At 56.8% G+C, this 57,671-nt stretch carries 44 protein-coding genes (1 of these 44 running past the window's edge); 16 read left to right on the forward strand and 28 right to left on the reverse strand.

The genetic code is table 11. The features are described from left to right. Positions 1-221: 221 nt before the first annotated feature. The 11 genes from E1J53_RS11385 to E1J53_RS11435 all read right to left on the reverse strand — a co-directional run bounded on the left by E1J53_RS11385 (position 222) and on the right by E1J53_RS11435 (position 12,118). Positions 222-725 (reverse strand): DUF6702 family protein, encoded by a 504-nt coding sequence (locus E1J53_RS11385; protein ID WP_134273076.1) that lies wholly within the window; start codon positions 723-725, stop codon positions 222-224. A gap of 135 nt (positions 726-860) precedes the next feature. Next, a complete protein-coding gene (locus E1J53_RS11390) occupies positions 861-2,186 on the reverse strand; it encodes a M56 family metallopeptidase (RefSeq protein ID WP_134273077.1) in 1,326 nt (441 codons plus the stop codon). Next, a complete protein-coding gene (locus E1J53_RS11395; protein ID WP_134273078.1) occupies positions 2,176-2,547 on the reverse strand; it encodes a BlaI/MecI/CopY family transcriptional regulator in 372 nt (123 codons plus the stop codon). The genes E1J53_RS11390 and E1J53_RS11395 overlap by 11 nt, the downstream gene beginning before the upstream one ends. An 812-nt stretch (positions 2,548-3,359) precedes the next feature. After that, positions 3,360-6,011, reverse strand: a complete 2,652-nt coding sequence (locus E1J53_RS11400) for a TonB-dependent receptor (protein ID WP_134273079.1) — start codon at positions 6,009-6,011, stop codon at positions 3,360-3,362. Positions 6,012-6,244: 233 nt separating this feature from the next. Continuing rightward, entirely contained in the window at positions 6,245-6,571 is a 327-nt protein-coding gene (locus tag E1J53_RS11405; RefSeq protein ID WP_134273080.1) for a co-chaperone YbbN, read from the reverse strand. A gap of 109 nt (positions 6,572-6,680) precedes the next feature. After that, on the reverse strand, positions 6,681-7,247 hold the full coding sequence (locus E1J53_RS11410; protein ID WP_134273081.1) for a biliverdin-producing heme oxygenase: 567 nt from the start codon (positions 7,245-7,247) through the stop codon (positions 6,681-6,683). Positions 7,248-7,259: 12 nt separating this feature from the next. Further along, positions 7,260-7,793, reverse strand: a complete 534-nt coding sequence (locus tag E1J53_RS11415) for a response regulator transcription factor (RefSeq protein ID WP_134273082.1) — start codon at positions 7,791-7,793, stop codon at positions 7,260-7,262. A 14-nt stretch (positions 7,794-7,807) separates the two neighbouring features. Beyond that, a complete protein-coding gene (locus E1J53_RS11420; protein ID WP_134273083.1) occupies positions 7,808-8,203 on the reverse strand; it encodes a response regulator in 396 nt (131 codons plus the stop codon). A gap of 44 nt (positions 8,204-8,247) precedes the next feature. Then, entirely contained in the window at positions 8,248-10,506 is a 2,259-nt protein-coding gene (locus tag E1J53_RS11425) for an ATP-binding protein (RefSeq protein ID WP_134273084.1), read from the reverse strand. Between the two features lie 140 nt (positions 10,507-10,646). Further along, positions 10,647-11,348: an NAD-dependent deacylase gene (locus tag E1J53_RS11430; RefSeq protein ID WP_134273250.1), complete on the reverse strand. Its 702-nt coding sequence runs from the start codon at positions 11,346-11,348 to the stop codon at positions 10,647-10,649. 8 nt (positions 11,349-11,356) lie between these two features. Next, entirely contained in the window at positions 11,357-12,118 is a 762-nt protein-coding gene (locus E1J53_RS11435; RefSeq protein ID WP_134273085.1) for an enoyl-CoA hydratase/isomerase family protein, read from the reverse strand. A 357-nt stretch (positions 12,119-12,475) separates the two neighbouring features. On the opposite strand from E1J53_RS11435, the gene E1J53_RS11440 reads away from it, so the two are divergent. Continuing rightward, a complete protein-coding gene (locus E1J53_RS11440; RefSeq protein ID WP_134273086.1) occupies positions 12,476-13,750 on the forward strand; it encodes a septal ring lytic transglycosylase RlpA family protein in 1,275 nt (424 codons plus the stop codon). A 284-nt stretch (positions 13,751-14,034) separates the two neighbouring features. Here the strand turns inward: E1J53_RS11440 and E1J53_RS11445 are convergent, their stop codons facing one another. Further along, the gene (locus tag E1J53_RS11445; protein WP_134273087.1) at positions 14,035-15,087 is read right to left on the reverse strand and encodes a glycosyltransferase; all 1,053 of its coding nucleotides are present in this window, start codon (positions 15,085-15,087) and stop codon (positions 14,035-14,037) included. 915 nt (positions 15,088-16,002) lie between these two features. Here E1J53_RS11445 and E1J53_RS11450 point away from each other — a divergent pair. Together E1J53_RS11450 and E1J53_RS11455 are read left to right on the forward strand one after the other, a co-directional pair. Then, positions 16,003-18,267 (forward strand): aconitate hydratase, encoded by a 2,265-nt coding sequence (locus tag E1J53_RS11450; protein WP_134273088.1) that lies wholly within the window; start codon positions 16,003-16,005, stop codon positions 18,265-18,267. A 436-nt stretch (positions 18,268-18,703) separates the two neighbouring features. Continuing rightward, positions 18,704-19,339, forward strand: coding sequence for a hypothetical protein (locus tag E1J53_RS11455; RefSeq protein WP_134273089.1), 636 nt, complete (start codon positions 18,704-18,706; stop codon positions 19,337-19,339). A 109-nt stretch (positions 19,340-19,448) separates the two neighbouring features. On the opposite strand, the gene E1J53_RS11460 is transcribed toward E1J53_RS11455, so the two are convergent. Then, positions 19,449-19,709 carry a DUF202 domain-containing protein gene (locus E1J53_RS11460; protein ID WP_134273090.1) on the reverse strand — a complete coding sequence of 87 codons (261 nt, stop codon included), beginning with the start codon at positions 19,707-19,709 and terminating at the stop codon, positions 19,449-19,451. Positions 19,710-19,880: 171 nt separating this feature from the next. On the opposite strand from E1J53_RS11460, the gene E1J53_RS11465 reads away from it, so the two are divergent. From E1J53_RS11465 to E1J53_RS11485, 4 genes are all read left to right on the forward strand, one after another. Continuing rightward, positions 19,881-20,084, forward strand: coding sequence for a hypothetical protein (locus E1J53_RS11465; protein ID WP_134273091.1), 204 nt, complete (start codon positions 19,881-19,883; stop codon positions 20,082-20,084). Then, positions 20,077-20,322: a hypothetical protein gene (locus tag E1J53_RS11470; RefSeq protein ID WP_134273092.1), complete on the forward strand. Its 246-nt coding sequence runs from the start codon at positions 20,077-20,079 to the stop codon at positions 20,320-20,322. The genes E1J53_RS11465 and E1J53_RS11470 overlap by 8 nt, the downstream gene beginning before the upstream one ends. A 37-nt stretch (positions 20,323-20,359) precedes the next feature. Beyond that, positions 20,360-21,094 carry a hypothetical protein gene (locus E1J53_RS11475; protein WP_134273093.1) on the forward strand — a complete coding sequence of 245 codons (735 nt, stop codon included), beginning with the start codon at positions 20,360-20,362 and terminating at the stop codon, positions 21,092-21,094. 959 nt (positions 21,095-22,053) lie between these two features. Next, complete coding sequence (locus E1J53_RS11485) at positions 22,054-22,497, forward strand: GNAT family N-acetyltransferase (protein WP_134273251.1); 444 nt, start codon at positions 22,054-22,056, stop codon at positions 22,495-22,497. Between the two features lie 348 nt (positions 22,498-22,845). Here the strand turns inward: E1J53_RS11485 and E1J53_RS11490 are convergent, their stop codons facing one another. After that, positions 22,846-23,589, reverse strand: coding sequence for a class I SAM-dependent methyltransferase (locus E1J53_RS11490; RefSeq protein ID WP_134273095.1), 744 nt, complete (start codon positions 23,587-23,589; stop codon positions 22,846-22,848). Between the two features lie 26 nt (positions 23,590-23,615). After that, entirely contained in the window at positions 23,616-24,365 is a 750-nt protein-coding gene (locus E1J53_RS11495) for a DUF6503 family protein (RefSeq protein WP_134273096.1), read from the reverse strand. A 143-nt stretch (positions 24,366-24,508) separates the two neighbouring features. On the opposite strand from E1J53_RS11495, the gene E1J53_RS11500 reads away from it, so the two are divergent. The 4 genes from E1J53_RS11500 (at position 24,509) to E1J53_RS11515 (ending at position 29,437) form a co-directional block, all read left to right on the forward strand. Beyond that, complete coding sequence (locus tag E1J53_RS11500; RefSeq protein ID WP_134273097.1) at positions 24,509-25,477, forward strand: Fic family protein; 969 nt, start codon at positions 24,509-24,511, stop codon at positions 25,475-25,477. 103 nt (positions 25,478-25,580) lie between these two features. After that, the gene (locus E1J53_RS11505; protein WP_134273098.1) at positions 25,581-26,618 is read left to right on the forward strand and encodes a radical SAM protein; all 1,038 of its coding nucleotides are present in this window, start codon (positions 25,581-25,583) and stop codon (positions 26,616-26,618) included. A gap of 192 nt (positions 26,619-26,810) precedes the next feature. Continuing rightward, positions 26,811-27,947, forward strand: a complete 1,137-nt coding sequence (locus E1J53_RS11510; protein ID WP_134273099.1) for a hypothetical protein — start codon at positions 26,811-26,813, stop codon at positions 27,945-27,947. After that, positions 27,947-29,437, forward strand: a complete 1,491-nt coding sequence (locus E1J53_RS11515) for an O-antigen ligase (protein WP_134273100.1) — start codon at positions 27,947-27,949, stop codon at positions 29,435-29,437. Before E1J53_RS11510 ends, E1J53_RS11515 begins: the two co-directional genes overlap by 1 nt. On the opposite strand, the gene crcB is transcribed toward E1J53_RS11515, so the two are convergent. The 7 genes from crcB to E1J53_RS11550 form a co-directional block, all read right to left on the reverse strand. Continuing rightward, the gene (gene crcB, locus E1J53_RS11520; protein ID WP_134273101.1) at positions 29,381-29,749 is read right to left on the reverse strand and encodes a fluoride efflux transporter CrcB; all 369 of its coding nucleotides are present in this window, start codon (positions 29,747-29,749) and stop codon (positions 29,381-29,383) included. The two genes, E1J53_RS11515 and crcB, sit on opposite strands and share 57 nt — an antisense overlap. Further along, on the reverse strand, positions 29,746-30,861 hold the full coding sequence (locus E1J53_RS11525; protein WP_134273102.1) for a glycosyltransferase family 4 protein: 1,116 nt from the start codon (positions 30,859-30,861) through the stop codon (positions 29,746-29,748). Before E1J53_RS11525 ends, crcB begins: the two co-directional genes overlap by 4 nt. Before the next feature lie 83 nt (positions 30,862-30,944). Beyond that, entirely contained in the window at positions 30,945-31,712 is a 768-nt protein-coding gene (gene truA, locus E1J53_RS11530) for a tRNA pseudouridine(38-40) synthase TruA (RefSeq protein WP_134273103.1), read from the reverse strand. Next, a complete protein-coding gene (tsaB, locus tag E1J53_RS11535; RefSeq protein WP_134273104.1) occupies positions 31,709-32,509 on the reverse strand; it encodes a tRNA (adenosine(37)-N6)-threonylcarbamoyltransferase complex dimerization subunit type 1 TsaB in 801 nt (266 codons plus the stop codon). Before tsaB ends, truA begins: the two co-directional genes overlap by 4 nt. Then, positions 32,506-32,835, reverse strand: a complete 330-nt coding sequence (locus E1J53_RS11540; protein ID WP_134273105.1) for an MGMT family protein — start codon at positions 32,833-32,835, stop codon at positions 32,506-32,508. Before E1J53_RS11540 ends, tsaB begins: the two co-directional genes overlap by 4 nt. 8 nt (positions 32,836-32,843) lie before the next feature. After that, positions 32,844-33,506, reverse strand: coding sequence for a sterol desaturase family protein (locus E1J53_RS11545; protein ID WP_134273106.1), 663 nt, complete (start codon positions 33,504-33,506; stop codon positions 32,844-32,846). 70 nt (positions 33,507-33,576) lie between these two features. Beyond that, positions 33,577-34,665: a PLP-dependent cysteine synthase family protein gene (locus tag E1J53_RS11550; RefSeq protein WP_134273107.1), complete on the reverse strand. Its 1,089-nt coding sequence runs from the start codon at positions 34,663-34,665 to the stop codon at positions 33,577-33,579. Positions 34,666-34,870: 205 nt separating this feature from the next. Here E1J53_RS11550 and E1J53_RS11555 point away from each other — a divergent pair, with 205 nt between their 5' ends. After that, on the forward strand, positions 34,871-35,296 hold the full coding sequence (locus tag E1J53_RS11555; RefSeq protein WP_134273108.1) for an NUDIX domain-containing protein: 426 nt from the start codon (positions 34,871-34,873) through the stop codon (positions 35,294-35,296). Between the two features lie 23 nt (positions 35,297-35,319). On the opposite strand, the gene E1J53_RS11560 is transcribed toward E1J53_RS11555, so the two are convergent. Beyond that, on the reverse strand, positions 35,320-35,778 hold the full coding sequence (locus E1J53_RS11560) for a hypothetical protein (protein ID WP_134273109.1): 459 nt from the start codon (positions 35,776-35,778) through the stop codon (positions 35,320-35,322). A 155-nt stretch (positions 35,779-35,933) separates the two neighbouring features. Between E1J53_RS11560 and E1J53_RS11565 the strand changes: the two genes are divergently transcribed. The 3 genes from E1J53_RS11565 (at position 35,934) to E1J53_RS11575 (ending at position 39,660) form a co-directional block, all read left to right on the forward strand. Further along, complete coding sequence (locus E1J53_RS11565) at positions 35,934-37,460, forward strand: DUF5691 domain-containing protein (RefSeq protein WP_134273110.1); 1,527 nt, start codon at positions 35,934-35,936, stop codon at positions 37,458-37,460. A gap of 387 nt (positions 37,461-37,847) precedes the next feature. Further along, the gene (locus tag E1J53_RS11570; protein ID WP_253931529.1) at positions 37,848-38,909 is read left to right on the forward strand and encodes a rhodanese-related sulfurtransferase; all 1,062 of its coding nucleotides are present in this window, start codon (positions 37,848-37,850) and stop codon (positions 38,907-38,909) included. A 61-nt stretch (positions 38,910-38,970) separates the two neighbouring features. Further along, entirely contained in the window at positions 38,971-39,660 is a 690-nt protein-coding gene (locus E1J53_RS11575) for an SDR family NAD(P)-dependent oxidoreductase (RefSeq protein ID WP_134273111.1), read from the forward strand. 453 nt (positions 39,661-40,113) lie between these two features. Here E1J53_RS11575 and E1J53_RS11580 read toward each other — a convergent pair whose 3' ends face one another. From E1J53_RS11580 to E1J53_RS11595, 4 genes are all read right to left on the reverse strand, one after another. Further along, positions 40,114-41,073, reverse strand: a complete 960-nt coding sequence (locus tag E1J53_RS11580; protein ID WP_134273112.1) for a PorP/SprF family type IX secretion system membrane protein — start codon at positions 41,071-41,073, stop codon at positions 40,114-40,116. A 78-nt stretch (positions 41,074-41,151) separates the two neighbouring features. Then, positions 41,152-50,148: a cohesin domain-containing protein gene (locus tag E1J53_RS11585; protein ID WP_134273113.1), complete on the reverse strand. Its 8,997-nt coding sequence runs from the start codon at positions 50,146-50,148 to the stop codon at positions 41,152-41,154. A 54-nt stretch (positions 50,149-50,202) separates the two neighbouring features. After that, positions 50,203-50,997 (reverse strand): cohesin domain-containing protein, encoded by a 795-nt coding sequence (locus tag E1J53_RS11590; RefSeq protein ID WP_173021454.1) that lies wholly within the window; start codon positions 50,995-50,997, stop codon positions 50,203-50,205. A gap of 308 nt (positions 50,998-51,305) precedes the next feature. After that, positions 51,306-55,736: a T9SS type A sorting domain-containing protein gene (locus tag E1J53_RS11595; protein WP_134273115.1), complete on the reverse strand. Its 4,431-nt coding sequence runs from the start codon at positions 55,734-55,736 to the stop codon at positions 51,306-51,308. Positions 55,737-56,123: 387 nt separating this feature from the next. Here E1J53_RS11595 and E1J53_RS11600 point away from each other — a divergent pair, with 387 nt between their 5' ends. Beyond that, positions 56,124-57,602, forward strand: coding sequence for a helix-turn-helix domain-containing protein (locus E1J53_RS11600; protein WP_134273116.1), 1,479 nt, complete (start codon positions 56,124-56,126; stop codon positions 57,600-57,602). Between the two features lie 64 nt (positions 57,603-57,666). Here the strand turns inward: E1J53_RS11600 and E1J53_RS11605 are convergent, their stop codons facing one another. Next, positions 57,667-57,671 carry the final stretch of a S8 family serine peptidase gene (locus E1J53_RS11605; protein ID WP_134273117.1) on the reverse strand. It continues 2,926 nt past the right edge of the window, so only the last 5 of its 2,931 coding nucleotides appear in the window; its start codon lies beyond the right edge, outside the window; it ends in the stop codon at positions 57,667-57,669.

The following is a 57,671-nucleotide window of genomic DNA, read 5'->3' on the forward strand; positions in this document are numbered from 1 at the left end:
TTGACCAAGTAGGGGCTTACCACTTTTAAGATGGTCTGCTAACAGCTTTTGGAGATCCGCTGGTAATTTGTCTTTTGCGCTTTTCATTCTTAAAGATAGTAGACACACTTACTTGAACAGTCTCAGGGAGTTCTCTACAAACCAAAAAACTACCGCACTAAAAGACCGACGCTCTAAAAAACTAACAGACTAAAAATCTAACGAACCAAAAGACCAAGCCCCTACTCCCCCACATAACTCCCCCGGGGCCGGTCCTTACTCAGCAGCAGGGTAGCCGCCCGTTCGGTGCCCTTCCAGAGTTTGACGATGTTGGTCTGATCGGGATAGGTACTGGTGATCATGGAGTTCTCCACCGTGACGTTCTTCGGGCGCTCCGCCGACTCTTTCACCAGGTAAATCCACAGGCCGTGCAGATCGTCCTCGAGTTCGTAGCCCAGCAGCTTCGGTTGGATGAAAGTTCCGTTCCAGTTCACCCGAAAATGCTTAGCCAGGTATTCCGTCAGGTAAGCCGCCGCCTCGGGATGTTCCCGTTTCGTGCCGATTTCCAGCTTCGGGCCTCCGGCGGCCATCAGGTCCTTTTCCAGGTCATCCACGAAGACGTGCATTTCTACCTGTAGCTGATCACGGTCCGCCACGTACCGTAGGTTGGTCTTACTCACGTGGTATTCGTGATCGAAAGAACCGACGCTCGTCAGGAGGGCCACCATCAGAACAAAGAACTTCATATCCACAATTTTGCGTTCCCGAAATTAACCCCGGAGAAAAATTTTCGTTGAGGGCATCCACAAAAAAGCACGGGCGAGCACCGGCATAAATCCAGTACTCGCCCGTCAGCGCTTCAGGTATTGAGCTTTGACTGCCTATTCCAGGGTGAATCGGAAGCCCATTTGCAGTTGGTAAGGTTCCGGAACCCCGTCAACGATTACGGGGGAGAATTTACCGATCGACTTGATCGTCCGGATGACCTCCTCCGAGAACAGGCCATTGTCCAGGCCCGCCGCTTTGGCGGGTTGATCCGAGTAGCCGACGATCACGAAGTACTGGTTGGGCTCGAGTTCTTCGGGCTGTACCCGTACGGTGGTGATGTCCAGGATTTCTCCGCGGGTACCCACCGTTACGGTGGCGGTGGCCGCTCCCGTAAGGCCGGCCGCGCGGGCCTCGGCCGGATACTTGACGTTCTGGTAGACCAACCGCAGCAGGTCCTCGCCACCGATCGCTCCCGGAACGTCTTCCGCTCCACTGGGAACGGCGTAGAGTTGCATCATCTCCTCGTTGGGGAAGCCCTCCACCACCGGAGTGGATTCTTTGGGGAGAACGTCCTCGGTCAGGTCACTGCAGGCCACCACCAGGACGGCCAGCAACAGGGTGAGGCCGCCGATGGATAGGGCGCGAAGGGGTTGGCGCACTTTGGTTTTAGTCATCATGGTAATTCGCTTTTTTAAGGGTGAAGAGAAAAGCCCCAATGCTCCCGTCGGCGCCAACGAGGATTGCAGCAGATGAAGACCGTACGTCCGCACCGGTACCGATTGGGTGACGGCCGCGTCGGCTTCGTATTCGTGGAGATCAGCCAGTAACCGGTGGAACACCCACTGCAGGGGATGGAACCACCAGATGATCCGGCCGATCATCATTAGTATGGTATCGTAATGGTGGCGTTGCCGCAGGTGCGCCGTTTCGTGGATTAGGGCAATGTTTTCCAGGGTGCTCCCCAGCCCGGCTGCCGGAAGGAAGACCCTCCCCCAGCCCGCAAAGGGCGACCGAATGGCCGCATGGCGCACCACCTCGACTCCGCCGTAAGTTGACTTCTCGCCTTCCCGGGTCCACTGCCACACCCGCCAGCTTTGCACCAGCGTCCGCGCCAAAACCGTCGCCGCCCCCAACAAGTAGACCAGCAACAGCAGGGGAAGGACCGACCACTCCGTTGCCGGACTACCGGCCGCCGCGACCGGCCCAGACGAAACCGCCCCGATGCCCTCGGGAACGAACAGCCGCACGGTGGGCATTTCCGGGGCCACGCTCAGGGCCGGCAACAGCGGGATGAGCATGCCCGCCGCCCAGGCAAAGAGAAGAAAAAGTCGCCGTAGCCGCCAGTGGTCGTTGCGGTGCAGCACCACGTAGTAGTACGCCAGCAGCGCCCCCCAGATCAGGGTGGCCCGAAGGATGAATTCTACGAGATCAGTCTTCATTGTCCTCGAGTTTGCGCACCAGGTCGTTGAGTTCGTCCAGGCTCAGGTCTTCGCTTTCCACCAGATGGCTTACCGCCAGCTGCGGCGAGCCCCCGAAGAACTTTTTGATCAATTGGCCCAGAGACCGTTGGCCGTACTCCTCCCGCGAAATCACCGGCTCGTACACGTAGGTCCGCCCGTACTGGCGGTGGGTCAGGAACCCCCGCTTGTCCAGCGCGAGCACCAGGGTGGACACCGTACTGTGGGCCGGCTTTTTGCCCTCCCGCTCGGCAATCGCCTCGCGCAAGTCACCCACCGTACACTCCCCCAACTCCCAAATGAGGTGCATGATTTCTTCCTGTGCCTTCGTAAGTTTTTGCATATCAAGTTATTTAACGTAAAAATACGTTATAAGTTTCACATCGACAAAAATTTCTTTTCCCCAGGTGTTGCAACCGGCTCGTCGAGTATCCCCTTTTCGGAAAGATGTGCGGCTATATGAATCGCTCGGCGTGGAACGCCTCGACCGGTTTGGGGGTCCCCACCGGCTCGGTTACGCTTAGCCTTCTCCTTAGCCTAAGCCTCCATCTCGGCCTTTCCGACCGGCATATTCTGCCCACTAACTGGTTGGAGCAGGTCTTCCCCGGAAAGATGTACGGCCATATGAATGACTCGGCGTGGAACACCTCGACCGGTTTGGGGGTCTCCACCGGCTCGTTTACGCTTAGCCTTCTCCTTAGCCTAAGCCTCCATCTCGGCCCTTACGACCGGCATATTCTGCCCACTAACTGGTTGGAGCAGGTCTTCCCCGGAAAGATGTACGGCCATATGAATGACTCGGCGTGGAACGCCTCGACCGGTTTGGGGGGCCCCACCGGCTCGGTTACGCTTAGCCTTCTCCTTAGCCTAAGCCTCCATCTCGGCCTTTCCGACCGGCATATTCTGCCCACTAACTGGTTGGAGCAGGTCTTCCCCGGAAAGATGTACGGCCTTATGAATGACTCGGCGTGGAACACCTCGACCGGTTTGGGGGTCTCCACCGGCTCGGTTACGCTTAGCCTTCTCCTTAGCCTAAGCCTCCATCTCGGCCCTTAAGACCGGCTTGCGGAGCAAGCCTCTTCCAGGGGCTCTATCGTTGTCCCCTTCAATCCTTCATTCATGCAATCCTTCATTCATTCAACCCCTCAATCCCTGCTAAAAATCCATCTTCAGGCGCAGATTGATGCGGCGGCCGGTAAGTCGGTTGGGGACGGCGTACTGCTGGTCCAGAATGGTCCGGACCCAGGTATTGCCCGCCTGGTTGGCCACCTGCATGAGGTTAAAGACCTCCAGGCTGAGGAAGGTGGAGCGGGTAAACTTCAGGAAGTGGGTGTTGGCCCGGCGACTCTTCTGTCGGTCGTAGAGCCGGAAGCTGAACCCGATATCGATACGGTGGTAGGTATCGAAGCGTAGGGTGTTGCGGAAGATGCGGTTGTCTCCCTGGATGCCGAAGGGAAGTCCGCCGCCCACGGTGAGGTTGACGTGGGTGCGGAAAGCATCGTTCTTGCGCAGGTAGTCCTGGAAGAAGAGGCTAAGCTGAAACAACTGGTCGGTGGGTCGCGGCACGTACTCCACCACTTCGCTGATGGTTTGTCCTTCTTCGTCGCGGCCCACCACTTCCCGGTGTTCCACCCCGATGAGTTGTTCCCGGGCCTGGAGCAGACTCAAGTTCAGCCAGCTTTCCGCTCCGGGCACAAATTCCCCGTTGAGTCTTAGGTCCAGGCCGGCCACATAGCCGCGGGCGTCGTTAAGTCCGGAATAGCGGATTCGTACGTTCTCAATTTCGTAGCTCACCAGGTCCCAGAGTGATTTGTAGTAGGCCTCGGCGATGAAGCGGAATTTCTTGGGGTTCCGCTTTCCGTAGTAGAAATCGGAGGTGATGCCCCCCACGATGTGAGCGGACTTCTGACTGCGAAGGTTGGTGTTCACCACGCCATCCGGTCCCCGCATTTCCCGATAGAAAGGTGGCTGGGCGTAGATGCCCCCGGCCAGTTTGTAGCTGATGTCCGCCGTACCGCCCAGGGGTTTGTAGAGAATCTGGGCGCGGGGAGAAATCACCAACTCCTCGTTCAGGTCCCAGTAGGTAGCCCGCACCCCGGCGCTGATGCGGAGGTCGGCGCGATCCTCCTTCCGCCAGGTCCAGGTGTCCTGGAGGAAAGCGCTGAAGCGGGTACTCTGTAGTTCATTTTCCGTCTTAAGCACCGAGAAGAGCTCAACGGCACTTTCGTTGAAGGGCAAGCTGTAGCCGGCGCTGTCCAGGCGCTCCCATTCGTTGATGAAGTCATTGATCTGCTCGTACTGCGCCTTTACGCTCCACTGCAGAAAATGGGCCCTGGTAACGTCTTCCTGGCCGGAGTTAATCTCCAGTCCCCCCCGGAGTTCGGCGTTGTACATCTGGATGTCCAGAAAGTTCCGCACGGATTGCTGCTGGTTGCCCGACCCCAGTTCGTTGATCACTTCTCCGAAGGTATTGGACCCCAGGTCGGTGTCCAGCTGCCCGAGCCGGTAGGCGCCTCCGATCGAAATGGCCTCATTTTCATCGCTGCGAAAAGCGGACGTCAGGAGCTTCAGGAAAAAGGGATTTTCCTTTTTCTCGGGGATGAAGGTCAGGGAAACGCCCAGCATCTGGGTCAGGAAATCATCCCGTTCGCCGCCCTCAAAGGCCGTAAAGAGCTGCAGGGTTTCAAAAAATCCTCCGAAGGCCGTCGTACGGGTGACGGGGTCGAAGTTGTAGATGCTGCGGTTGTAGTTGGCCAGCAGCCCCAGCTGTAGTTCCTTGCTAAAATCGTAGGTCAGATAGGTCTGAATATCGGCAAAATCGGTCAGGTATTCCCCGGTGGTTTCCAGTGACCCCAGAAGGTAAGCCGTGGTTTTGTAGCGGGCGCCCACCAGGTAGCGGAACTTTTTCAGTCCATCCTTATTGGCCCGTGAACTCCCCTCCACGTGAGCACCGCCCCCCAGCAGGCTGAGTTCCAGGCTGGCCCGCAGACTGTCGGGACGTTTATACTTGATGTCCAGCACCGAGCTCAGTTTATCACCGTAGCGGGCATCGAAGCCGCCCGAGCTAAAGGAAAGGCTGCGCACCAAATCCATATTGGCGAAGGTGAGTCCCTCCTGCTGGCCGGCACGGACCAACTGGGGCCGGTAAATCTCAAAGTCATTGACGTACACGAGGTTCTCGTCGTAGTTGCCTCCCCGCACGTTGTACTGGCTCGTCAGTTCCCCTCCGGAGCCGCTGCTTACGCCCAGGGCGATGTGGGGCAGAATGCTTTCCAGGTTGCCGGTGGTGGACGGCAGCAGGCGCAGTGCTTCCGGTTGCTCCCGGATCATTCCACCTTCTTCAATCTTACTTTCCCGCACCACCACTTCCAGGGTACTTTCCACGGGAGCCAGTGCCACGTCGATTTGCTTGGTGCCCCCGGCGGGCAGTGCGGTAATGGCCACCTTTGTTTCCCGGTAGCCCAGACGGCTGAAGACCAGCTGGAAGTCTTCTCCCGCCGGAACGTTAATCAGGTATCGCCCCGTCTGCCCACTTTCCACCGCGGTATTTGATCCTTCCACGTAAATGGTCACGAAGTCAACCGGTCGATCACTGATGAGGTCGGTGACCTTACCCGTAATCGCGGCGGACTCCACCTGCGCCGAAACTGACGCTAAACTGCCCATCAAGATCAGGAAGACGCCAAGTAACCGCCAAACGTTCAGCAGCGACGGAACCCCGGCTGAGCAGCCAGGTTTCGGCCTTTGGGCGCGAGCGCAGGTGCCAAAAAAAATCTGGGGAGCAAGGCTAAGGTGGTTTTCCTTCATGGGGGCGGACTTGACCGGTAGAGGCACAAAGGTAGTCAAGCCAGAAGAGTTATTACGTCACGTAGCCGCCAGCATACGGGGTCAAGGGAGGGGGCATTTCGCCGATTAGCGGACATCCCCGGATCTAACGGAACAGGAAGTCGGCGGGCTACTTTTTTGGGAGAAGGCCGATCGTGGCCGAAGGGAGAGTCACTGGGTAAGGTTGCGGTATACTTTCTGACCAGGGGTTGAATCTAGGAAAGGTATTGTTCCAGGGTTTTGGTGAAGCGCTTCTTGCTCATCAGCCCCGTGAACATATCAACGACCGTTTTATCCTTGATGATTAAGACTGCGGGCACGGAGCTAATATCCAGCAAGGTATTTAAGTCCGATTCCTGGTCGACGTCGAAGAATTCTACGCGACAATTGTCGTGCTCCTTCACAAAATCCTGGGCGAACCCCAAAACAATATCCGAGGAGCCCGACCAACTGGCCACCCCAACGACGATAACCGTTTCGTCGCCCTTTGTCAATAATCTGGATGGCATGGCATTTCTGATCTGGGGTTGATTCGTATTCATTGCTTAAAGATAACGGTGTTTCAACACGTATCTAAGCGTTAATTGTTCTGCCCATTTTCTTTATTACCGGAATACCTTGTCCATGTTCGTGAATCGGCACTTTAATTTTTCATAATTTCTCGTAGGCCATCCGAAAGTAACCGAACACGTTTAGGGCACTCCTGATGACCCGATCTTTAACGGCCGGATTGTCCTTCATGAGCCGGTTAATCTTTTCCAGGGTCTCCCGAAATGCTTTGGGAGATACTGCGGCGGCCCTTCGATAAAATTCAAGATTTTGGTGGGGAGCGATGGCCGGGTTCTTTTCCAGCGCGCGATAAATGACTTTACTACCCAGCGTGGAGCCCAGTAAAACGTAGACGGCTCCCGCAAAATCAGCGGCTCCGCCGCTGCCGTCTTGATCAACTTTCGCCCGACCGTCCTCCTCCGCCACCAACAGTCCGAGACTTTTTCCCAGTTCGCGGAGGGTGGCTAATTCTGTCCCAAAACCCGGTGGGTGTTCACACCGCAAAATCATCCGAAACGATGCTTCCCAGGCCTGTCGGTTTGCCTGCATCAGCCGGCAATACCTTTCCGAACTAAAGTGCTGGCTCAACAACAGGTCGCGATCAACCAGTTCTTCGGTTTTGGTGTGGGCCTCCCGGGTGGCCTGCCGGAGTGCGGTTATGGCGTCCATGGAGTCAACGGGCTATAGTAACCCCTCCAATTCTTGCACGGACTGAAGGATTTCCTGCTTCGCCGAAAAATCCTCACCGTCAGACAACAGGGTTTTCACCTTGTTCAACAGGAGTTTGCGTCGACTGATTCGCTGCTGGTTTTCTTTTGCTTCCTCAATCTTCTTCACCGAATCGGCCAACACCTTCACCGTAGTGCCCTCCAGCGCCTTCAAGTTGCTCTTCAGTACGTAACCGTCCGCTCCCGAAAGAATGGCCTCCGCCGCGGCCTGCTCATTATTCAGGGTCCCCGTTACAAAAATGAAGGGCAGTTGGGGAAAATGCTCCTTGACGTGTAGTAGTGCCTCGAGGCCGTTGTATCCCGGCAGATTGTAGTCCGCCATCATCACATCATAGCTTCCCCAATTGATTTTCTTCAGAAAATCTTCCTCATTACTGGCAATGGTAAACAATGCATTGGGGGCAAATTTAAGAATCGTCCGTTTCGTCAATTCTGCTTCGGCCTGACGGTCTTCCAGAATGAACACTTTAATTACGCGGCTGATCATGGTGTGGTAGTGAGTTAGTGAATAATGTTGGGGGGAATGAGTCGGTTAGCCAGGTCCTTCATGGCCAGGTAACCCTCTGGCTTCGTTTCATAGGTCACGCCAGGGAAGCTTTTCGCGTGATTAATGTCTTTCGATAATTGAGAGGAAGACAGGACCGTGATGGGGGGCAAGTGGGTGAAACGGCCTTCCTTCTTCAAGCGTTCCAGAATCTCTAGTCCGGTAATCTTTGGCATCTTGATGTCTAAAAAAATCATGTCCGCTGGGGCCAGTGTCTCGTGCCGTAGAAAGTGCAAGCCTTCTTCCGCATCGCTGATCCACTGAAAGGACAACGGCCATCCATTACGCATTATGATGCGCTCCATCATGGCGGCGTCATCTGCACTGTCATCGATGAGGATAAGTCTTTGCATATTAAGGAAGACATTGACCGCACGGTCAACGTTGGATTTTTACTTTAGTTTAATGGTTTGGGCTCCGTATTATTTCCGTCTATCGCCGGAAAGGAGAGGATAAACCTAGTGCCTACCCCCAGTTCACTGCTGACCTCAATGGTTCCCTGGTGCTTGTCCACAATTCTTTTCACGATGGCCAGGCCGACGCCGGTTCCCTCATAGGCATCATCCGAAACCAGGCGGCTGAAAACCGCAAAAATGCGTTCGGCGTATTTCATGTTGAACCCAATTCCGTTGTCCTCGATGATGAGCACCAGGCGATCTCCTTCTAACAAAGACTGTACTCTGATCCAGGACGACACCTCCTTTCTCGCGTACTTTATAGAATTGGAAATCAGGTTAAGGAATACCTGCCGGATTTGATGATAATCGCCCCGTAGCACGGGATGGTCCAGTTGCACCTCAAGTGCAACCTCCGTTTTGTCCCCCTCCAGGTCTTTCCACAGGTCACTGATGATTCCCTCCAGTTCCACCTCGTCGGCGACCAGTTCCGATTGGCCCAACTGGGAAAACGCCAGAATGTCATTGATGAATCCATTCATCTTCCCGATGTTATTGATGATGGTCGTGAGGGCGTACTGTCCGTAATCATCCAGACTATTGAGGTAGTCTTCCTGAAGGATTTCCGCAAATCCCTTAATGCTTCGCAGGGGTGCCCGGAGGTCGTGACTTACGGTATAGCTAAAGCTTTCCAGTTCGTCGTAAGCTGACACCAGGTTGTCGTTAAGCTCCCGGATCTCCTGATACTTTTGCAAAATGACTTCTTTAATGTCATTCCTAAGCGCCAGGCCACTATCAATGTAGTGCTGTTCCCATTCTTCCGACAGCCCCCGTTGCTCTTCCGTCCACCGGGCGAACGACAGCTCAGGATGGAGCCGTACCGCTCCGTCTTCAATAATTTTTCGCTGCTGCGGACTTCCGCCCCAGGTCACGGTCGTCAACTTTTCCGGCCGTACCCAGATGATGTATTCCGGGGGTTTGCGGCCGATTCTGATGGCCAGAATACCACTTACCACGTCTGCCTGATCCGCAATCTCGGGAAGCTCTTGCGAAAGCGCGTTCGTGTGATAAACGTTCTCCTGCTTTTCCTCAAGAAATGCCTCAATCGCCAGGATGGTCTCCTGGGATGGTGCACTTCCCAGGGTGGTGATTTCCTCCCCTAATTTCATCACCACGCCCTCTGCCCGGATGAGGTCCAACAACGTCAGTGACTTATCGAACAGCGCAGTTTTCAAATCCAGCGAAGCGTTCATCTGGTCCATCAGCTTACTGCGCACCAGGTTGGTGGACAGGATTTCACCACGCATCTTACTGCCCTGGTGCATGGCAATGTGTCCGGAAATTACGCGCCCCAGAAAACCAATGGTCATCCGTAGCCGGTAGTCCACCAGTTTCCTTGTCCGGTGATGGCACGCCAGCAGACCCCATAATCGCCCCTCCACAATAATGGCAATACTCATACTCGCCCCCACGCCCATCGTCCGCAGGTACTCCAGGTGAATCGGGGACACCCCCCGGTTGGCCGCCGGAGATAGATTAACGGGTGCGTCATCGATAAAAACGATGAAGGATTCCGCCGAGGCATCCGTGGACACAATATGCCGCAACTGCTGTTCTAAATACAGCTTCCTGGCTTGCTCCGGAATGTCGGTGTGGGGGTACCGCAGGTTGAGGTAGGGAGGCATTCCGGGTTCCTTATCCTCCGCAATAACCTCCCCGTTATATTCATCATCGAACCGGTATAGCATTACCCGGTCGTAACCCGTAACCTGCTTTACCTCCTTTACGGTAGATCGAAAAACCTCTTCCCCAGACTGCCCCGCCTGAATTTTCCGCAGGGCGTGATCGATTCCCGTCAGGTGTCTGGCGTGTTGGAAAGACTCGTCCCGCTCCTCGAATTCCAGGATCAAGTGTTCTCCCGTTGGGTGCAGGAGCACATTCTCCCGCATTACTCCAGAGGGCCGCAGGGCCGCATACATGATGGGGTTTACGTTGTCGTAGGCATTGTTCCGAACGGCTGCCTGGACCTGGGAAAAAAGCTCCTCGTTCAGCACCTCACCGAGGGGAAGACCAAGTAGATCATTTGCGGCTTTACCAAATCGGTCCCGGGCGTTTTCGGAAGCACCAATCACCCGAAGCTTATCTACCTCGGCAACTAAAACAATGGCGTGGGACTGGCAGGACCTGATGAACCTCAGGGGTTCAGCGTCGCAGTTGGTCAGGTCGTACGTCTCAACGTATCGCCGGCTATCGGTTTTCATAATTTCACCACTCTTCGGGCGAACTTACTTTAATGCCCGGCCGCCATAGATAAGGCAATTCTCCCTACTAAGGAAGCCTTTTGGGGGATAACAAAATGCTTGCGCCTCCATCGAACTTTCTCTCACGGTATTGTCCAGCCTTATTGGTAAACCTGTCCCGTCAACTCTTCAAAGACCCGGGCCATTCCCCGACTACCAACCATCTCCACCACCCTGATTTCCCGGCGTTGCTTGAGTTCGTAACTGATGGTGGGGTTCGGATCCACGTAGTACACCGGGCAGTCATGGGGCGCCAGCCCCACCAGGCCGGCGGCGGGATACACCTGCATGGAGGTGCCGATGATGATGATCACGTCCGCAGCCGCAACCAGCTGGGCCGCCCGGTCAATCATCGGCACCGCCTCGCCGAACCAAACGATGTGCGGACGAAGTTGCCGGCCGCCATCGTCCGTGTCTCCGAGGCGGATGTCTCCCGTCCAGTCCAGCACGGGGTGTTCCCGCCCCACGGGGCGGGCCTTGAGCAACTCCCCGTGCAGGTGAACAACCTGGGTACTTCCCGCCCGTTCGTGCAGATCATCAATGTTCTGGGTCACCACCGAAACCCGGTAGTGGTCTTCCAACTGCGCGATGATGCGATGACCCTCGTTCGGTCCGACCTCGTGCAATTGGGCCCGCCGCTGATTGTAAAAATCAAGGACCAACTCCGGATCGCGGGCGAACCCCTCCGGGGAAGCCACGTCCTCTACGCGATGATTCTCCCACAGGCCATTACTGTCCCGAAAAGTTTTAATTCCCGATTCGGCACTGACGCCGGCGCCGGAAAGGACTACCAGATGTTGCATCGTAGGCATTACTTCTTTTTGAATTTGCTCAGGGCCTGCTTGGCCGGATCAGTGAGTACCAATCTGCCGGAGACGCCCGCCCGTTCTTCCAGCAAGGCCGGCCAGTGATCCGTCCCCGCCCAGAGCGTTTGCTTAAGTTCACTGGCCGCTTCCAGGCTGTAAGTGGCCAATCGTTTTGCCAACGCTTCGGCCGCCGCCAATAGTTCCTCCTGAGTGGCAAACACCCGCTGGAACAACCCCTTGCCGTGCGCCCACTGAGCATCGTGCCATTCGGTGTCCAGGCTGAGTTCCGTCGCCGCCGCAACCCCCATTTTCCGCACCAGGGCCGGAAGAATCACGAACGGTCCGATCGCAATGGCCAATTCACTCAGCTTGATCGAGGCCGCTTCGGTCGCCATACAGTAATCTGCGGCCGAAGCAATCCCTACTCCCCCACCGATGGCCTTGCCCTGAACGGCCACCACGATGGGCTTCGGGCAGCGCCGCATCGCCAGGATGAGCTCCGCAAAGCCCATAAAGAAAGCCTTCCCGGTAGTCAGGTCATCAATGGCCAACAGTTCGTCAAGGTTTGCCCCCGCACAAAAGGTGCGGTCACCGCCACTCCGCAGAAGAATGCTCCTGGTGGCGGGGTCTGCTCCCGCCTCGTCCAGTGCGGCTACGGTGGCCTTCAGCTGTCCGGACGGCATACTGTTGTGGGCCGGGTGGCTAAAGATGATCGTCCTCACCCCTTCCGGGCTCAAGTCACTGGTAAGTGATCCTTGGGTTGACATTTGGTTGCTTATTTGGTCAGGGGGTAATATAGTAGTCGTTGGCCGGACGTAGGAGGGAAATTACCCCGATGATATACCTCTGAAAATATTTGCGGCAACGCTCCCCCGGCGGGATAAGTGAATTTTCTAATGTCTGATCGTGGGGCCCACGAACCGGCTCGGCCCTACCGAAGCACAATTGGTGTCCCGATGCCCGGTGGCGATAAGGAAAATAAAGTCATGTTTTTGATCGTACTTACCTTAGTGCTGGTTTGGACCTTGGCCAGTTTACTGTATTTTGTCCAGCGGTAAGGTGGCATCATCGAGTCTAAACGCGCCTTTCTCGCCAGCAATCCCAAATTTCAACTACGATACCTAATGAAGTTACGTTATTCACTTATCCTATTGGCCACCCTGGTCATGGTCTCCCTCCATCTGGAGGCCCAGCGCACCGAGGGTATGGCAAGCTTTTACGCTGATCGCTTCGATGGCCTGTTAACCAGTACCGGCGAGACCTTTCGCCAGAAAGAATTTATGGCTGCCTCCCGGGAATACGACTACGGGACCATCCTGGAGGTAACGAACGTAGCTAATGGAAAAACCGTGGAAGTCCGCGTTAATGACTGTGGCCCCCACGCCAAAGATCGCATCATCGATCTGAGTCGGGCCGCCGCCGAGCGACTTGGTTTCATCAGGGAAGGAGAGGCCAAGGTCAAACTGCGGGTAATCGTCCCGAGTGAAGCGGGGCCGACCTGCGCCCGGGGTGCCTGGTCCAGGAAACTGAAGGCCGAAGGTAAGAAACCCAAAGCCCCACCGATAGCCCCACCACTGAACCAGGGGGCTTCCGCAGCGGCCTCCGTCATCCCTACCGACGGACCGGTGTTAATGGAAGGGCTCGCCAGCTATTATGCGGACCGGTACAACGGCCGGCCCACCAGCACCGGAGAAACCTACAACAAAAATGCCCTTACGGCGGCCAGTAAGTCTTTCCCTTACGGTACAATCCTGGAAGTTACCAACACGGTAAACGGCCGGAAAGTCCAGGTGAGGGTCAACGACTGTGGTCCCTCCTCTGACGCCCGCATCATCGACCTGAGCCGGGCGGCCTCCGACCTGATCGACCTGACCAAAGCGGGCGTATCCATGGTTAAGTTACGGGTAGTGACGATGGGCAATGACGGCCCAACCTGCAACCGCTCCGCCTGGATCAAACAACTTCGCGCCAAGAGCCCCGAGCCCGCCAAAGAGGAGGAAGAAACCATTGCGCTTCCGATCGGTAACCCCGGGGTGGCACCACCCCCACCGACCGTTCCTCCGGTTACCGCTACCCTCTCCCCCGACCCCACTCCGGAGGCCGCCCCCGAAGAAGCCCCCGCTACCTACGGCGGCACGCCCGAAATCCCCGAACAGGAATTCGACGACACGGACATCCTGTTCGGTGTTCAGGTAGCGGCCTTCAGTAAAGCCGTGAATGCCGAAAAGCTAAAGGATGAACTAAAGGAAAAGGGATTCGTACACGTCTGGTCCGCCAAAGTGGGCAACATCTACCGCGTCTTTACCGGTAAGTTCTACTTTCAGAATCAGGCGGAAGACTACAAACAGAAAGTTAGGGATGCGGGCTACGGCGGCGCTACCGCCCGACGTATTCAGTAATACCTCCCGATTCCCGGTGCAGGGGTGCCCTGATGCTTCGACAGTGCTCTACCTCACCTTCACTTGAAACATAATTTTACCAGGGCCAACCGCAGCGGTTGGCCCTGGCTCGTTTAGGCGGGGAGTAGGGAGAGCAGGAGCGCCGGAGCTACCAGCAGCAGGATCAATACAATCAGTCTTAATGCTTTATCTACGGTAGTCATGCCTCTACTGACGCAAAAGCTTGCCCTCGCGTTACGTAGCCTCCCGTACTTTAATGATCCGATAACGCTGATGGCGGATACTTAACGCTTCTTAACGCTAGCGGTCTTCCAGTAGTCAATCACCACGTCAAGGGCGGGCACTTCCGGCTGATGAAGCATCGCCGCCCACCCTTTTTCTTGCGCTCTGCGGGCCAGGTACTCCTGCTCGGTCTGCCCGGGAGTAGGGATCAGGATCATGGGTTTCCCCACCGCCATCAGGTCCATCATCGTGCTGTAGCCGGAACGGCAGACGACCAGGTCTGCTGCCACCAACAATGACCGCAGGCTTTCCGCGTCCGCAAACTGATGGATGATCCAATTCGTGGGAAACGCTTTGGCTGGCCCCTGCACTGCGGGAAGCCCCCGGACGAGCGTAACCGCATGGTCGGTCCCGTGCAGCGCGGCCACGAGGGCTTCTTCCAGGCGGTTACGCATGGGTTCCGGCCCGGAAAGTAGCAGCAACAGCTTCAGGTGTTTTTTTTGGGGGCTGCGCCCGGGATGCAAAAAGTTTGGGTACGGCAAAGTAGCCCGCCCCAGCCGGCTCAACTGGCCGACGTAGACTACCTCCATGTAACCCTCCGGAGCGGAAAGTTTACCGGAGAGACGGTCTTCTCCATCGTCGTCCGGCACCCAAAAAAACTGGTAATGCCGCCGCAGGAACCGTCGGTAGGCCCAGCCCACCCACCCGAGCGGAACGATGGGGTGCAGCTGATGGCTCAGCCAGACGTTAGGGATGCCGGGATCATAACACCCGAAGCGATTGTCGGAAATAATGCGGTCAATCCGGTGACGGAGCACGAGTTCCTTGACCATGCTCCGTTCCCGCAGCGCCACCCGGAGCCAGCGGGGTGCCTGCCAGAGAACGTTGCCGATCATGGAGGTGGACGGGTAGCGAACAGCGTAGGCCGGCAACGCAAAGATGGTAGCTTCGGGCCGCTCCCGCCGGAGGAAGTCGAGGGCCGCTCCGGCCGAAGCCCAAAGGACAACTTCTCCCGCCTCCTCCAGCCGTTGCGCCAGGGCCAGACTGCGACTGGCGTGGCCCAGTCCCCAGTCGAGGACACAGATCAGATTACGGCGTTGGGGGGAGTACTTCATTATTGCGGTGGCAGCAAAATAGGGCCAGACGCGACAATATACCCTCCGTGGACTGACCAACAACCAGCGACGAGTGCTTACATTTATCCCTCACCCACCAAATACTACGCGATGAAGACCAAGTTCCTTTACCTGGTGATTGCCCTTTGCTGCCTTTTCCTGGCCGGTTGCCGGGCCGGTGGCTGCGGGTGCCCGATGTACTAGTTGCTGGTTGCGGGTTCTTGGGAGAAGCTAGGTCGTCCGCCGAAACGCGAGGTACGAGCTGGTTCGTCGGCCGACCAGATATGTAGAAGTACGACAGGGTCGCTCGTTGCCGGAAGCTCCATCCTTGACGTAGATATGTAGAAGTACGACAGGGTCGCTCGTTGCCGGAAGCTCCATCCTTGACGTAGATATGTAGAAGTACGACAGGGTCGCTCGTTGCCGGAAGCTCCATCCTTGACGTAAATATGTAGAAGTACGACAGGGTCGCTCGTTGCCGGAAGTTCCATCGATGATGTAAATATGTAGAAGTACGACTAGATGGCTCGTTGCCGGAAGCTCCATCCTTGACGTAGATATGTAGAAGTACGACAGGATGGCTATTTGAGCGGGCCACTGGAGACCTGTATTGCCGAATGGGCGGACAAAACACCGCGAAACGAACACGCCAGCACCCTGTTGAAATCTGGCAGAAAATTTCTTCTCCGATCCCTCGTCCCCTCCGGCCCCCGGAGACGCTAGCTTTAATGGGGGAATCTCGTTACATTTGTCGACTTTTTGGGCGCTCGCGCGTTGTGATTGATGAAGCTTTTTCCACGGATTTTTCGTGGACAGCGTCCTGCCCGGCCCCTGGCGGTTTTCCCAACCACCCGGCACCTGCGCACTGTCGCCCCAAAAAGCCCATTGTATACGTGAAAAACGAAAAGCTATTCCATGGCCTTTGATATCGATCTGATCAAAAAAGTCTACGCCGACCTTCCCGGTAAAGTAGCAGAAGCCCGCAAAAAACTGGGCCGCCCCCTCACCCTGACCGAAAAAATTCTTTATACCCACCTCCATCCGGAAAGTCCGTTACAGCAATATGCCCGGGGAGATGATTACGTCTTTTTTGCCCCAGATCGCGTGGCCATGCAGGACGCCACGGCCCAGATGGCCCTGCTGCAGTTCATGATGGCGGGCCGTGATAAGGTTGCCGTCCCCTCCACCGTTCACTGCGACCACCTCATTCTGGCCGAGCACGGTGCCGACAGCGACCTGAAGCGCGCCAACGACGTGAACAGTGAAGTGTACGACTTCCTCTCCAGCGTATCCGACAAGTACGGTATCGGCTTCTGGAAGCCCGGTGCGGGAATCATTCACCAGATCGTACTGGAAAACTACGCCTTCCCCGGCGGCATGATGATCGGTACCGACAGCCACACCCCCAATGCGGGCGGCCTCGGTATGGTAGCCATCGGCGTGGGTGGTGCCGACGCCGTAGACGTTATGGCCGGCATGCCCTGGGAACTCAAGATGCCCAAAGTGATTGGCGTAAAGCTGACGGGTAAGCTGAGCGGCTGGACCAGCCCCAAAGACGTTATCCTCAAGGTGGCCGGCATCCTGACCGTAAAGGGCGGTACCGGAGCCATCGTGGAATACTTCGGCGAAGGTGCCCGGAGCATGAGCTGTACCGGTAAGGGTACCATCTGTAACATGGGTGCCGAGATCGGCGCCACGACCTCCACCTTCGGCTACGACGAAAGCATGAGCCGCTACCTGAAGGCCACCGAGCGCGCCGACGTCGCCGAACTCGCCGACCAGGTGGCCGAGCACCTCACCGGTGACGATGAGGTCTACGCCAACCCCGAGCAGTACTTCGACCGCGTCATCGAGATCAACCTCAGCGAACTGGAGCCCCACATCAACGGTCCCTATACCCCGGACCGCGCCTTCCCCATCAGCGAATTCGCCGCTGCCGTGGATGAATTTGAATTCCCTCCCGTACTGGAAGTAGGCCTGATTGGCTCCTGCACCAACTCCAGCTACGAAGACCTCGACCGGGCGGCTAACATCGCCAAAGATGCCGCCAAAAAGGGGCTTAAGGCCAAGAGTGAATTCACCATCACCCCCGGTTCCGAACAGATCCGCTACACGGTGGAACGGGACGGTATCCTGGACGCCTTTGAAGACATTGGCGGCGTCGTGCTGGCCAACGCCTGTGGTCCCTGTATCGGACAGTGGGCCCGCCACACGGACGACCCCAACCGCGCCAACTCCATCATTACCTCCTTCAACCGGAACTTCGCCAAGCGGAACGACGGCAACCCGCAGACCCGCGGTTTCGTCGCCAGTCCCGAGATCGTTACGGCCATGGCCATCAGCGGCAGCATGAAGTTTAACCCGCTGACAGATACCCTGACCAACGACAAGGGCGAAGAAGTGATGCTGGAAGCGCCCCACGGCTACGAGTTGCCCCCCCAGGGCTTCGACGTCAAGGACGCCGGCTTCCAGGCACCCGCCGAAGACGGCAGCGGCGTGGAGGTAGTGGTAAACCCCGGCAGTGACCGCCTCCAACTCCTGACGCCCTTCAAGCCCATCAAGGCCGAGCAGGTGCAGGACATGCGCATCCTGATCAAAGCCAAGGGCAAGTGTACCACCGACCACATTTCGATGGCCGGTCCGTGGTTGAAGTTCCGGGGCCACCTGGAGAACATCTCCAACAACTGCCTCATCGGTGCGATCAACTTCTACAACGAAGAGACCAACAAGGTGATCAACTACGTCACCAACGAATACATGGCCGTGCCCGACAGTGCGACCACCTACCGCGAAAACGGCATCGGCCAGATCGTGGTCGGTGAGGAAAACTACGGGGAAGGGTCCAGCCGCGAGCACGCGGCCATGGAGCCGCGCTTCCTCGGCGTTCACGCCGTACTGGTGAAGAGCTTCGCCCGGATTCACGAAACCAACCTTAAGAAGCAGGGTATGCTCGCCCTGACCTTCGCCAACCCCGACGACTACGACAAGTTCCGTCAGGACGACAAGGTGAGCATCGTGGACTTTGACAGCTTCGCCCCCGGCAAGCAGCTCACCATTGAGCTGACCCACGCCGACGGCAGCACCGATACCGTGAAGGTGAACCACACCTACAACAAGGCCCAGATTGACTGGGTACGCGCGGGTAGTGCCCTGAACAAAATCCGCGAGGAACTGGCCTAAGTACCCCTGAGGCTGTTCTACCTGATGAAACGCCCCGTCGCCATTTGGCGGCGGGGCGTTTTTGTGCCCATTACCCAATGCGCCAACGGTTATAAAACATATTTTTCTTGCATATATCGGGGGGGGGGGGACTATTTTTAGGTAAACAATATTCAGATGAGAGTCCTTTTAGTCTTTCTTTTCTTTTTCCTAGGAGCTACTGGCTTTGGCAAAACTTTCCGTTGCAGTGGCAGCTGCCCGAGTGGGTGCGTCTCCTGGGCGATCGAGTATGAAGTTGATTGCAACGGTCGAATTGAAAGCTACCGTGCCTCCCGGTGGTACGGAGACACCATATTTGAAGTTTTCGATGATACGACCAGGCCTTTTTTTATTGGAATGGACCCGCTGGGATTACCTGGTGGCACCTGCGAAACCACTCACTGTCAATAATTATACCATGAAATACCTTACGCTACTTATTCCAGTGTTTCTGTTGTTTGCGTGCCAAAGAGAATCTTTGGTTTCCACGGAAGAAAAGGCAAAGGCCGACATTTTCGCCTCCGAAGACGCCACAAGTCCGGGAACGCAAAAGATCGTCATTCTGGAAGCCAGTAATCCGGAGTATCGACCTACCTATCTCATGGAGTCTAACGGGATAATTTTTCGGCACCGCAATGAGCCTTTACTAATGGGGGCAAAAGCGTTGCGGGACTTTCATGATGAAATACGCAAAGTGCATGGACCACAACTTGGCGTCCGAGAATCGGTAGATATACTACTGGGAGAATATCAGTCCTTAACCACTTTCATCATCAATGCCCCAAATAACAAAGAGCGAGCTGAATCCGCAGCAGACGCCATAAGGTCAATTTTCTCTCTTGATATGCGCCCCGTTGAATTTGAGATTCTTGCCCAAGGCCTGCTCACCGCTAAGGAGGCACTACCGCCAAAAGAATATCGGCGGTATAAAAAGTACGTTGAAACCCAAAGTAGTGCGTTTCTTAAGCATCCCGAATCGCTGGGGCTTGATGACCAATCGATCACTCGCTTACGACTTGCGGCCCAGAATGTGGATAAAGTTTTGAGTAAGTAACTAAGCGCCTCCACCCTATTGTTCAGGGGGTCAAGTCGGCTAACTTATCCAACGAGCTTCCGCAGGCAGCCATCCCTGGCTGCCTGTTTGTTTTCTACCCAATGCCTGCTCAATAATGCTGCCGGATTTTTCGTTTCACCCGCCGCAATCGCCACAGCCCCACGAAAAGGAAAATTGGTGCCACGGCAATGAGGGCCCAGCCAATGTCTTTGATCTCCGCCAGTGCCTCCAGTTTCAGGATGGCTACACCCGAGCTGAGCAGAACGATGAAGGTGCGGAAGTAGGCCAGAAAAGTGCGTTCGTTGGCCAGGTGCGTCCGTTCGATGGCCAGGAAATCGCGGACGATCAGCGTATTTTGGTCGGAGGGCATGGGGAATATCTTTGGGGCAAAATTAGGCCCGCCCTGCGGTGACCTTTCGTGATCTGCGTTACGGAAACCAACCTAAACCAGGTGCCAATCCAGGGATATGCGTGGACGGCCCTAAAACCGCCGGGGCGATTCCCCGTTTCTTTACCGACTCCATCCACCATACTTCCCTCTATGCACAAGAAATGGCCTGCTTTCCTCACGGCAATTGGTTGGCTCATCGCTGTCGTGGCCGCCGCGATGAATTATTCCGGGCAAATCCAGCTTTCTTCCTTTTGGCGGGGCTTCTTTTACACCCTGGGGGCACTGGGGCCCATTACCCTCATTGCGGTGTACCTGTATCTGAGAAATCGCAAAAACCAGCAATCCCATGGATAACCTGTTCTTTACTCCGGAATTTCGTTGGGGGCGCTTTCTGCTGGGTGCATTGCCCCTTGCCGTAGGGGTCCTGTTATTGGGGCGCTGGGCCACGTATGACTTCCTACATGGTGCCATTACGGCCACCTTCCTGATCAAGGTCTTGCTGGATGCGGGAGTGCTGACCCGCAAGAAGAAACGGGGGGAAGCCAAAGTCAGGCGTCTTGAGCCGTCAGAGCAGCAACAACAGCTACCCTAATATTCGGTAAATTTGCTTTGCTTAATCCCCCCTTCTCGTGCAACCAAAGTTCCGCACCATTTACCTTGTTGTAAGCGCGAAATTTGTGAAGCTTCCCGCATGGAATCTAGCGGGGTGTACACTTTACCCGGCTTTCCTTCGTCTGTTTGCGATCACCTTATTTGCCGGCCTTAATCTGGCATTCCAGTGTTCAGAGCCTTGCGAAAAGTTTTATCGTGGCGACGGAGAACTTTCAGTATCCACTTTTTTACCCACTTCTCCCTTTCGGATTGGGGACACCCTTTGGTTCACCGCAGATTTTCCCGCCCTATTGACAGAATCTCCCCGCCGGGTTGCCCTCAGTGAAGCGGGAGGCTTGGTCACCATGGAAGCTTTTGCCCTGGTGGCAGATAGTAGCCTGGCGATAAGTGCATCCAACGCTTTCTCCTTCGTTCCAGAGATTGGCTTCCGGCTCCCCTCCCAGCCCGAGGACCCCAATGTGATTTTCTTCCGCTACGCTTGCCCGGCGGGAAGGTGTTCTTTTCGGTTCGGGATGGAAATTACTGCTCTTGGTAATTATGCCTTACAGCTTACCGGATCCGCCTACGATGTTGCGAACGTTAATTTTGCTATTTGTGAACAGACACGCTTTCAATCTACCAAAATCGAAGGGGCTCCATTACTCCGAAACGGTTCCTTTCCCCTTCCGGTAACCTACACCGCTCCCAGCGGACGAACTGTTGTGTTGGGCCACGAATTCGATCAGCAAACCATTATTGTTCAAGTTCCATGAGGGTTCTATTATCCACAAGCTTGCTGCTCCTCGGTTCAACGGTGATCGCACAGATTTTCCCACCCCGTTCACCTCAAGAAAAGCCACCCTTCGCCGCAGAACTTTACCTGAGCGCAAGTGCGCATACACCGATTTACCGGCAAGTGGGAAACGGATATGCCCAAGACGCTCAACGCCCCCGGATCAGTCCCAGCGGGGGAGTGGACGTGTTGCTGTGGAGCAGGAGCTCCAGAGCACTTTACCTTAGCCTGGATTACCTCATCGAACGGACTAAAATTATCGGCGTAAATCGGGAGTTCCTTACGGGGGGAATTTTCATTGACGAAACCCCGATACCGGCCTTCGTCCGGAAAGGCGACTATTCCGTAAAGGAAAGCTGGCTACGATTCCGTAGTGGCGTCCGACTCGGAAAAGGCAGGATAAGAACCAGAATTGGCGGGCAGTTCTCTATTTTACAACGCTCTCTTCATCAATACCAATTCGAGCAAATCACGGAAGCCTTCTACGACCTTAATACGGGCATCAGCGTTCCGCTCCGTACGGAAATTCGAACCCCTGGCGAATTGATCATCGAAAAAAAGGAAGGCGGATACTTAGGCTTGATGCTCGGATTGGACTATTGCCTCCACCCCGATTGGTCGATAGCCCTCTCCACCGACTGGGGACTTTTCCTCAATACAACTTACATTTCAGAGCACCAACGAGGCCGCTTGAGCCTCATGGTAAACTACCGCATAGTGGGCCGGTGATCGGGCACTCTCTTCCGTTAGTTTCCGATGAAGCCCCTGAAGTCTGGCCGGGCAAGTGGATTCCGAATTTTTGTCGCGGAGCGCAGGTGCCAGGCCACTCGGTAGTAGCCTGGCCGGTTCTCAATTTACATGAAGGGGCCGGCGATCCGCTACCTTATCCTCCTCCTTACTCCCTCAATTGCACCGGCAAAATCCTTTACTTTGAGATCGATGATCATCGCTCCCTACTCCCCGGAAGACTTCTCTCCTACCCTCTCCCTGCTGCAAGCCAACATCCCGAAATACTTCGCCCCCGAGGAATACGATGACCTGGCCACCTACCTGCAGCAGGAACGAGAAGACTACTTCACGGGAACCCTGAACGGTCAACTGGTGGCCGCCGGAGGCATCAACTACCTGCCCGACTCCCGGTCGGCCCGCATCTCCTGGGACATCGTCCACCCCGATTTTCACGGCCGGGGACTCGGCCGGCAATTACTCCAACACCGCCTCGACCTCCTTCGGCGGAACCCACAAATCACCTCCGTCAGTGTGCGGACCTCCCAACACACCCACGGCTTCTACGCCAAAGCCGGCTTCCTCCTCCAGTACCAGGAAAAAGACTACTGGTTCAAGGGCTTCGACCTCTACCACATGGAACTGGTGTTTCACTGATTGATCGGCCCGGCCTGCGCTCGCCCGACCATCCACACCCTGGGCGGGGAGCAAGCCTTTTCCGAAAAGATGTTCGGCTCCAGGAATGGCTGGACGTGGAACGTTTCGACCGATTTGAGGCACGCTTCCCTGGGACCTTGAAGCGTGCAACAAGCGCAGCGCGTTGCTCCTTTAAGGGTCCCCACCGGCTCCGTTACGCTTAGCCTTAGCCTCGTTCGGCACTTACGACCGGCTTGCGGAGCAAGCCTCCTCCGGACACCTACATCAAACGTCAAACGTCCCCTTATCAAAAAATCCAGCCGCCTCACCAACATTCTCCCCTCTACTTCAAACGTCAAACGTCACATCTCAAACATCACCCCCCCGCTTCCGCGCCCAGATCACCGTTTCTCCGTCTCGCCACCCGTAGAATTCGTCTCCGGGATACCGTCGGGGTTCTACCGTGAACCCGGCGGCCCGCAGGCGCTCCGAAAGTCCGGCAACGGAATAGACCCGCACGTGGTCTTCCTGTCCGAAGGCGGCCAGACGACCGGCCGCGTCGGTGATGGTAGGGTCTTCGTAAGTCTCCCCCTCCCGGAAGGGCGTCTGGATCAAACCGAGGCCGCCCGGGGCGAGTACCCGGTACAACTCCGCCATCGCCGTCCGGTCGTCGGGGATGTGCTCCAGAACGTGGTAGCAGATGATGAGGTCGAAACTGTCGTCAGGCAGATCAAGGTTCGTGATGTCGTAGCGTTCGTCGGCCAGAAATTCATCCTCGAAGTCGGTCGTAACGTACTGGCCCAGCGAAGCTCCCCGCAGGCGGTCGGCCAGGGCACGGGGCGGACTGAAGTGCAGCACCCGCTGCCCGCGCAAATCAAACCTGGAGAGGAGCCGCCAGAGCCGGCGACTACGCGGAAGGCTGCCGCAGCGCGGACAAAGATCGTCCCCCCGCTCCAGGGCGATGAAGGTGGATAGGCGCGTACCGCAGCAGTTACAGCGATGGTTCTTTCCCAGGTACTTCAGGGTCACCAGAGCCCGGAGTTGTGGCTCAAACCGACGCAGCAAACCCGGGGGCAGCCACTTCTTCGCTAAGCTTTTCAGTTGATCGTACACGCTTACCCGAAGGTCGGGAATTCCGACTATTTCAGAATACTTTCTTTGGTGAATCCACGGTTGAAACGCACGTCAGTAATCCAACGGACGCTCCAGCGCCCGTCGGCGCTGAGGTCACCCTCCCAGTTGGCCGCCGCGTGAGATTGTCGGACGACCGGCAGCTTCACCCCCTGGTCAAAGGTGTCGTAGGTGTACTTCATCAGGATCGGATCCTGCCGTCCCACCGCCGTGACGTTGAACAGGAACTGATCAACGAGGTGGGTGTAGGGATTGATGTAGAGGACGTAGCGATCTTTGGCTACACCCACGCCGTCCCGGAAGGTGACGTCCACAATGTCGTATTCAATGCCGTCCACCGTTCGCTTCCCGCCGGAGGTATACACCAGGCCGGGGTCGGCCAGCTTTTGCATCATCAGTAACCAGTAGTAATTGGTTTTTCGGGAGAAAAAGGCCGATTCAAGCTGCGACTCGTCCTCCGTTTCCTCTCCGTCCAGCCAGACCCGGGCGTTGCTGCCGTCAAAGTACTGCACCCGGGTCCGCCCGTCAGGCATTTTGCTGCGCCCCCAGCTGACCTCGCCGTCAAAAATGTAGCGCTCTTCCGAAGCCCCGCGGGCGTTGTGGTACACGTAGGAAACGTCCCCCAGGGCATACAGTGCCTCGGTGCCGCCCATGGCCGTAATCATCTCGTCGATGAGGGCCCGGGGGCTTTGGGCAAAAAGAGAGACGGGGGCGAGGCCGCAGGTGCCGAGCAGTACGGCCAAAAGCAAAGTGCGCATGGGTGTTTTCTCAGGCGAATAAATCCCGGCATCAGAAAGTTGAACCCCCTCACCAAAAATGACGGATGACGACGGATAGCTCTTCTGGGCTTACGCTGATTAGATCAAATGATCTAATCATTTATTATCTTTATGATCTAATCATGAGTTATCGCCCTCCCTATGAGTTGACTATAGAAATCTTCAATCAACTCAAATCAATTATCCGGCTTATCGGTCAGATTGAAGGATATCAACTCCTGCAAAACAACCTTCAGCTTCGTCGGGAAAACAAAATCCGATCACTGCATTCCAGTCTGGCCATTGAAGGCAATACCCTTACGGAAGCACAGATGACGGACATTATTGAAGGTAAGCGGGTGCTAGGACCAACCAAGGACATCCTGGAAGTAAAAAATGCCATCAAGGTATATGATCAGTTGGAAGAAATAGATCCATTCGCAGAGTCAGAGCTGTTGCGTATGCACGAAACCTTGATGCACGGGTTGATTGACGATGCCGGTCAGTACCGTCAAAAAGCGGTGGGCGTGCTGGATGGAGAAAAGGTAGTCCATATCGCTCCCCCCGCCAAAAGAGTTCCGGCCTTAATGGGTGATTTGTTTGAACACTTAAATGAATATCAGGAGGATACTATCATCAAAAGTTGTGTCTTTCACTATGAATTTGAGTTTATCCATCCCTTCAGTGACGGGAACGGTAGGATGGGCCGACTTTGGCAAACGGCCATCCTAAAAACGGAATACCCGGACCTGGTGGTCATTCCTTTGGAGAATATGGTGTACGCCAGGCAGGAAGAATATTATCGGGCGCTACAGGATAGCCAATCGGTTGGCAATTCTACACCCTTTATTCTTTACGCGCTTTCCGCACTGGAAGATACCCTCAAACAACAGCTTGATCAGGCTACTAACCTGAAGAGTGATCCGGAAAGTCGCCTCCGGTCCTTTCGGGCGTCGCAAAAGGGTGCTTTCTTTTCCAGAAAGGAATACCTGTCTATTCACAAGCAAATCTCTCCGGCCACCGCCACCCGGGACCTAAGCTTTGGCCTCGAGCGGGGCCTCCTGATCAGAAAGGGCCAGTACGCCACCACCCGGTATCAATTTCTGGTATAGCCGGCACCCGGGTTAATCACCGCACCTGCGCTCCGCGCCAAAAGATTGAAATACTCCAAAACGGTCACCCCCATGACCTTACCCGATTGATTACCTTTACCCCATGCCCCGGCTCTATCCCAAAGACACCCTGAATTTTCTGCGCAAGCTCACCCCACGACGGGTCGTGAACGCAGCCAAAATTGTGGCCGGTTACTACCTCACCCGCTGGACCGGTCGGCCCTTCACCTGGGGGCAACCCTTCACCGTTTCCTTCGAACCCACCACGGCCTGCAACCTGCGCTGCCCGGAATGCCCCAGCGGATTGCGGCAGTTCACCCGTCCCACCGGCAACCTCCGCGCCGACTTCTTTCGCCGCACCCTCGACGACATCGCCGACCACCTGCTGTACCTCATCTTCTACTTCCAGGGCGAACCCTACATCAATCCCGATTTTCTCGACATGGTGGCCGAAGCCCACCAGCGGGGCGTCTACACCATCACCTCCACCAACGGCCACTTCCTGAATGATGCCAACGCAAAGCGTACCATCGAAAGTGGCCTGGATCGCCTCATCATCAGCGTGGACGGCACCACCCAGGAGGTCTACGAACAATACCGGAAAGCGGGCAAGCTGGACACCGTGCTCCAGGGAGCCCGAAACCTGGTGAAGTGGAAACGCCAGCTCAACTCCCCCACCCCTCACCTCATTTTTCAGTACCTCGTCGTGGGCCCCAACGAGCACCAGATGGAGGAGGTCGTGCGGCTAGCCGACGAAATCGGGATCGACGAAGTGAAGTTCAAGACCGCCCAACTCTACGACTATGAGCACGGCAATCCGCTCATGCCCCAAAACGAGGCCTACGCCCGGTACTACCGGAAGGCGGATGGCACCTACGGCATCAAGAATAAGCTAAGCAACCACTGCTGGAAACTCTGGCACAGCTGCGTCATCACCTGGGACGGCCTGGTGGCCCCCTGCTGCTTTGACAAGGACGTCACCCACCGGCTGGGCGACCTCAAAACAGCTTCCTTACCCGAAGTTTGGCGGGGAGCCGCCTACGATGACTTCCGGGCGAAACTCCTGCGCGGACGTGCGGAAATTGACATCTGCCAGAACTGTACGGAGGGCTGTGAAGTGTGGCTCGGTGCCGAAGTGTGAGCATACGGTCCCCGGCTGGTGATCCGTTATGAGGACTCATTCCTGTTGGTGGCAAGCTTCCTGATTGACCGACCGGCCACTCCCGCTGGTCGTGCAGGCAACGACTACCCGACAAAATCTATCTATCCCCAGGAATCGTCTCCGCCGGAGACAATTGGCTACCTTTGCGCCTCCTTCTGAATTACGTTCTCCATGCCTACTAATTCTGCCCCACCGGCCGAAAAAAACCAAGCTCCCCCCGCGCACCTTCTCGGTGTCTTGCGCAGTCTCTGGACCTGGCGGATGCCGATCATTTACGTAACCGCCGCGGGAGCCGTATTGTCCGTCATCATCAGTTTGCTGCTGCCGAACTACTTTACCGGTTCCACCAGCTTTCTGGCCATCAGTCCCGACCAGTCATCCATTGACGGCGTCTTCGGCACCAGCAACGCCCGCCTCCAGTTCTACGGCAACGGCGACGACATCGACCGCCTGATGGCCGTGGCGGAGAGCGACGAACTGGTAGACTTCATGGTGGACAGCTTCCATCTCTATTTCGTCTACGACATCGACAGCACCAAACAAAAGGCTCCGCTGTACGTACGCCGGGAATTCCTGAGCAACTACGAGGTCACGAAGACCAGCCGGGACGCCATTCAGCTGGAAATCGTTGATCGCGACCCGAAGCGGGCGGCCGCCATGGCCCGGGTGGCGAGAGAAAAAATCAACGAGATCACCCTCGGCCTGATCCACGCCACCCAGGCCAGAAGTGCGGCGGGCCTCCGGGGAGAAGTTACCCAGCGAGAACGGAACCTGCAGGAACTCAACGACCGCATCACCGAATTACGGGATAAGTCCGGCATCTACGACACCGACGCCCAGAGTGAAGCCCTGGCCAACCGATACGCCACCATGGAGGAAAACCTCGCCTCCACCAACGCCCGCATTGAAGCCTACCGCCAACGGGGTGGGCGCATTGCGCGGGACAGTATCGCCAAACTAGAAGTTGAGCTTGCGGGCCTGAAAAGCGCCAAGGTAAACCTGGACAGCCAGCTGATTAGGCTCAACACCAGCCTCGGGCCTCTCGTCAACCTGGAGGAAGAACGTGCGCAGCTGAACAAGTCCCTTTCTGAAGACCGGATTCGTTTGAAGCAATTCGAAACGATTTTGCGGTCCGAGCAGCGGGCCCTGGAAGTCGTCGAGGAGGCGAAGGTTCCCGTGGCCAAGAGTAAACCCCGGCGCAGTCTCATCGTCGTAGGGGCTACCATCCTCAGCTTTCTGTTTGCTGCCGTGGGAGCCATTCTGATCGATACCGGTCGCCGGTACGACTGGGAAAGCATCACCCGCTAATGTCGCTCCCGCCGGTGCATCCCGTCGGTCCGCCGCCGCTGGCGCGGCGAATCTTTTTTGGCTACGCCCTCGTGGCCCTGGCCTTCCTCGGGCTGGCCATCGCCACCGAATGGTACTGGATGGCGGGAATCCCCGTGTTGTTGTGGGTCGTCGGGCAGGCGGTGATGGATTTTCGGGTTTTCTTTTGGCTGCTGCTGACCATGATCCCCGTCAGTACGGTCGTCTTTCTCCCCGGCGGCCTGAGTACGGATTTACCCACCGAGCCCCTGGCCATCGGCCTCACGGGCATCTTCATCGTCCACGCCCTGAAGCACTGGCCGGCCTACCAGCGAAAAACCTTTGGCCATCCCATTGCCCTGCTCCTCTACCTTCACGTAGGCTGGATTCTGGTCAGCACCGTGTTCAGTCCCGGGTTCCTGGTCAGTCTGAAGTTCTCGCTGGCCAAATTATGGTACGTAGGGGCCTACTTCCTGGTGCCCCTGCTGGTGCTAAAAACACCCCGCCACGTCCAGCTCTTTGCCCACTGCATTTTCTGGCCCTTGCTCTTCGTGGCCCTTCAGACGCTGGTGCGTCACGCTGCCTTTGGCTTTAGTTTCGCCATGCAGCACAAGACGATGCACCCCTTCATGAGTGAGCACGTCTCCTACGCCGGTTGTCTGGCCACCTTCACCCCCTGGCTAGTCTATCTGGCCTGGTCGCGCTGGCACCGGGGGGGGAGCATCTGGTGGTTGGCGGGCATCATCGGTCCCCTGTGGTTGGCCGCCATTTACTTCAGCTACACCCGCGCCGCCTTCGTGGCCCTGGCCCTGGCGGCCGTAGCCTTTTTTGTGGTCCGCTGGCGCTTGCTCAAGCCGGCCCTCCTGGCGGCCGTAGTGGTGGCGCTTGGCGCCGCCTTCTACCTGCTGAACGACAACAAGTACCTGGATTACGCTCCGAATTACGACACCACCATCACCCACGAACGCTTCGACAACCTGATTTCCGCCACCTACAAACTGGAGGACATTTCCACGATGGAGCGCTTCTACCGCTGGATCGCCGCGGGCCACATGATTCCCTACCGCCCCGTAACCGGCTGGGGGCCGGGCAACTTCGTGGAGTTTTACCGGGGCTACACCGTCAACGCTTTCCGTACCTACGTGAGTGAAAACCCCGAAGGCTCCGGCATTCACAGCTACTACCTGATGACCCTGGTGGAGCAGGGCTTTCCCGGACTCCTCATCTTCCTGACCTACATCTTCGGGGTCCTACTCATCGGGGAGCGCATCTACCACCGTAAGCGGGATCCCGCGACCCGGAACGCCGTGATGGCTGCCATCCTGGCCATGCTGATCGTCGATGCGTTCAACATCATCAACGACCAGATGGAAACCGACAAAATCGGAGCACAATTTCTCCTTAATGCGGCCATCCTTATCGTCATGGACCGGTATTCACCGGACGAGGGCCATCGCGATCCAGAGGCCGGCGACACCACTCAACAAGCTTAAACTCAGGTAACCAAAGGCCTGTAGGGCATGGCCGTTTTGGGACAGCTGCAGTAACTCCCCGGCGAAGGTGCTAAAGGTGGAGAACCCTCCGCAAAAGCCGGTCAGCAGCAACAATTGGGCCGGTTTCCCGAGAACTTCCCGGCCGGCCAGCGCCATCCCTGCCCCCAGCACAATGCAGGCCAGGAGGTTCGCCGCCAGTGTCGCCCAGGGGAAGTCACCATCCCGGAACACGGGCGCCGGAAAAACAAACGTCAGTCCGTAGCGGGCCAGACTTCCCAGCCCGCCGCCCAGGAAGACCAGCACCCAGTTCATACGGCTTGTTTTACGGACATTTCTTCCGGACTCGTGGTGAGGCTTTTCTGCTTAAGTACACCTTGCCGACGCTCCCTTACGCTCCGGTACAGAATCAGGGTAAGCAACAACGCCACTCCGATCAAAATGGCCAGTAGGTAATGCAGACTGATCAGGGGGTCCAGCAAAAACACCAGGCTGATGAAGAGGATATTGGCCATGGCCAGAATGGCGGTAGCTTCCATGTGGGAGTGACCGGAGTCAATCAGTAGGTGGTGAATGTGCCGCCGATCCGGGCGTAACGGGCTCTTCCCCCGAATCATCCGCGTGACGAATACCCGCAGAGTATCGAACAGGGGAATAATCAGAATACCCACGGCCACCGCCACGGGGTTCATGAAGCGGAACTTCGCCGGCAGACTGGCCGTGGCGCAAAGGTCAATGAACTCAATGCTCATCACGCCGAGCAACAAGCCCACCACCAGTGCACCGGTATCCCCCATGAAGGTCCGCGCCGGCGTGATGTTAAAGCGCAGAAAGGCGATCAGGCCGCCGGCCGTCGTCATGGAAATAATGCCGAGGTAGAAGGAGCCGGCCATGAAAAACCAGATTCCGAACGTCAGGCTACAAATGGTGCCAACCGTCCCGGCCAATCCGTTGATGCCGTCGATCAGGTTAAAGGCGTTGGTTATCACGAGCAGGGTAAAGGCACTGACCAGGAGGGAAATCCAGGTCGGCAGGTCCCCGGAATACCCCAGGAGACCGTACATACTTTCCAGGCGCACCTCTCCCCGGGTGATCAGAATGGAAATGGCCACCAGGAGGCCCACCACTTTATGCCAGGCCGAAAGTTGTTCGATATCGTCTTTAGCCCCCACCAGGAACACAATGACCATCGCACTCAGGATGTACTGCAACTGCGCCCACTGGTCGTAGGGAGTCAGCAAAAGGGTGGTGAAAATAATGCCGATGAAAATCGGGATTCCCCCAACGCAGGGCATCAGGGTTTTGTGGCTGCTGCGGGCGATCGGACGAGCGACCAGTCCCTTGTCCTTCGCGACCCGAATGGTGGCCGGCAGCAGGGCGTAGACCAGTGAAAAAGACATTAAAAAACTCAGGACTAAGGTCAGCATGTTCTTGGGATGATCGTAAGGTCTGGTAGCGTGGTAGACAGCGGTGCGTTGCTACAAATATAATTCGTAACCCGACGAAATCCCTACATTATGCGTTCCCAGTTGTTTTTATCGGGATAGTTGACCTCACTCAGGTAGAGTCCCTCCGCCGGAGCGCTCCACGGTTTGGGCAGTCTTTCCTGCCGCTCCAGGGCGGTCTGCACCTGCTCCAGGCTCAGCTTTCCTTCACCCACCCGCAGGCACATCCCCACAATCAGTCGCACCATCCCCCGTAAAAAACGGTTCGCCCCGATACGGTAGGTCCAGGCCTCCTTGTTGAATACCCAGTCGCTGTGGTGCAGGGTGCACTTCATGGTGAAGGCATCGCTATTGGTTTTGCAGAAGGTGGCAAACTCCCCGTAGTTCAGGATTAGCTTCGCGGCCTCCTGCATCAGTTGCTGGTCGTAGGACGCCGCTCGGGGAAGTTGAGTAATCGTTTCTGCCCGGAAGGGGTCCTTCTCAGTGGTGATCTGGTACACGTAGGCACGATCCGTCGCCGAAAAACGGGCGTGGACGCTTTCCGGCACCCGATACAGTTCCCGGATCGCAATATCGTCGGGCAAAAACCGGTTCAGCCGCCGCAGAAAGGCCTCCGGGAACGTCCCCTCGAAGTCAAAGTGAGCGTAGTAATCCGAAGCATGCACGCCCGTATCCGTTCGTCCACACCCCACGAGTTTAATCGGAACGCCCAGGATGGTACTCAGGGCAGAATCCGTCGCCTCCTCCACGCTCAGCGCATTAGGCTGCCGCTGCCATCCGGCGTAAGCCGTGCCCTGGTAGGCCAGTCGCAACATGTATCGCTTGGGGCTCATAACAGCGGTTTTTTGGTCGACTTGGTCACGAAGGGCGGATTGAGATAGTAGGGTTCGTAGGCCGCCACGTCTACTTTCCTTGCCGTCCGGGTGGCCAGACTAACGTCCTCTGCCAGTTGGTCCAGCAGGGGGCGATGAACCGCAGGTGCCAGGAGGTAGGGCGCGGCACAGTGCGTGGGTTCCACAAACGCAGGGCCGTGGACAGTATCCGGAAGATATTCCCGGAGGCGTTCCTGACCGGGCCCACAGACCGCAAATGCCTCGGTCCCCGCGGCGTCCACGAGCTCCTCCCACCAGCCATCCTGCGTCAAGCGGATGTTCTGCGGTCCTCGCCGCAGGCCCGGACTATCGTCCGGGCTGACGGGACCGCCGGCGCCGGGGAAAGTGGCCGTCCGCCAACTCTCCACGACCTCAGCGGCAAAGAGCTGCCCGTACACCTCGCCCCGCCGGGAATTGATCACGGCCAGCACCGGCCCGGCAACCGGAGCTGCCATGGCCAGGGAGAACAACGTCGGTACGGTAATCAATTCCAGGTGCGGGAGTGCCAGACAGAGGCCCTTGGCCGTTGCGGCCCCAACCCGCAAACTGGTGTAACTACCGGGACCGTCACTCAGGATAACCTCCGATAGTTCCTCCGCCTTGATCCCCGCCTCCGCCAGCGCCTCCCCGATGAATACCGTCAGGTGACTGGCGTGCTGGTGCACCTCCCGGGCCGTGCGCTGAGCCACCACCGTTTCGTGTTGGGCCACGGCTACGGAACAGACATCGGTAGCCGTTTCCAGGAGTAATCGGTTCATTTCAGCAATTCCGTCGGTGACCAAAATTTTTCGTCAAAGTCCACTATCCGGTCGTTTTCCACCCGCACCCCTTCGGCCTCCAGACGCTCCTGCATGAGCGTGGGGGTCGCAAAGTTGTTGCGTCCGCTGAGCTCCCCCTTGCGGTTTACGACCCGGTGTGCGGGCACTTCCGTCCCCGGCAAGGAACGATGCAGGGCCCAGCCCACCATGCGGGCACTGCCCAGCGTCAGGAAATCGGCAATGGCTCCGTAAGTGGTTACCCTTCCTTCCGGAATGGTCCTGGCCACGTCTTGCACGTCTTCAATGTAGTGCGGGTTTTTGGGCAACGCCGGAATTACTTGAGGATCTCGACGGCGTGCTTTTTATCCTTTTCGGATTTCGGCAGGGTGCCAAAAACGTAGTCCCAGAGGGGCTGAGACACCCCAAAAAGCACCTCGTCTTCACTGTAGTGGTGGATGGAATGATTCACCCACAGGGCCTTCAGGAAGTTCTTCGGCGGAGGGTACATGTGCACCGTGTAGTGCACCACCAGGTACATGGCATACCCCGTCACGAAACCAGCCAGGTAGGCAAAGGAGTACTGGCCAAGGACCAACTCAAAGAGGAAAAGCAGCAGGGTCGCAATGATGACCGCCAGAATGGGGGGCATCGCCAGGCGCTTCTTGTCCTTGGGGTAGTCATGGTGGAAGCCATGCATATTGTAGGTCATCTCCTTGTACTTGTCCGAAGCACCGTGGGGAGGATGGTAAATCCAGCGGTGAACAATGTATTCGGTAAGGGTGAAGCCCAGCGTACCGGCGAAGAAGAGTCCCACCACGGCCAGTACGGGAATGTCCGTCCGCGCCTCCGTATACCACAGTAAGCCGATGGCGTACACGAGGAAAATGATGATGGGCGTAGCAATGTGCGTCTGCGTAAGTCGGTTCAGAATCTTGTTCTGAAACATCGGTGGCGACTCACTGGAGTTGGACTTAAATTTCTGCGTACGTGATTTCATAAGGTTCTTTCTCTAATGCTGAAGAAAAACGAAAGAATAAGCGAGCACTAAATGGGCCCAAACAAGCTGTTTACTGTGCTAGTTTTAGCCGTTGTTTAATTTTTCTGCCGTACATCCGTTTGTACACGCGGTACATGCGTTGCAGGTGTTTTACGCTGTAGGCGGCCGGTTCTCCGTTGGGTGTCAGGTATCCCTGTTCCTTCATCCAGTCGTCATTGAAGACTTTTCCGAGGTAGCGGCTACCGTGATCGGGGAACAACACAACGACGACGTCATCGGCCGTAAGTTGCTTGCGCATGGCAAAAACGGCCTCCAGGGCGGCTCCGCTGCTGTAGCCCAGCAACATGCCTTCCCGGCGCGCCAGTTCGCGCACCCGCAGGGCGGCAGCGCGGTCCCCCACCTTGATGAATTCGTCAATCAGGTCAAAGGCCACGTTATCGGGGATGATCGTTTTGCCCAGTCCTTCCACCTTCCAGCTGAAGATTTCGTCCGGATCAAAAACGCCCGTCTGCCAGTATTTTTTCAGTACGGAACCGTAGGCATCTACCCCAACGATGGTTACGTCCGGGTTTTGCTCCTTCAGGTAGCGGGCCGTTCCCGACAGGGTACCTCCCGTACCGGCGCAGCAAACGTAGTGGGTTACTTTTCCCTCCGTGTCTTTCCAGATTTCCGGTCCGGTACTGTGGTAGTGGGCCCCACTGTTGTCCAGGTTCCAGTTTTGCCGCAGGTAAAAACTGTTGGGAATTTCCGCGGCCAGGCGCTCGGCCTGGGAGTAGTAGGAGTCCGGATCCTCCGGAGCGGCATCCTTCGGGCAGAGCACAATCTCGGCCCCCAGGGCCTTGAGCAAGGCCCGCTTCTCGGGCCCGGCCTTGTCCGTCAGCGTAAGGATACATTTGTAGCCCTTTACGGCGGCAATCATGGCAATACTGAATCCGGTATTGCCACTGGTGGCCTCAATCAGCGTGGCCCCGGGCAAAATCCGCCCCTTCTTCTCCGCCTGCTCAATCATGTAGAGCGCAGCCCGGTCTTTTGCCGATTGACCGGGGTTGAAGGATTCCACTTTACCGTAAACGGTTGCGGGAATACGCTCACCGCAGATGCGGTCCAATCGAATGAGGGGTGTATTGCCAATGGCCTTGATAACACTATTATGGCGCATAGAGTACGTTCTGTGTTAAGTCCCAAGTAACGGCTTTCATCCTAAAAACGCCGCGGGGAATGTGGTGGTTCTACCCTTTGTAACCCTGCCCGGTCAAGATATCTACCCAAAGGGAATTATCTTGCGGGACTTTTGTTAATCCACACAAAAGTAATCATTTACTGCGGGTCTACCGACTGATCCTCACTTTCTACCTTCTTCAACTATGGCCAAGTTCTCCGTATCCCTAAAGGCACGGCTCATTTTACAAAATCGGGGACGACTGCTGTTACTCAAGCAGACCAAACCTAATGGCGGCAATTATTCTTTGGTGGGTGGCACCGTTGAGAAAAAAGAATTTGCCGCCGCCACCCTCATCCGGGAGAGTTGGGAAGAAGCCGGCATCCGGCTGCTTCCCGAAGACCTTGAATTGGTGCACATTCTGCATAAACGCTACTCCAACAAGCACCGCATCGTGCTCTATTTCCGGGCCTTTTATTACGAAGGCAAACCGGAAAGTAAGGAGACAAAAAAATTCGCTAACGTGGAGTGGCGCCCCATAAATGACCTCCCCCGGAACCTGACGGCTACGGTCCGCCACGTCCTGAAAGCCTACAACGAAGGGAAGCTCTATTCCGAAATCAAGCAGTAATCTGCAGCCCCCCTCACGGGCAATTACACCCCCTTAACCTTCCGTCGTTTGAGGACCATCCGGCCGCGTTTGCGGCCGTTGTTAAAGGTCTTATCCGTTACTTCCTGCCAGAACCCCCTGAGTTGGGCGTCCCACAGATCCGGCTTGAATACAATCTGGTACTGCCGGTTAAATTCCGGCAGGATATCGTTGGTCGGGTCGCCGGCAAACTTCACCTCCGTCAGTTGCAGGGAAAGGTCCCGGTACATTCTACCCCGCAAATCCATGCGCAGGGTCGATCCGTCGGGCAGCTGAACGTAGCTGCGCCCCTCCACCTGGGTGCCCTCCGTGGTGAGGTAAAGCTGCATGGGCAATTGCTCGTTGGAGTAAATTCCCCCAACCGTCATGGTGCCTTCCCAGGCGCCATCCAGGTCTACCTGGGCAATCAATAAGGGGGAACATAACAATAGGGTAAAAAGAAAGAGAAAACTACGTGGGGCCATTTCTAGGAGGGGTTTCCGTTGGGGGTTCGTGTGGAGGTGCCGGAATTACGTCCGTTGCTCTAGAGCAAAATACAGTTTTTGTCGTTCTTGGTGTGAGGACTCCAAAATTTAATGAAAAAAACCGGCTTCGTACCTTGCCATCGCAACCAGCCTCCATGCCCTCAAACGCTCCTGATCATCAATGGTTTGAAGAATTACGCCGGGTCCTGACGCTGGGAACCCAACGGCACAGCCTGCCGGATGACATCGCACAGTGGGTTGAGGCGCAACAACTGGTTGAAGCCACCGCCGATCCGGGGGAGCGGCTGATGGCCGCCTGGGCCGTGCTCGAGCGGACCCGCCGGGCCGCCGGCCAGATACCGGGATACGCACCGGTGCCCACCGCCCCCGACGAGGAGCTGTCTCCACCGCCGCCCACCCTGGCCCGGGGACTTAAACTCATTCTTGACGGCGTCTACCCCGGCCTGATCGATGAAGCCATTAACCTGCTCCGGGAAAAAAATTGGCTATTCCCTCCGCTACTGCTGCCCGGACTCCTGGAATTGGCCGCCAAACAGTCAGGCCCGAATCACCTTCCCTTCGCCCACTACGACCGGGCCGTGCAACGCTTCCTGGCCGTGGGTGGTAACCGGGCCACCTGGCTGGCCGCCCTGCACCCGGAATGGTCCGCCCTGCTGCCGAAGAAAAATCCGGCCAGCAGCTGGAGCAAAGCGGCCGGGCCCCGCGAACGGGCCCACGCGCTCTGGCACTGGCGTAAAGTAGCGCCCGGAGCAGCACGCGAAGCCCTGGCGGCCTACTGGAAGAAACAATCGCCAAAATCGCAGGAGATTCTCCTCATGGGGATGCAGGCCGGTCTCTCCGACCAGGATCACCCCTGGCTTCGGGAAGCCCTGGTCCCCAAGCGCCGGGGCGTCCGGCGGACGCTGGCCCGGCTGCTGTTGCTGAGTGGAGAAGCCGACGTTCAGAACGACTTCCGAGCGCTAGCCGCAGGTCTGTTGACCACCAACGGCAACTGGCGTAACCTGACTACGGACCCCCGGGTACAGGCCATCCTGGAGCGCTACGGCGGTGCCGATAAAAAGGTCCCTTCCCCCCTCTTCTGGCTGGCGACCGTCCCCGTCACGGATTGGGAGGCCCTCAGTGGACGGCCGGTCGGCACCCTTTTACGGGAAATATCGGCCGAACACCTGGGCGAGGTCATCGCCCAACAGGTCGATGCCCCAACTGGAGCGGGCAAGGAAGCTCTGCTCCGGGAGGTCGTTACCCGGCCCTCTCCCAAAATAATTTCCCCCGAGGCTACGATGCTGGCGGATCAGCTTGACCGGCAGGCTTACCTGAAACTCGTCCATGAGGTACTGGGGCAGGTGCCGGAGGCCCTGCGGGAAGATCGTCCACTAAGGCACCTCCTGATGAGCAGTCGGCATCGCTGGTCCGACCGGGTTTCCCGGGCGGTCATCCACGAAATCACCCTGCCCCTCCGGAGTCGGGCCATGGGCTACGAACAGCAAAAGTTACTGGCCCAAGACTGGCGCGCCACCGCCACGCGGCTCGATCCGGCCATCATGCCCTGGCTCCGCAGCCAACTGGATCACCATACCCACCGCCCCGACGTATTCGGAAAACTGGCCAGTGAGTTACTACAAACCACCCACTTCCGGCTCAACGTTTTCTACCGCCGGTAGGCGTGCATTATGGCCAAAGGCAGGTGCCGTGCAAAACCCAGGGTGCCAGCTCCATTGAAAAATCATTGCACCTGCGCTCCCGCCGCATTCAGTTATGAATCGGCGGTCCCGACGAGCTAACCGGAACTCGGAGGCCGCATTCAGCTATGAATCGGCGGTCCCGACGTAGGCTGATAAATTTTTCGCGGTTAACCTATTGCGTCCAAATAGTGTTCGGACGCCATTTCCCTCGGCTACGCCTTCGCGAAACAGGCTTCCGACCACGGTTAATCCCTGTTCTGACGAGCCAAATGAAACTCGGAGGCCTTCCCTCCCGGGGGAATTGATGATCTATTTCACCGGAGTGAAAACCCAGAATCGCCGTAACTTTGCGGGTCCAAATCAATCATGATGTATTCCCGTATGCCCAAGCGTCACCTGAGGAACATGCTCAACGAGGAAGAACTCCGTGCCCGACTGGCCGCGGAAACCGAGCCGCGTACCACGCTGTCTTTCTACCGCTACGCCAACATCGAGGATCCGGAACGCTTCCGGAACGAACGCTACGCCGAGTGGTCGGCACTGGGCGTACTCGGTCGGGTGTACGTCGCCAGGGAGGGCATCAATGGGCAAATTTCCGTCCCCGCCTCCAAAGTGGAGGCTTTTCGTGACGTGCTGTACGCCATCCCTTTCATGGAAGGCACGCGCCTCAACATTGCCATTGACGCCGAGGCCGAATCATTCCTGAAGCTGAAGGTGAAAGTGCGACCCAAAATCGTCGCCGACGGTTTGCATGACGACACTTTTGACGTCACCAAACGCGGTCGCCACCTCTCCGCCGAAGAAGTGAATGCCCTGATGGAGGAAGACGACACCATCGTGGTGGACATGCGCAACCACTACGAAAGTGAGGTTGGCTACTTTGAAGGTGCCATCCGTCCGGACATCGAAAATTTCCGCGATCTCCTGCCCGCCGTGGAGGAAATGCTGGCCGACAAAAAGGACCGCAACATCATCATGTACTGTACCGGCGGCATCCGCTGCGAAAAGGCCAGCGCCTACTATCTGCACCGGGGTTTTGACAACGTCTGTATGGTAGACGGTGGCATCATCGAATACGCCCGGCAGTGTAAGGCCCTCGGGCTGGAGTCCAAATACCTGGGTAAGAACTTTGTTTTTGACGAACGCCTCGGCGAACGCATCACGGAGCACATCGTCGCCCACTGCCACCAGTGTGGCGCCCCGACCGACCGGCAACTGGACTGCGCTAACAACGCCTGCCACATCCTGTTTGTGCAGTGCGAAGCCTGTGCTGAGGTCCACAACAACTGCTGCTCCGAGGAATGCAAAGATTTCATGGAGCTCCCCGAAGCGGAGCGCCGCCGTCAGGCTCCCGGCCGTCAGTTCAACGGCCAGAAATACGGCAAGGCCATGCGGGCTTCCCTGCTCAAGCAGGGGACGCTAAAGTAAGAGCCCCCTGATTTTACGAACCAAAATGGTCCGTTCACGTTTGCCGTGAAAAGAAGATTGCATGGCAAACTATTTAATTGTCGGCGGTAGCTCCGGAATCGGACGGGCACTAGTCGACTTACTGCTTCAGGATGGTCATCAGGTACACGTATGGGCCCGGGAATCCCGGGATCTCCCGGCAACGGTCAGCTTCACGGCATACGACGTTACGGGTGAGGAAGACCCCCCAAAGGATCAGTTACCGGATGCGCTGGACGGTCTCGTCTACTGCCCCGGCAGCATTGACCTGAAGTCCTTCCGCAGCCTCAAAGCACCCGCTTTCCGGGAGGCCTTCGACCTGAACGTGGTCGGCGCCGTGCGCTGTTTGCAGGCCGCGGAACGGGCGATGAAAAAATCCGGTGCGGCCTCCGTGGTGCTCTTTTCCACCGTGGCCGTGCAGCGCGGCATGCCATTCCACGCGGCCGTAGCCGCCGCCAAGGGCGGCGTGGAAGGCCTGACGCGCAGCCTGGCCGCCGAGTACGCGCCGGTCATTCGGGTCAACGCCATTGCCCCCTCCCTGACGGATACCCCCCTGGCCAGTAAATTGCTTTCCACCGAAGAGAAACGCCAGGCCAGCGCGGAACGCCATCCCCTGAAACGGGTAGCCAGCCCCGACGAAATCGCCGCCATGGCCGCCTTCCTGCTCAGTGACCGGGCCGCCTTCGTCACCGGACAGATCATGGGAATGGACGGCGGACTCGGCGCCATTTGATGCCCACCCGTTTTCTACACCACCAGCGCCCCGCAGGATGATCCTGTGGGGCGCTGGTGCGTAGAGACCTTTCGGACAAGAAAAAACCCCTCTTCCGAATCGCGGAAGAGAGGCCATCCCAAAAACCGATTTAAGATCTTTCCGTGCTACCGAAAGGGGGAGGATCGGACACGACACGGGCCCTGACGGGTAGGCGTCAGCGCAAAAATTTTCGGTAGGTAGATAGCGGGCCACCGATGAAGGTGGCAAAAGGAATGGCTCTTGGTTTCGAGCAGTTTACGATTGGGATTTATCGTAAACTACCCAAAGGTAATGTTTAGTCCAGAATTAACCAATCCCGACGGGGATTCTTATTCTTTATCGGGGGAGAGAAAATAAATACGGCCCCTTCAGTTACCTGAGGGGGCCGTGTCTTCACCTCCGTAAAGGAGATTTTTCGGTATTTCCCGGGGCTTAGCGCAGCTTCTCTTCCTGCACCTTACGGCGCCTGCTTTCCAGAATGTCACTGCGGCTGATGGAGTACCCCACGGTGATTTCGTGGCTTCCGTTATTGTACTGCTGGAATCCTCCGAAGGCGAGGTCATAGCTATAGTATAGCTGGAATCCGTTGAGCTTCGTACCCAGCAGGAGGCCCACCGCGCCGAGGTAGCGGTAGGAAAGACCGGCAATAAACTGGTCGTCAAGAAATCCGGCCTGGAGGTTGAAGTCCATCATGAACGGAGCATCCTGCACGTTGCGCATCATGATACTGGGCGTCAGGTTGACGTTCAGGTCGTCCACGCGAAAGTGCTGCCCGATCAGGAAGGTATAGTTCAGGCCTTCGTTGGTGGTCGTCCCGGAGATGTTTTCCAGTCGGTTACTGACCAGGTTATTGATCGTGAGTCCGCCAAATACCCGATCCATATAACTACCATAAATGCCGATGCCGGCGTCGAACTGGTTCTTCCCGTCCAGAAAGGCCATCAATTCTTCGTCTCCCGGCTCGAAAATGGGGTTGTTGATAATGTCTCCGTCTAGGGTCAGGCGCTGGAATTGAGTGAAGAATCCAAATGCGGCCTGAAAGGCGGGAACGCCCTTGGTTTCCTTTCCGAAGCCAAAGCGGAAGGCGACGTCGAGTTGCCCCTTGATCCGGTTCTGCTGGGCCGCAGATTCCGAGAAGAGAGCGGCGCCGATTCCGAAGCTCTGCCCCACCGGACCGTTGATACGGGCCGCTACGGTCTTGGGCGAATTTTCAAATCCGGACCATTGTGCCCGGGCGTTCAGTTGCAGAGTGTATTCGTCCAGGAATCCCGCAGCGGCAGGATTCAGGATGATGGGGTTCTGAACGTAATGATTGAATATGGCTTCATCCTGAGCGGAGAGTACGCCCAGTGCCCCCAGGAGTACCAAAAGTGTGGGTAGCAGTTTTTTCATAACGAAGCAGTTCTTTCTTGTTTTTGGGATGGTTTTCCCCGGGCGCAGAAGTTCTACACCCGGGGAGGGTCGTCAATCTTAGTCGCGAATAATGGTAAGGGAACCACGCTGTTGGGCTCGTTCACCCAGGGGATTCGTGTATTCCAGTACGTAGTAGTAGGGACCGGGAGGAAGCAACGTTCCGTCATTGGTCCGGCCTTCAAAGCAGTTGCTGCCGTCGTCATCGCTACAGCTGTAATTGGCTGCTTCGTAGACCAGCTGGCCCCAGCGGTTATAAATTTCCAGGTTGTTGTCGGATACCTCATCACCGTCCGAACAGAAGATGATGAAGGTTTCATTCAGTCCGTCTCCGTTGGGCGTGATGACCTCGCGGGCATTCAGGCAGGGGAAGCGGCGGTCAAGGACCTGGGCCACCATGGTAACCCCCTGGCAACCGTTGTCGTCAGTAACTTCCAGCGTATAGTCTCCGGGACACAATCCTTCGGCGATGGGGTTGTTCCCCTGGCTCGGAAGTTGGGGCCAGTTGTAGATGTAGTTTCCACTACCCCCTAACGGAAGAATACGAATGCTACCGTTACAGCCGTCGGTGGCGTCAGTTGCTTCGAAGGTTACCGCCAGGGGCTCCGGAGCCTCCAGCGTGTAGCTACCCTCCATGGTACATCCGTTAGCGTCGGTCACGGTAAGCCCATAGGTTCCTCCCCGCAGGGATTGAATCCGGGAAGAAGCCGCACCGTTCGACCAGGCGAAGGTGTAGGGACTTACCCCACCGGTAGCCGTAACCTCAATGGCACCATCCTGGCTATCGTCGCAGCTCAGGCCCGTCAGGCTTCCCTCCAGCGTAATGGCCGAAGGAGCCGTAAGCTCCACGGTGGAGACAATTTCGCAACCGCCTTCGTCCAGCACCGTAATGGTGTACGTTCCGGGGGCCGCATCATTCAGCACGCTATCCACCCCAACGATGGCGTCGTTGAGAATGAATTCGTAGGTAAATTCGCCCTGGCCACTGATGTCGATGACGATCCGGCCATCGTTACCGTCCGGACAGCTTACCCCGAAACCGTTGTAGTCCGTCGTCACCATCGTCGACACGCTGAAGCCGGCGGTGATGCCCACGGTGTAATTCCGCACCAGGCGCGCTCCGGAGGCATCGATAATGGTCAGGGTGTACATTCCGGCGGAAAGGCCACTGATGTCTTCCGTATCCGCTAGCACTTCCATTTCTCCTCTTCTCGTCCAGCTGAACTGGTAAGGAGTAGCGCCGCCGGAAACGGTGACGTCAATTGCCCCTTCCATTCCGTCGGAGCAGGCAACGTCGGTGATGGCTACGACCTCCTCGTCGATGCGTCCCAACGTAATGGAATCGGAGGTAAACTCACAGCCATTGGCGTCCGTAACGGTGGCCACATAGGTGCCGGAACACAGCTGGGCGATGGTCGCCCCGGTATCTCCGTTGTTCCAGTTCACCGTGTAGCCGGCGGTACCGCCGTCAATGTCCAGGCTAATCATGCCGGAGCAGTCCGTGTCTTCGGTATCCGAAGTAAAGTCCACTACCGCCGAGATGGCCGGAGGCGCACTCACCGTCAGTTCCGTTTGCAGCATACCCGCCTGTGCGTCGGTCACGAAGACCTGGTAGGTACCCGCCGGAACCATGATTTCGATCCGGGTGGAATCCACCGTCTGCTCGATACCCAGGGGTTCTACGCGGATGGTGAAGGGGGCCACTCCGTTCTCCAGTACTACCCGAAGGATTCCGTCATCCCCATCGCTACAGGATGCCGCTTCGGTGGCGGTAGTAAGGAAGGCGATGGGAGCGGAGCTTACCGTATAACAGCGATTGACCGTACAGTCGTTCGCGTCCGTAACCGTCACGCAGTACTCTCCGGAAGAGAGCCCGGTGCGGTCCTGATCCGTAGGTCCGTCCGCCCAGACGTAGGTGTAGGGCGGCGTTCCCCCGGAGGGCGTAATGTCAATACTGCCGTTATTTCCTGCGGTAGCGGCCATTACCACGCCGGGCGCCGTGATGGGGTCCGGCACCTCTACGGTAATGAGGGCGGTAGCTTCCTGCATTCCGCTCGTAACGGTTACTGAGTAATCCCCGGGACTGAGGTTTTCTACGTCCCGCGTATTGGCAAAAGTCGTATCGTTCTGGCTCCAGAGGTAGTTATAATTACCGTTGCCACCGACCACGTCCAGCGCAATGGTGCCGTTGTCTTCTTCGGCACAGCCCTGACTAACCGTGATGTCTATAATCTCCAGTTGACGACCAACCGCGAAGCACTGGACTTCGAAACAGTCGCTGTTGTCCGTTAGGGTAAGACAGTAAGTTCCGGGCTCGGAAAGTCCTCCGATGTCTTCGGTGTCGGCGGTAAAGCCTTCGGGGCCCGTCCAGCTGTAGGTATAGGGCGTCCGTCCGCCCTGCGCGATCACGTTTACCTCCCCGGGGTTCTCCGTGCTGATCAGGCTCGGGGTGCCGGCGATGGTCAGCTGACTTGGTTCTCCGATCTGAATGTTGATCTGCTCGCGAGCACAACCGTTGGCGTCCGTTACCGTAACGGAGTAATCGCCGCCGTCAAGGTCGGTTTGGGTCAGGACGTTATCGGGCAGACTTCCCTCCCAGTCAATGACGAAGGGACCTACGCCACCAACGGTGGCAATCGTAATCGTTCCGTCGCTCTCGCCATTACAGCTCACGCCCTCCACATTATCCACACTGAGGGAGAAGGGAGGAGGTGCGACCAGGGTATAACAGGAGGTCGTGCTCTGACTGGTGTTATCGTCCGTGACCGTCACACAGTAGGTACCGGCGGGGAGGTTTTCGGCCAGGGCGGTCGTTGACACACCGTCGTCCCAGGCGAAGGAAAGGTCCGGGCCACCGCTGACGGTAATCTCAATGGATCCGTCACTGGTATCCGAACAGGATGGATTATTCTGCTCGGCATCTACGATAACCGGAGCCGCGCTACCATTAACCTGACCGTTCAGCAGGTCAGCCTCCACGATGCGTGTGGTATTCTCAAATTCGATGGCCGTCGGGGTATCCCCGAAGCTGATGACCCCCGGATTGGTATCCAGCACCCGGAAGCAAATCGTAAAGATCGCCTCGCCGTCCGCGACGGAATTACCCTCCGCAAACGGGTCGGACCAGAGAACCCGCAGCACGCCAGGCGCAGAGTTGTTAATCGAACCGGCGGAAAGGCCACGGAAGGCAAATTCCGTTCCCGTTCCCGTATACTCAAGTATGGCGGGATCGTAATTGATCGTAAACTGGAAGGCCACCAGGTCCGTAGCCTCGTAGCCCAGGACGGGCAGACAGATGGTTTCTCCCATCATCGCCGTCGTGGAAGAAATCTGCAGGGTGAGTCCATCAATGACCGGCGCGTTCGGGTTGACGCTTCCCCCGGTAGGAATCACGCCTACGTTCTGGGCGTTGGCGTTCTGGGCCTGAATGGCCACGGGATTATTCGCAAAGTTCACCGGAGCCGGTGCCAGGCGGTCCACCGTAAAGCACAGTTGCAGCACCGTAGCCCCGTCGGCCAGGCTTTGCCCCGCAGAAGTCGGTGCATCCCAGTCGAAAGTTATTTGCCCGGGAATTGATCCGTTTACGTTGGCCGCAGTAATGCTACCAAGTCCGAATCCGGTCGCCCGACTGAAACTGAGGATACTCGCGTCGTAGGCGAAGGAGAAGCTCAGGTCCGTCAGGGAGGTGAAGTTGGTAGCCGTCAGGTCAAGGCAAACTTCGGCGCCTACACTTCCGTCGGCCGTGCCCAGTGCCAGCACCAGGTTCTCCGGCGGGTCAATGCCTCCACAGCTTTCCCCGGCGTTCACCGTACCACCCCGTACGTCAATCGGCGTGACGGGATCGTTGTTGGCGTCCGTTGCCCGGATGCGGAAGGAAGGCAGATCGGTGATTTCAACGTCGGTTTCACAATCATCGAGAATGGTGAAGCAGGCACTTAAAATGCTTACTCCATCGTCCACGCTATTAGGCATCACGTTGATGTCAAACCAGATGACCCGCAGCACACCCGGCTCGGGGTTACTCACCTGAAGGCCGGCCAGTTCTCCGGTACCCATGGCCGAGTTAAACTGTAGTTTTTCGGTATCGTAGGTAATGGCGAATTGCAGCCCAGCCAGTCCCTCCAGATTGAAGGGCAGTACGTCCAGACACACTTCTTCGCCCAGCCCACCGACGCCGTCACCGACGACCAGGGTGAAATCATCAAAGTTCACCCCTCCGGGGTTGATGACCCCGTCGGTAGTGTTCACCGTCACGGAGCCCATGGCGTCCGTAGCCGTGGCTCCCGTAAGCGTCAGGGGCGCTTCGTCTCCACCAAGCACCGTAAAGCAAACGGTAAAGATGGCCGCACCATCGGTGAGCGCCTGGGGCGTCCCGCTGGTGTAGCTCACGCCAATTTCTCCGGCCGTCGAGGTGTCAAAGCTGCCAGCATTAAGGCCCGGAATTGCACTGTTGGCCGTTACGGACACCAACTGCACTAAGCTGGGGTTATAGTTCAGCGTAAAGTCGAAGCCCGTCAGGGCGTTGAAGTCGGAAGCGGATACATCCACACATACTTCCTGACCAATCGCTCCGGTGGCCGTTCCCACCAGCAGGTTCAGGTCACCCATGTTTCCGCCGGTCATACAGGGAGCACAGTTGCTACCGCCACAGTCTACACCTTCTTCGTCACCGTTCTGGATGCCGTCATCACAGGTAGGCGTTACGTTACACCCGGCACCGTTGATGGACCCATCGTTAGCGACGGGATTGGCGACCGCTCCGGTAGTGGCCGTGGCGATCAGGTTATCCAGGGTGATCGTAGTAGCACCCGCAGCCTGATTGGTAAAGCAAATTGTCGCGATGGTTTCTCCGTTGGCCACCGAAACGCCCGACTGAGACTGCTGGAAGTACACCAGTCGCACTTCTCCGTCGCTGACTTCATTAGCCAGAATTTGGTCGCCGAGCGCAGGTGCCGTGGTAATACTTTCGTAATCCAGGTTTGCTCCGGGGTACAGCAGGTTCACCTGGAGAGCCGTAATGTCCGTAAACAGACTGGCCGTTAGGTCCAGGCAGACCTGGCTACCAACGTTTACGTCACAGGCCTCTTCCAGACAGAGGGTGAAGTTCGTGGCGTCATCGCCACAGTTATTCGTCCCCATATCACAGGGCATACAACTACCCCCGCAATCTACGCCCGTCTCGTCACCATTCTGGACGCCGTCGTCACAGGTCGTACAGGGGTCACAGCTACCGCCGCAGTCTACACCAGTTTCGTCGCCGTTCTGGATGCCGTCGTCACAGGTGGGGCAGGGAGCACAGTCACCGCCGCAGTCTACGCCCGTTTCGTTGCCGTTCTGAATTCCGTCGTTACAGGTGGGTTCGTTGCCACAGTTCTGGTTGATGCTGCCAGGGTTTCCGGAGGCGGGCACCCTCGTACCCTCTTCATCGAAGGCCCGTGGGTTGCCGTCCGTATTCTCGAAGGTGATTGGGGTCGCCGTTTCCACCTCTACGGTAAAGCAGATTTCAAAGGCGATTTCGTCGGCGGGGAAAGTTACCCCGGTAAGGTTGATGTCGTTCCAGACCAATCCGACTTCTCCGTCGGAGGGGTTTCCGGCCGTCGTTCCGGAAGCCAGGGCGGCATTGGCCACCGTCCGGGTGTACTCCAGGTTGCTGCCGTTGTAGTTAAGGGTGAACTGAAGTCCCCCCAGCGAATTGAAGTTACCGACGAAAACCGGAAGACAAACTTCCGTGCCAACCGCTCCACAAACGCTGCCCAGACACACTTCCACATCGGTGGTGCCCGTACCACAATCGGTCATCATACAGGGGGCACAATCACCACCGCAGTCTACACCGGTCTCGTTACCGTTCTGAATACCGTCATTACAGGTTGGGGTCGTGGAACAGTCGTTCACCGAGCCATTATTCGCCACCGGATTGGGGATTTCTCCGGTTGTCGCGCTTACGATCAGGTTGCTGAGCGAAATGATCGTGGCGTTACTCGTTTCGTTGGTAAAGCAGATGGTTCCGATGGACTCGCCGTCGGCCACCGTAGCGCCGGACTGTGATTGCTGGAAGTACACCAGCCGCACTTCGCCGTCGCTCACTTCGTTGGCCAGGATATCGTCGCCCAGCGCCGGATTGGTGGAAATACTGGCGTAATCCAGGTTCGCACCGGGATAGGTCAGCGTAACCTGCAGGGCCGTCACGTTGGTGAACATACTCACGTTCAGATCAAGACATGCCTGGGCGCCAGGAGCAACGTTACAGAGGTCGTCAAGACACAGGTTGAAGGCATTGGAGCCCTCGCCACAGGTATCACTGCCGGGGTTACAGGGAGCACAACTACCACCACAATCTACGCCCGTCTCGTCGCCGTTCTGGATGCCGTCGTTACAGGTCGGCACCGTCATACAGTCATTGATGGAGCCGTTGCTCGACTGGGGGTTAGGAACACTTCCCGTGGTATTGGTAATCAGCAGGTCTTCCAGAGACAACACGAGTGGGTCTGCCGTCTGGAGCGTAAAGCACAGGGTAGCTACGATCTCACCGTCCGCGAGAGATACCCCCTGTTGCGAGTTTTGCAAATACAGCATCCGGAGTTCACCCGCATTCAGTACGTTCACCTGAATGGGGTCCACCAAAGCGGGATTGGGGGTGATGCTCTGGTAAAAGAGACTTCCACTCGGGAACGTCAGGTCCGTTTGGAAAGCCGTGATGTCGTCAAAATTACCCACCGTTACGTCGATACAAACGGTTTGGTTTACCGGAATATCACAGGCGTCACCGAGGCAAAAGCTGAAATCATTGGTTCCCATGCCACAATTCAGATCCGGCCCTCCGGTTGAACCACAGGGTGCACAGCTGCCGCCACAGTCTACTCCCGTTTCGTCACCGTTCTGGATGCCGTCACTACAGGTCGGGCCGCCGCCGCCACAAGAATTGACCGAGCCGGCGTTGGCCACGGGATTGGGCACCTCGCCGGTGGTGGCACTCACGATGAGGTTGGATAGGTTGATCGTGGTCCCGGCGGCAGTTTCGTTGGTGAAACAGATCGTTCCAATGGCGTCACCGTCCGTCACGGTCGCCCCCGACTGGGATTGCTGGAAGTACACCAGGCGCACTTCTCCATCGCTAACCTCGTTGGCCAGGATGTCGTCACCCAGGGCCGGATTGGTGGAAATGCTGGCGTAATCCAGATTCGCTCCGGGATACGTCAGCGTTACCTGCATGGCGGTAATGTTGGTGAACATGCTCACCGTAAGATCCAGACAGGCCTGAGCGCCAACGGCCACGTCACAAGCATCCGCCAGGCAGACGTTGAAGGCATTAGAGCCCTCACCACAGTCCATGGGCATGTTACAGGGGGCACAGCTACCACCGCAGTCTACCCCGGTCTCGTCGCCGTTTTGAATCCCGTCGTTGCAGGTCGGCATGGTTCCGCCACAATCATTTACCGAGCCATTATTGGCTACGGGATTGGGAACGTCTCCCGTAGTGGCGCTCACGATGAGGTTGGACAAGCTCAGCGTGGTGCCATTTTCCGTTTCGTTGGTAAAGCAAATCGTTCCGATGGCGTCTCCGTCCGTGACCGTCGCCCCCGATTGGGATTGCTGAAAGTACACCAGTCGCACTTCTCCGTCACTAACTTCGTTGGCCAGGATGTCGTCGCCCAGGGCGGCGTTGGTGGAGATACTGGCGTAGTCCAGGTTGGCTCCGGGATACTGAATGGTTACCTGCAGAGCCGTGATGTTGGTAAACATACTTGCCGTCAGGTCCAGGCAAACCTGGGCCCCGCTGGCCACGTCACAGGCCTCGGCCAAACAGAGGTTGAAGAAGGAAGAACCTTCGCCACAATCCATGGGCATATTACAGGGCGCGCAGCTTCCGCCACAATCCACGCCGGTCTCATCACCGTTCTGAATGCCATCATTACAGGTCGGACAGGGATCGCAGCTTCCGCCACAGTCTACGCCGGTTTCGTCGCCGTTCTGAATGCCGTCGTTACAGCTTGGTCCTCCGCCGTTTCCACCGTTGATGGTTCCGGGAAAAATATCCGTAGGAATGATGTTGCTGTCCGCGTCCGTGAACTCATTAGGAATCGGCATGCCGGTGAGGTCAACGACCGTTTCGGTGTCCTGCAGGACATTGAAACAGAGCGTGGCAATCGTAAACGGCCCGTCATCGGTATAGCCCGTTGAGCTAAACAAATTCCAGGAGGCCCGAATGACGCCGGGGTTGTTCGTGTTGTGGATCAAGGAAACTGCCGTACCGTTTACGGACCCCATTGCCGAAACGAACTCCAGGACGCTGGCATCATAACCGATACTGAATTGCATCCCCAAAATGTTATCAAAGTTCCGTCCTACGACGTTCACGCATACCTGTTCACCCACATTGCCCGAGCCATCCGTTACCGTCACGGATTGCATATCTGATCCCATGTCACAGGGCATGCAGCTTCCGCCACAGTCTACACCGGTTTCGTCGCCGTTCTGAATGCCGTCGTCACAGGTCGGACAGGCGTCGCAGCTTCCGCCACAGTCTACGCCGGTTTCGTCACCATTCTGGATGCCGTCGTCGCAGGTCGCGCCTCCGCCACTGCCCTGGTTGATGGTACCGGCGAAAATATCCGTGGGAATGATGTTACTATCGGCATCCGTAAACTCGTTCGGAATCGGCACCCCGGTGAGGTCCACCTCCGTCTCCGCTTCCTGGAGCACCGTGAAGCAGATGGTGGCAATGGTAAACGGCCCATCGTCCGTATACCCGGTTGAGCTGAACAGGTTCCAGGAAGCCCGGATGACTCCGGGGTTATTCATATTGTGAATCAGGGAAACCGCAGTACCGTTGACGGAGCCCGTGGCCGAGACAAACTCAAGGACGTTAGCGTCGTAACCAACGCTGAACTGCATCCCGAGAATATTGTCAAAATTTCGCCCAACAAGATCGACGCAAACTAGCTGTCCTACGCTACCCGTAGCATCGGTAACCGTTACGGACTGTGTCTGTGCACCCAGCCCGAAGCCGATGCATACTAAGACACCACTCAGTAGCAGGTGGTAAAAATTCTTCATTTAAAATCAGTTGATGGGATTAAAAGGCAAATCAGTCAGGTGGGTCGTCAAAGTCTAGCGCCCACTACGGTTAAAAATAACTTTACGGTTCAATTGCTCCCGATCGGTCGTCAGGCGTAAAGTGTAGGTTCCGGCGGCCGGGAATTCGCCCCCCGAAAGTCTGATCAGGTTATCCCCCGACATGAGCGATATTTTTCTGCGCATCACGATCCGGCCCGAAACATCCAGGGCTTCCAGGACCGCCGCGGAACGGTAGTCCAGGTTAACCTTAAGGGCGCAGGACGCCATGAAGGGATTGGGGCTGGCGGAAAAGCGTTCGTTGTCCGCCAGTACGTCGAACAGGCTGGATCCTCCTCCGATATTGATCGTGCCCGCAGAAAGTCGGGTGTCAATGATTTCGTTTTCCGCATCCGTGGTCCGGTTGGCCAGCGGTGCTTCGGCAAAGGTAATTTCGGTACTCGTACCCACGCTCACCAGAGATTCAAAACGCAGCGTAAACAGGATGGAGCTATCCTGAATGTCAAAGGGCTCCAGGGCGGGGTCTACCTCCAGGTATCCGATGCGCCCGCTGTCCAGCTGGGTCTGGTTGAAGTTTTCCATCAGGCTCCCCTCCATGGCTACGTTGGAGACACCGAGAAAGGAAAGTACTTCGGGGTCCCACTCTACGGAAAACTGTACGCCAACAACCATATTTAGGTTAAGGGCGCGGACGTTCACCTCGACCTCTTCCCCCAGATCAGCGGAGGTTTCTTCAATAAAAAATTCAGTGTCCTGAGCAGTGAGGGCGAGAGAAAACGACAGCAGAAGTACAGTCACTGGCACTCGCCAGAGCAGTTCGGTTATGTTCATCGATTCGGGATTATAACATGAGGTGGTGGCCAATGGCCCCTCTTTCGCCTTGCTAAGGTAGCCATTTTTCGGGCACCTAGTAGCATGCGGCATACCTTTCCTTTTTCCACGCCTACTCTACCCCACCATTTTAACGGATTCACCCGCCCCGTTGGGGCCAATTACGCCTCACCATCAGGGCATTGTCTATCCGGCGGCTCGTGGAGTGATTGGGCGTCACCGCAGGATGCCAGGGACCTTTGTGGCGCCATAAAAAACGCCCCGCTGTTGAACAGCGGGGCGTTTTTTATGGCGAGCATTCTAATGGGTTACTGCACCACCATTTTCCGGCTGAGGGAGAAGTCATCTCCCGTGAGCGTATACGTTAGTACACCGGCTGCGCCGAGGGCTGCCCGGTCCAGTACGACCTGGTTGGCACCAGCTGCTCCCGCGATCTCGCGGGTCAGCACCAGCTTTCCGGTCATATCCAGCACGGAGAGGCTCACGACCCCGTCCTTGATGAGCTCGAAGCGGATCGTCGTTTGCTCCCGAACCGGGTTCGGAATGTTTTGGAGAAGACGATTGACCGCAAGTACTTCTTCCGTTCCGACAAAGTTCAGGGCGAGTCCTACCGTCAGTCCGGCGGTGTTGTATCCCTCGGAGAAGACCATGCCGTCAGATAGCGTAAGGCCATCGCTCAGAAGCATATCAGTCGTTGCCTTCACCCGTAAACTCAGCACCGGCGCGCCGTCGCCCAGTCCGGCCTCATTGTTGTAGCTGAAGGCGAAACGTCCACGTTCCAACTGCCGGAGGTTCATCAGGCCACCGCCTACCTGGCCGGGGACGACGTCGAGGATTTCCAATCCGTTTTTCGCCTCCAGAGTGGTTTGCAGGCCCACCAGGGAAGAAGCTGCTCCAGCCAGGAGCGGAATCTCGTAGGTTTCACCCGTTTTCAGCAGTTGGTTGGGGAGCTCCAGATCAACGGCACCCGTGCGGGGGCGGGCGTTGCTGCCGGAGTTGAAGTTGTTGAAGCCGTTTCCGTTCACGTCACCAATCATGATGGCAATGAAGTCGGCGTCCCTTACGCTGGCGCTCAGGTTATTCTCGTTGACTACCTCGGGGAAATTGGTGGCCCAGGGGTTGGTCGGTACGGGGAAAATGAAACTCGCATCGACAAACCGGTAGGCCGAATTCGCCTGGTAGCTGTCGTCGAGCCCAAGAATCAGTCGACGAATCGAAATGATGTCCTGTACGGAAATTTCCTTATCGTTATTGGCGTCCGCCGCCAGGCGCTGGTAGGGAGAATGCAACTCATCAAGCCCCAGAATGTAGCGGGTGATCAGCACCAGGTCCAGGGTAGATACCCCCTGGCTGTGGTTGATGTAGCTATCAAAGACGGCGTCAATGGTGTAATCTTCACCAACCTGCAGGTTTTCGAAGTTGTACGTTCCGTCTACGCCACTTACGTCAGTGCGGCTTTCCGTAGCACCGGAAAGAAGAAGAGAAACACCGCCAACGGTATTGCCGTTCTCCGAAATGATGGCACCGGAAATACTGCCCGTAGCGTCGCTTACGCAGGCATTTTCGGCCCGCTGCACCAGCACGAAGGCAGAACAGTAATCACCCAGTCCGGTAGGATCGAAGGCATATACCCGAACGGGAACCGTCTGGTCACTGTCGCAGTCCAGAATAATGCCGTCACGACCGGGAGCGGGGGTAAAGCCGGGCTCTCCCGCCTCGATGGCCGTGTAGATGGAGTAGGTAACGTCTCCCGAGCAGTCGTCAACGGGACTGGCCACGTAATCGGTGGCCCAGATGGCCGCCATGCCGGTACCGTCGCCGTTGGGCATCAGGGTGACCGTCAACTGAGGAATACAGATGGGGGTCGGGGCCTTGGCGTCCTCGACGCAAAATTCAATGACCTCCACGTCATAGTTACCACATCCGTCCGCTCCCTGAATGCGAATCGCGTGGGTGCCAACGGGTACATTTTCCAGCAGGACGGTAAAGTCGCCCTCGTCGTTATCCGAGAACTCTGTGTCCAGGAGGAAGCGGCTGCGTACGAATTCAAGGCCGTCGTAGTCCTGGTCCAGTTCAATCCGGGCGCGCACCTGATCGGGGGCCGTACAGTCGTCGGTCAGCTCAAACTGCAGCGTGACGTCTCCGGTACAGTTGATGCTCAGTGCTTCGAAGCATTCTTCCAGATCGCTCGTCACGATTTGTGGCGGCACCTCGTCGAATATGCGAACGAACTGGACGTAATCGAAAGCTCCCCGGCTAAAGTCCGTGCCGTAGGGATTGTTGTCGATGTTGTCGTCGCCGTTGTTGTCGTTCGTGCCGTCGTTGTCGTCGCCGTCGTCCAGTAAGCGGCGGAAGCCGTTGTTCAGACGGTTATTGTCGTTGTCCAGGTAGGCAATGTCATCACCCCGCTTGTAAATGTCCTGGGGGTCGATATACAGGAAGGTCCGCTCGTAGATATTGTTGTCCTGGTCATAATCCCGGGGGATCAGGTAGGGCTGCCCGAAGGTATTGTACTCACACCAGTTGATCACCCGGTGGGTGATTTCCAGTTTGTAGCACTCGTCGACCTGGCTCTGGAAGGTATCTACGGTAATTTCTGCCGTAATCAGGTCACAATCGCTTTCGATGACCTCAATCTGTCCGACCGAAGGCTCCATCCGGCAGATGACGTCTTCATCTCCGGGGAAGATGATGGTGTATTCGTGCACACCGATTACGTCAATAATCTGGGAACAGGGCTCCACGTTGGTCAGTCCCTGCCCGTCCACAACCCGGAAGGTCCGCGTGATTTGTCCAACGCCACAGCTGTTGACGTCGCCGTGCACGAACTGTAGCACGTTCACTTCACAGTTGTCCAGTCCGGTGGGCGTACCGAAGGCCGCGTTGAGCTCTTCGTTAGAAGCTTCGGTAATGTCGGCCGGCAGCGTCTCGGTGTACTGGCTACAGGTAATGGTCACCGGTGCCGGAGCCAGACAGGTGGGCCGTAGCTTGTCTTCTACCAGAATGGAGAGCCAACAGTAATTGACGTTACCCTCTTCGTCTTCGGCCCGGAGACCGACGAGTACGTCGCCAAGGTCTTCACAGGTCAGCCGCAGTTCCGGACCATAGGTGGCGCCGGGCAGCAACTGGTAGGTTCCGTCCTCGAGTTGACGCACCCGTCCGATGCTGAGGGAAACGTCCGAACAGTCGTCGGTGGTTCCCCCGTCGATCATTTCCGGCGTAATGACCGCCGATCCGGTCAGGGTTCCGTCGGGAGCCGAACCGGAGGTCAGGGTTACGTTCAGGCCATCTTCACAACGGGCGACGGGCGCCGTACGGTCAACGATGGTGATGTCTACGTCGGTAGATTCGAAATTGCCACACTCGTCGGTGTAGGTATAACGAATGATGTGATCCCCGGCGGGGAAAGGCCCTCCGATTTCCGGAGCAATGTCGTTCAGGTTGAGGTTGAAGGTGCCGATGGGGGCTCCGTCAAGGTCACCAAAGGGGTAAACGTCCGCTTTGAGACTGATGTCGTCGGAGCAGGCGTCGGTCAGCGTAATGGAGGGCTGATCCAGGCGGATGTACGCGCCGCAGACGTTGCCGGCATTGGTTTGAAACACGAGTGGGCCGTCGTCAACGATACCGTCAAAGTTCCGGTCCTGGGTGGGTGCCGTAAAGGTAGGAGCGGTAAAGTCGCCTACCTTAACCGTTTGCGTAACGGTTTCTACTTCGTTGGGGTTACACCAGTCAATGATGGTGTAGGTACGCACGATCTTCCAGCTCTGGTCGCAGGTGAAGAGCGGTGCGCTGTCTTCGTAGGTCAGACCGATGTTACACAGGTCCGAGCCATCGCCAATGACGAGGGGGATATTGGTACCGTCCGGTCCGGGGATGAAGGGCAGATCGTCCTCGCTGGGGGCGGGAATTTCTCCGGGATTCAGTCCGGCAGCCCGGGGATCGGTACATTCGATCGCTACGGAAGCGGGGACGTTATCCGTGTTGACGTCGGCCAGGCTGGGGCGCAGGAAGACGATGTCGTAGCTGGCTACGGCGGGGTCGTTTGCCTCTCCCGGAGCATTCTGGCAGGCACCGTCGGTGGCCGTAAAGGTCCGTGTCAGAATGACGTCGTTGCATTCCGGCGATTCGGGGTCGGTGGTCAGGATATCGTTAACGCAGATTTCAACTTCCTCGGAACAGTTATCCGTAACTACCGGGAGCCCGCCGCCAGCGAGCAGCCGGTCTTCAAGTGCGGGGTTAAGGGTCCCGGGCAGGACCGTATTGGTGCGCGTATTGTAGCGGTAGCAACGGCTGATCTCGTTGTCCAGCATCGTAATACTGACGTCCGCCAGGTCAAAGCAGTAGAGGGGGCCTTCCGGAGCTTCCGGAAGCTCCGTGATAATCGGAGAGGTTTTGTCTTCGGCGTTAATGGTCGCCCAGGCCGTAGTAAAGCCTAACACCAATTCATTGGCGGTGATGCGAACGAGGAAAGTGCCACAACCATCCAGAACGTTTCCGTTCTCTTCGTTTCCATCCTCAACCACTACGGTAAAGGCGGAAAACGGCACATCGATTCCGTCACCATCTTCGTCAAAATCACCCGTTAACAACTCTTCTGGAATAATGAGTGCCTGACAGTTATCGTTAAGGGTAACGTTCAACTCGGCGACAACGGCGAGGTTAACCGTGCCCTGAGCAAATGCCAGCTGGGTGAATAAAAACGCCAACGCAAGAAAACAACAGCGTAGGACTAATTTCATAAGATTACGATTCTTGAGATTACAAAAAGCTACAAGTGAACTCACCCCTTTTCTCAAAGCTTTTGCCCGATCAATAGATCGAACGAGTAGTTAGTCGGTCGGTTTATGCCAGGGTGACATTCCAAACAAAGGTAATAACCTCATGGGAAAATTCGCAGACTTTAACGCCAGTAAGGTTAAAGGGCCGTGAATTGGCGGTTTTTCGTGCCGTTGAGAAGCCCCCATCACCCGCACCTTTCCCTGGGTAAATCCGGACGTTCAGGAGACTTCCCTCAACTCGACTTTCCGTAAATCGCCATCAGCACGCAAAGCAAATGCACCAACTCCAGTGGGGTCATTTAGCGCATTTTTGCGAAATTTCGCCGCGTACTGGTTATTTTGGCCGCAATGAAGGCAAAAACCGCCAACGAGAAAATCATTTTTGGCCTGAAGGTCAAACAACTTCGGCAGCAGCTGGGGCTTTCCTTTGCGGAGCTCTCCAAGGCTACGGGGATGTCGCTGTCCTACCTGAACGAAATCGAAAAGGGGAAAAAATTCCCCAAGGAAGATAAGGTGGTCAACCTGGCAAAAGCCCTGGGCACCACGGTAAAGGACCTGACGAGTGACGAACTGGGCCGAAACCTGGCACCGGTTACCCAACTGCTGCAATCCAATTTCCTCAACGAACTCCCGCTCGAACTCTTTGGCATTGAACTTAGCAAAGTTGCCGAGATCATAGCCCAGGCCCCCATGCGGGTAGGCGCCTTCATTTCCACCCTCCTGGAGCTTTCCCGCTCGTACGCGTTACGGGAAGAAAACTTCTATTTCGCGGCCCTCCGCTCCTACCTGGAACTTAATGACAATTATTTCCCGGAACTCGAAGCCGCCGTAGAAAATTTCGCCCATCACCATAAGCTCCCTTCCCTGCGGCCCCTCCCGCCCCGGATGCTGGCTCAGCTACTAGAGGAAGAGTACGGGTACGACATTGTCCCTCACGGTCTGGATGACCATCCAGAATTGGCGCATCTGCGGTCCGTTTACCTTCCTGGAAAACAACAGCTCCTGCTCAATGGCGCCCTGACCCCCGTACAACGGAGCTTCCAATTTGGCAAGGAACTCGCCTTCAACTACCTCAAGCTCAAGGAACGGGCCAACACCAGTAGCCTGCAGCGCAGCCGGGTGTTTGAGGAAGTACTCAACCACAGTAAGGCCACCTACTTCAGCGTAGCCCTGCACATCCCCCGGGATCCGTTCGTGAACGCACTACGGGAATTTTTTGGCCGCCCCACCTGGGACGCCAACGCCTTCCAGGCCATCATGCAACGCTTCAACGCCACGCCGGAAATGTTCTATCACCGGCTGACCAACGTTATCCCGACCTTCTTTGGCATCAAACAACTCTTTTTCCTGCGCTTTCTCCACGAGCGGGAAAACGACACCTTTGCCATCGACAAGGAGCTTCACCTGCAACGGCGGCACCACCCCCACGAAAACGGACTCTTTGAACACTACTGCCGACGCTGGATCAGCATCAGCCTGCTGCGGGACCTGCCGGAAGCCCAGGAAGAAGCTACGCTGATTGACATCCAGAAAAGCCACTACTTCGACACGGAGGATGAGTACCTCTGTCTGACCCTCGCCCGGACAAATTATCCTTCCCCCAACGAAAACGTCAGCGTCACGCTGGGACTTCTCCTCAATGAAGACGTGCGACGGGAAATCAACTGGGCCGACGATCCGTCCATTCCCTTCCGGGAAGTGAACACCACCTGTGAACGCTGCCCCATTGAAGATTGTAAGGTACGGGCCGCCGAACCGGTCATCGTCAACCGGCGAAACAAATACCGGGACATGAAGGCCGCCCTGAAGAAGCTCGAATCCGAGTAGTTTTTAGCCCGAACGACCGGCAAACCTGCCGCAAGCGTGTCGCTTGGCAACACGGAACATAAGCTTACT

Origin of the sequence: Lewinella sp. W8, assembly GCF_004375085.3 — a bacterium.
GTDB lineage: Bacteria > Bacteroidota > Bacteroidia > Chitinophagales > Saprospiraceae > Neolewinella.

Coding starts and splice junctions, on each gene's coding strand:
- E1J53_RS11600 (WP_134273116.1), top strand. CDS start 56,124: ATGAAGGCAAAAACCGCCAACGAGAAAATCATTTTTGGCCTGAAGGTC.
- crcB (WP_134273101.1), bottom strand. CDS start 29,749: ATGAACTGGGTGCTGGTCTTCCTGGGCGGCGGGCTGGGAAGTCTGGCC.
- E1J53_RS11405 (WP_134273080.1), bottom strand. CDS start 6,571: ATGAATACGAATCAACCCCAGATCAGAAATGCCATGCCATCCAGATTA.
- E1J53_RS11420 (WP_134273083.1), bottom strand. CDS start 8,203: ATGCAAAGACTTATCCTCATCGATGACAGTGCAGATGACGCCGCCATG.
- E1J53_RS11545 (WP_134273106.1), bottom strand. CDS start 33,506: ATGAAATCACGTACGCAGAAATTTAAGTCCAACTCCAGTGAGTCGCCA.
- E1J53_RS11385 (WP_134273076.1), bottom strand. CDS start 725: ATGAAGTTCTTTGTTCTGATGGTGGCCCTCCTGACGAGCGTCGGTTCT.
- E1J53_RS11510 (WP_134273099.1), top strand. CDS start 26,811: ATGCCTACTAATTCTGCCCCACCGGCCGAAAAAAACCAAGCTCCCCCC.
- E1J53_RS11435 (WP_134273085.1), bottom strand. CDS start 12,118: ATGTCAACCCAAGGATCACTTACCAGTGACTTGAGCCCGGAAGGGGTG.
- E1J53_RS11515 (WP_134273100.1), top strand. CDS start 27,947: ATGTCGCTCCCGCCGGTGCATCCCGTCGGTCCGCCGCCGCTGGCGCGG.
- E1J53_RS11495 (WP_134273096.1), bottom strand. CDS start 24,365: ATGCGCACTTTGCTTTTGGCCGTACTGCTCGGCACCTGCGGCCTCGCC.
- E1J53_RS11570 (WP_253931529.1), top strand. CDS start 37,848: ATGATGTATTCCCGTATGCCCAAGCGTCACCTGAGGAACATGCTCAAC.
- truA (WP_134273103.1), bottom strand. CDS start 31,712: ATGAGCCCCAAGCGATACATGTTGCGACTGGCCTACCAGGGCACGGCT.
- tsaB (WP_134273104.1), bottom strand. CDS start 32,509: ATGAACCGATTACTCCTGGAAACGGCTACCGATGTCTGTTCCGTAGCC.
- E1J53_RS11580 (WP_134273112.1), bottom strand. CDS start 41,073: ATGAAAAAACTGCTACCCACACTTTTGGTACTCCTGGGGGCACTGGGC.
- E1J53_RS11500 (WP_134273097.1), top strand. CDS start 24,509: ATGAGTTATCGCCCTCCCTATGAGTTGACTATAGAAATCTTCAATCAA.
- E1J53_RS11485 (WP_134273251.1), top strand. CDS start 22,054: ATGATCATCGCTCCCTACTCCCCGGAAGACTTCTCTCCTACCCTCTCC.
- E1J53_RS11590 (WP_173021454.1), bottom strand. CDS start 50,997: ATGAACATAACCGAACTGCTCTGGCGAGTGCCAGTGACTGTACTTCTG.
- E1J53_RS11470 (WP_134273092.1), top strand. CDS start 20,077: ATGGATAACCTGTTCTTTACTCCGGAATTTCGTTGGGGGCGCTTTCTG.
- E1J53_RS11575 (WP_134273111.1), top strand. CDS start 38,971: ATGGCAAACTATTTAATTGTCGGCGGTAGCTCCGGAATCGGACGGGCA.
- E1J53_RS11465 (WP_134273091.1), top strand. CDS start 19,881: ATGCACAAGAAATGGCCTGCTTTCCTCACGGCAATTGGTTGGCTCATC.
- E1J53_RS11555 (WP_134273108.1), top strand. CDS start 34,871: ATGGCCAAGTTCTCCGTATCCCTAAAGGCACGGCTCATTTTACAAAAT.
- E1J53_RS11595 (WP_134273115.1), bottom strand. CDS start 55,736: ATGAAATTAGTCCTACGCTGTTGTTTTCTTGCGTTGGCGTTTTTATTC.
- E1J53_RS11450 (WP_134273088.1), top strand. CDS start 16,003: ATGGCCTTTGATATCGATCTGATCAAAAAAGTCTACGCCGACCTTCCC.
- E1J53_RS11430 (WP_134273250.1), bottom strand. CDS start 11,348: ATGCAACATCTGGTAGTCCTTTCCGGCGCCGGCGTCAGTGCCGAATCG.
- E1J53_RS11425 (WP_134273084.1), bottom strand. CDS start 10,506: ATGAAAACCGATAGCCGGCGATACGTTGAGACGTACGACCTGACCAAC.
- E1J53_RS11440 (WP_134273086.1), top strand. CDS start 12,476: ATGAAGTTACGTTATTCACTTATCCTATTGGCCACCCTGGTCATGGTC.
- E1J53_RS11455 (WP_134273089.1), top strand. CDS start 18,704: ATGAAATACCTTACGCTACTTATTCCAGTGTTTCTGTTGTTTGCGTGC.
- E1J53_RS11505 (WP_134273098.1), top strand. CDS start 25,581: ATGCCCCGGCTCTATCCCAAAGACACCCTGAATTTTCTGCGCAAGCTC.
- E1J53_RS11410 (WP_134273081.1), bottom strand. CDS start 7,247: ATGGACGCCATAACCGCACTCCGGCAGGCCACCCGGGAGGCCCACACC.
- E1J53_RS11390 (WP_134273077.1), bottom strand. CDS start 2,186: ATGAAGACTGATCTCGTAGAATTCATCCTTCGGGCCACCCTGATCTGG.
- E1J53_RS11460 (WP_134273090.1), bottom strand. CDS start 19,709: ATGCCCTCCGACCAAAATACGCTGATCGTCCGCGATTTCCTGGCCATC.
- E1J53_RS11445 (WP_134273087.1), bottom strand. CDS start 15,087: ATGAAGTACTCCCCCCAACGCCGTAATCTGATCTGTGTCCTCGACTGG.
- E1J53_RS11560 (WP_134273109.1), bottom strand. CDS start 35,778: ATGGCCCCACGTAGTTTTCTCTTTCTTTTTACCCTATTGTTATGTTCC.
- E1J53_RS11565 (WP_134273110.1), top strand. CDS start 35,934: ATGCCCTCAAACGCTCCTGATCATCAATGGTTTGAAGAATTACGCCGG.
- E1J53_RS11395 (WP_134273078.1), bottom strand. CDS start 2,547: ATGCAAAAACTTACGAAGGCACAGGAAGAAATCATGCACCTCATTTGG.
- E1J53_RS11525 (WP_134273102.1), bottom strand. CDS start 30,861: ATGCTGACCTTAGTCCTGAGTTTTTTAATGTCTTTTTCACTGGTCTAC.
- E1J53_RS11585 (WP_134273113.1), bottom strand. CDS start 50,148: ATGAAGAATTTTTACCACCTGCTACTGAGTGGTGTCTTAGTATGCATC.
- E1J53_RS11400 (WP_134273079.1), bottom strand. CDS start 6,011: ATGAAGGAAAACCACCTTAGCCTTGCTCCCCAGATTTTTTTTGGCACC.
- E1J53_RS11415 (WP_134273082.1), bottom strand. CDS start 7,793: ATGATCAGCCGCGTAATTAAAGTGTTCATTCTGGAAGACCGTCAGGCC.
- E1J53_RS11550 (WP_134273107.1), bottom strand. CDS start 34,665: ATGCGCCATAATAGTGTTATCAAGGCCATTGGCAATACACCCCTCATT.